The following is a 57671-nucleotide window of genomic DNA, read 5'->3' as shown; positions in this document are numbered from 1 at the left end:
TTCCCAAGGCTCAGGTCAAAGTGTTGAAATTACAGCAGCATCCATTGATGTTCTCGGGGTAGCGGACCCAGAAAAGTATCCGCTTCAACCCAAGAAACACTCGCTAGAGTTTTTGAGAGAGATCGCACACTTAAGGCCTCGAACAAATACTTTCGGTGCCATTTTCAGAATGCGACATGCGATGTCTTTTGCAGTTCATAAATTCTTTAATGAAAAGGGTTTCTACTATTGGCATACACCATTTGTAACAGGCTCTGACGCAGAGGGAGCTGGTGAAATGTTCAGAGTTTCAACGCTTGACCCCATAAACCCTCCTTTAAAAGAGGATGGTTCTGTCGATCATAGTCAGGACTTCTTTGGTAAGGAGACCAATCTTACCGTTTCTGGTCAATTAGAAGGCGAATTGGGTGCTATGGCGCTTGGCGACATATATACATTTGGACCTACTTTTAGGGCTGAGAACTCTAATACTACCAGACACTTGGCTGAGTTCTGGATGATCGAACCAGAAATGGCTTTCTATGATCTGACAGACAATATGGATTTGGCGGAAGAATTTCTCAAATACCTGGTGGCCTATGCACTCGAGCATTGTGCCGAAGACTTGGAGTTCTTAGAGAAACGACTTTTAGACGAAGAAAAAAACAAACCGGCTGCTGAACGAAGCGAAATGACTTTAACAGAGAAGCTCAGGTTTGTTGTTGAAAATGACTTTGAAAGGCTTTCTTATACTGATGCGATTCAGATACTCAGAAACTCTAAGCCGAACAAGAAAAAGAAGTTCCAGTTCTTGATTGATGGTTGGGGAGCTGACCTTCAGTCGGAGCATGAGCGCTATCTGGTTGAGAAGCATTTTAAGAAGCCTGTTATTCTCACAGATTACCCGAAAGATATCAAAGCATTTTATATGCGGATGAACGAGGACGGCAATACTGTCGGAGCCATGGACATACTATTTCCTGGCATAGGAGAAATTGTAGGCGGTTCTCAAAGGGAAGAAAGACTTGATGTACTTACCAGTCGCATGGCTGAGATGAACATTCCTGAAGAAGAGCTTGATTGGTATCTCGACACAAGAAGGTTTGGTACGGCTCCCCACAGTGGCTTTGGACTTGGTTTCGAAAGGCTTATGACTTTCGTCACTGGAATGGGAAATATTAGAGATGTAATTCCGTTCCCAAGAACACCAGGAAACGCTGCATTCTAAAACAATAAACCCCGATGTCTTCGGGGTTTTTATTTCTTGCTGAATCTTACAGTTTGTTGGAATTTGGATTGGTCATCCATGACCAGCACCAGATAGTAGCCTCGCTGAAAGGATTGTACGTCTACCTTATACTTTTTCAAACCGCTCTTTTCAAGATTGACTCTCATCTTAGTACCGATGATACTTCTGATCTCAATTTTAGGCTTACGAAGTTCAAGATTGCTTAGATCAATTGTCAAATAATCTGAAGTTGGATTAGGGAAAACCTCAACTTTGATCTTTTCATCACCATTATCATTGGAAACATTCGCTAGTCTTTCCGACTGAGCTGACGCCATAGACGCTATACAGAGGAGGGCCAGTCCAAGGACTAGCTTTCTGAGCGTAATATGGTGATTGAAGATTTCCATTATGTAATAAGACCCACTTTAAGGTGTCAAGGTTTACTTAAAGTTAGGATTTTTTCAAATAAAAGACGCATGTCTTACGTTAATAATTGATTCTGGGAGTTTATGAAGCAAATCTGATGCCATCAATGACATTTCTCCTACACTTTTTTCAGCCAAATCTCCGGCCATCCCATGTAGATAAACGCCTGCCATAGCAGCTTCCTCACTTTTCAAGCCCTGAGACATCAAGCCAGTAATTATTCCTGACAAAACATCTCCACTCCCTGCGGTCGCCATTCCGGAATTGCCAGTCGTGTTAAAAACCACTTTCCCGTTTGGCAGTGCTACTGCAGTATGAGCACCCTTTAATACAATAACCCAGTTTCGGTCAGAAGCAACGCTTCTCATCTTTTCAATTCTCCCTAAGCCATCAGTACTTGGCCCAAAGAGTCGATTGAATTCTCCCACATGCGGTGTCAGTATTGAACCCTGAGGAACATTGTCCATCAATTTGGGGTGTGCCGCAAGAATGTTTAAGGCATCTGCATCGATCACCATTCGCTTATGGTTTTGTTTTAGCACCAATTCCAACCACTGTACCGTTGCTGGATCAGTTCCCAAACCCGGCCCCACACAAAGTGCATAAGTGTTTTCAAAAATTTCTCCAGAGCTAATCTGATTGTCGCTGTCATCTACAGTGACCATTGCTTCAGGCAAGGTTGATTGAATTATCTCATACCCACATTTAGGAATATGAACGGTCAGTAAACCTGCGCCTGCTTTCAATACAGCTTTTCCACACAAAAAGGCTGCGCCTATTTTGCCAAAACTTCCAGAAAATATCTGTACGCGTCCAAAATCTCCTTTATGTTGAAACTTCTTCCGAATGGGCAAAAAGGCCGCAATATCACTTTGCTCGATTAGAAAATAGTCTGACGGCAGTGATTCAATAAACGCTTCGTCAAGGCCGATATCAGCGATCTGAAATTCCCCGACATACATTCCTGACTCAGGAATTAAAAAGGACAGCTTCGGTCTTTGGAAAGCAATTGTCAAATCAGCCTTAACGATTGCTCCGGACGGATCGACCTGATCAGAAAAAAGGCCGGAGGGCATGTCAATACTAACCGTCTTAGCCTTTGAGGCATTTATCTTCTCAATTATTTCCGCGAAAAGCCCTGTCACGGAGCGGTTGAGGCCCGAACCGAATAAGGCATCTACAACCACATCTTCTTCGATAACCAGATCATCAGCTTCAGAAACGAGATCAGGAGGAGTTATAAGTCGATTTAGGTTTTCCTGACAATCGGGAGAAAGGTTTGAAGACACATTCACCAAAGAGCACCGTACGTGATAGCCCTTTTCTCTCAGGAGTCTGGTGACAGCCAGGCCATCTCCTCCATTATTCCCTGTACCGCATACCACATGTATTGAACAGGTAGAGGGGATTAAAGAAAGGAAACATTTTGAGAATGCCTTAGCGGCTCTCTCCATCAAATCTATCGAGGCAATTGGCTCATTCGCGATGGTGTGCTGGTCTGCCGTCCTAACTTGCTCTGCGGTAATTATTCTCTTCATCTAAAATCCAGGTAAGGCAACAACTTCTTGATCATTACACTGTCCATCAAAGACAATCTGTACATATCCTCAGCCTTTCTGAATTTACCACTTTTACTCTTCACATTCAATATCTCTTTTGTCTGTTCATAGTCAATATACGGATGTGCCAATAGCTCCTTGAAAGTGGCCATATTAATCGGAACCTTCCTTATTGTGGCAGTATCCGTCAATTGCAGATAAGGTTGAATGTTTTGGAAAAGACTATCGGTCATACCATAAACTTCCTTAAGCTGATCTATAGAGTAATAGCCTCCTAATAACTTTCTGTACGACACAATCCTACGAGCATAACTTGAGCCAATCCCCTTAAGCGTTTTGAAAAGGGTACTATCGGCCGTGTTGATATCAACAAGGACTACTTCTTTTTCCTCGGCCTCATTAATCTCAGCTTCACTGACAGGTTCGCCAAAATTATCAGGACTAGGAGATTTAGACACTTTGACTTCTTTCTTCTTCTCAGGTAATAGGATATAAGTAAATAGTCTTTGATATACGCTATCGGGAAAGTCATAGATCTTTAGTAGGTCACCTTTTACATAAAACTTACCTCCTTTTGATCGGTAGTTATTAATTCTGTTGGCGAGAAATTGGGGAACTCCCAATGAGACTAATTCTTCAATAGACACTGAATTAGGGTCGAAATCGAAGTACTCAACTTCAATGGATTCGCTCACCTCGGGTTTCTCAAAATTGGCATTGATTAAAAAAACCAGACTATCAAGCAGCCTTTTATCTTCTGCAGATGTATAGGGATCAGAACTCAGGATTTGACGATATAGATAGGGTGTGAAAAGCAGAAGAATTATCAGAGGTATGAGCACTAATGTCCCATTAACCTCTGTTCTACTGAAACCAAAAAAGTCGCGAATGAGTTTATTTAGTCTCATTTAACCGTGTGTTTGATTGAGAGTAAATGAAGATAAGACTATTTAAACAATTGGCTTAACAAATGAATTGAAAAGCTGAGGGTTGGGTAGCAAAAAGGTAGAAACGTTATAAATATCAAAAACTGATAAAAATCACTTTTTTAGTGCTCATTTAGGGCTTATTTTTGCCCGCAGAAACAAAGGAAAGATGCAAAGTAATTTCAAAGTCATAAGTCTCTCATTCAAGAATGCTCCGGTGGACATTCGTGAGATGATCGCTTTGGATGATGCTATGATCACGACATTACTTAATGAGTTTCGTGAAGTAATCGGCTTACATGAATCCTTAATCATTTCTACCTGTAACAGAACCGAAGTTTATTACAACGCAGAGCAGGATTTCTCTAGAGAAATCATATCGCTATTGGCTAGAAAAAAGGGAATTGATAACATTACTAAGTTCATTCCTTTCTTTACAGTAATCAATGATAGTTACGAGGCCTCTACCTACTTATTCAGAGTAGCCCTTGGACTTGAAGCACAAGTTATAGGCGACCTTCAAATCATCAATCAGGTAAAAAAGGCATATCAAATTGCTGCGGATAATAATACTGCGGGGCCTTTCATGCATAGAATCCTGCACACTGTATTCTTTGCAAACAAGAAAGTATTCCAAGAAACAGCATTTAGAGATGGTGCGGCTAGTGTGTCTTATGCCACTGCAGAACTTACTCGAACACTAGCTGAGTCCTTTGTAGATGCCAAAGTGTTGATTGTCGGACTTGGTGAAATCGGAGAAGATGTAGCTAAGCATTTAGTTAGTGAGCAATTCTCTGTTACACTCACCAATAGAACAACGGCCAAGGCAGAAGCTTTGGCCACTGAACTCGCTCTAAATCAAATCGCATTTGAAGACTTGAATGCGAAGATGAGCGCCTACGATATTATCATTTCAAGCATACCAGTTCAAGACTTTATTGGTCCTCAACATTTGTCTAAAAATGCAGAAGGCCTCAAGTTTTTGATTGACCTTTCTATTCCAAGATCCATTGATCCTAAAGTAGAATCAATTAAGGGCATCTCTTTGTACAACATTGACGAGATTCAAGAAAAGACGTCTCGAGCGGTTGAAAAGAGAAAAGCAGCCATTCCTCATGTTGAAGCCATCATCGAAGATGCTATGGAGGATGTTAGGGCTTGGTCGCGGGAAATGGAAGTTTCTCCTACCATCCAAAAACTAAAAAGCACGCTCGAAGAAATCCGACAAGAGGAATTGAAAAAGCACCTCAAAAACTCATCTGAGGAGATGGAATTCTTCGCGGACAAGCTATCTAAGAGTATCACACAAAAAATCATGAAGCTACCTGTCTTGCAGTTAAAAGCTGCTTGCCAAAGAGGAGAAGCAGATAAGCTGATTGATGTCTTGAACGATCTTTTCAACCTAGAACAAGAGACAAAGGAGAAATAATAGCTCTTTTCGTCAATTTGTTTACTCCTGAGCATTATTTTCGTCAGCTAAATCCTAGCAATTGCGTATTACCTGTTAATGCCATTAATCCGACAGCTCTTTTTCATTCTAATTCTGATACTCTGTCAAGTCAATTTACGGGCTGGGGAATACGAGCCTTTCCGAGTTGATGGCAAATATGGAATTAAGGATGTCACTTCAGGCGAAGTGCTTATTCCTCCTCAATATGAAGCTATTGGGTGGTCGGATGGCTCCTTTAAAGTAATTAGCAATGTGATCGGTGCTCGCCAAAACGAGAAGTGGGCGCTAATTGATCTCGAAGGAGGAAAGGTCACCCTTCATCGCTATGCACAGCTCACCCCCTATCTAGACAACTTATTCATCGCCAGCCAACGAGAATCGAACTCAATCCTTGCCAATTATGGTGTCATCAACGCAAAAGGAAAGTCAGTAATTGACTTGTCTTATGTTAGAATGGAACCAGTAGGCAACCTACTAATCGCTTCGAAAAGGGTTGGCGCTGACGATCGGTATGGGCTACTCAATCGAAATGGCAAATCAATTATTCCTTTCACATTCAAGAACATCTTAGCCATCGATGAAACACTGTTTTCAGTTCAGAATGACAATAACCTTAGCGCTGTTTACTCCTCTAGTGGCAAAGCCATTACGGCCTTCGAATACGAGTCGTTGGAAAAACTGACTGACGAGCTGTTATTGGCAAAATCCTTTAATAAACGAGGCATTTTGAATAGAAGCGGAACGTTGATTATACCGACTATCTATAAAAACATCCAAATTTCCGGTCAAAGAGTCCGTGCATTACCCTTCAAAAAGTGGGACTTGTACTCAGAAAACTCGCTAGACACGACCTATTACTTTGATCAGATGCAAATCATCAATCAGGATCGCTTTGCGATCTCTAGTGGTCAACAGGCCGGCATTATCGATCAAGATGAAAATTACATTGAATACCTATCCAACCTAAATATCATCTCTTCAATCAACGAAATTACGATAGTTGAAGATGTTGATTCAAAATTTCAAGGGGCTATGGATGCTTCAGGCAAATTGGTTCTTCCGGTGAATTACGATAGCATAAGAATCTTTAATAAGGTGATTGTTGGACAGGTAAAGCGTCTAGATAAGCAAGACTGGACTGTATTTAATAAGTCTGGCGCTAGGCAAAGCCCATTCCAATATGAATCATTTAAGCAACTCGACAATGGACTGATTGAGGCCGTAAGGAATGGAAAGAAGGGCCTGCTATATGAAAATGGAAAAGACCTGAGCCCTTTTGTTTATGATGGTATTGGTGAGTTTAAAAATGGCTTGGCGGTTGTGGCTTATCAGGGTAGTTATGGCGTGATTAATATGAAAGGTAATTGGGTGATCACCCCCTATAATGACCATATCGAAATTCAGGAAGACGTTATCAGGCTACAACAAGGTTCAGAATGGAAACTAGTCGACTTCGATGGGAAGGAAACCGTAAGAGCTTATGGACTGCTTACCAATTTACCGCGCGGCTATAGCAAATGGACAAGGAAGGGTTATGAGCTCAGAGACGAAAATGATAGCCTCTGGTTGGATCATCTTTACGACACAATTCAGGTTATAAAGAAGGACCTATACGGACTAAAACGTGACGGCCGTTTCTTTTTGTTCAACCCTAATAACGCTAATGACATAGCCTTAGACTCAGGAATAACTTTGCTGGGAGAATTTTCCGAAGGCCTGATTTCTGTAAAAAAAGATAATCAATGGGGACAGATTGCTGAGGATGGTAGGCTAAGAATAGCCAACCGATATGAAGCCATTCAAGCCTTTTCTGAAGGCTTATCTGCCGTGAAACTGATCGGTAAATGGGGTTTCATAGATAAGAACGAGCAATTAATTGTTCAACCTACTTATGATCAGGTTTCGCCTTTCTACAAAGGCCTCTCGATAGTATCAAGGAATAGTCTTTTTGGTATTATAAATAGCTCAGGCAAATCAGTTTTGCCCGAAGACTTTACAGCCATTGATAGACAAGAGGATTACATTATTCTAAATTCGAATGAGGTTTTTGGACTGGCCGATGCTAAAGGCAAGTTGATTAGATCTCCTCAGTATGATTCCATTAAAGCACTTGCAGGTGGTTACTTCTTGATTGGCCGAGATGGATTAAAAGGAGTGATTAACCTAAGGGGAGAGGATGTCATTCCTCTTTCTTATGAGTCCATCCAACAACTAGGCAATCGCTTTCTAGCTTCAGAAGCCTCTCAATGGAAGCTGATTGATTTGCAATAAAAAAGGCCGCAAAACGCGACCTTCGATATTCCTTACTGCTTCGTTCTAGTCTTTATCTCCTCCAGGCTTCTTCCTTGTAGAAGAGCTCCTTTGTCCTGGTCTGGCAATTGATTCTCTCATCTCGGTATCAGATTGGATGTTTTCCATCTTATAGTAATCCATTACACCGAGGTTACCTGATCTGAAAGCTTCGGCCAATGCCAGTGGAACTTCAGCCTCTGCTTCGATTACTTTTGCTCTTGCCTCTTGAGATTTAGCCTTCATTTCTTGCTCATTAGCTACCGCCATTGCTCTTCTTTCCTCTGCTTTGGCCTCTGCTACTTTAAGGTCAGCCTGTGCCTGATCAGTTTGCAGGGTTGCCCCAATGTTCATCCCTACATCAATATCTGCAATATCAATTGACAGAATCTCAAATGCGGTGCCGGCATCCAAACCACGCTGTAATACCAGTTTTGAGATTTTATCAGGATTTTCTAAAACTGCTTGATGTGACTGGGCAGAGCCTATAGAAGTCACTATACCTTCTCCTACCCTCGCCAAAATTGTATCTTCTCCAGCACCTCCAACAAGTTGCTGAATATTAGCACGAACTGTTACTCTCGCAACTGCAATGAGTTGGATACCATCCTGTGCTACTGCAGCCACTTTGGGTGTAGTAATTACCTTAGGGTTTACAGAAATCTGAACTGCTTCGAATACTTCTCGGCCGGCCAAGTCAATAGCCGTTGCCTGCTTAAACCCCAAATTAATATTGGCCTTATCTGCAGAAATTAATGCTTTGATAACCGATGGAACATTACCCCCTGCCAGATAGTGCGTTTCGAGTTCGGCCGTTTGCACGTCCAATCCAGCTTTTCTAGCGGTAATCATTTCCTTGACGATTATACTTGGAGGCACCTTTCTAATTCTCATAAACACAAGCTCTAGCAAGCCTATTCGAACATTAGAAAACTGTGCAGTAATCCATAGGTTAACTGGTACGAAGTACAAGAAAACGAAGAGTAAAATGACACCAGCTATAACAGCTATGAGGGTAGTATATTCTCCCATTGATTTAAGTATTTATTGATTCTACAATAATTTTATTTCCAGAAATTCTTATGATTTCAACCTCGGCCCCAGAGTCTATCAAATGTCCATGTGAAGTCACTTCATAGGCCTTGTTATTAAACTCAGCTTTGCCGATCGGCTTCAAATCAGAAACAGCGATCCCTTTCATATGCAAATGAAGATCATCCGTATAGTGTTCGTTGACTTTAGAGTTAATCTGCTTTTTCAAAGAGAACTTACTCCATGCATTGGACCTAAAGCTCCAAACCAAAGCGACAACCGTCACTAAAAGTGAAGCTACTAAAACTATGGAGCCTGATGTAACTCCATGTCTTTCATAAGCCATGTAAATTCCGATGCCGGTCAAGACAAGCCCCAAGAGTCCAAGTATTGTGGTCCCGGGAACAAATATCAGTTCAAGATAAATAAGCACGAGGCCTACCAGAGTCAGTAAAATGATGGCTAACCAACCGTCCATAAGTCTAAAAGGTCAATAGCCTAATATACCAATAAACGGATGAAGCTTAGTATGCTTTGGCAAAAAGAACTCTTCTTTTTGATGGCTTGCCGGAGTAGATACATGTACCCTCCTCTTCTTTGGCTCCGATAGGAATACAACGGATCGTTGCCTTGGTCTCATTCTTTATTCGCTCTTCAGTCTCAGCGGTGCCATCCCAATGTGCTGAAACGAAACCACCTTGTGTATCGAGTACTTGCTTGAACTCATTATAGGTATCAACCGGGCGAGTGTTTTCAGTTCTAAAATCAAGGGCCTTGGTATAAATAGACTCCTGAATTTCATCCATCAAACCTGTGATCTTAGATGTCAAATCATTCTCAAGACTGAAGATCTCCTTTATACCGGTATCTCTTCGGGCAATTTCCACAGAATTATTTTCCATGTCCTTGGGCCCGATGGCGATTCTAACCGGCACTCCCTTTAATTCCCACTCGGCAAACTTAAAACCTGGCTTATAGGTATCACGATCGTCAAATTTGACGCTAATACCGGCTGCTTTTAGTGAAGCGATAATACCATCGGCTTTCTCACCAATAGCTCTTAGCTGCTCTTCTCCTTTATATATAGGTACAATCACGACTTGAATAGGCGCCAGTCTAGGAGGTAGCACCAGCCCTTGGTCATCAGAATGCGCCATGATAAGTGCTCCCATCAATCGAGTACTTACACCCCAAGAGGTTCCCCAGACGAAGTCTTGCTTACCTTCTTTATTAGCAAACTTCACATCAAATGCCTTAGCGAAATTTTGTCCTAGAAAGTGTGAAGTTCCTGCCTGCAGTGCTTTACCATCTTGCATCAAGGCTTCTATGCAGTATGTCTCTACAGCACCGGCAAATCGTTCGCTTTCCGATTTCACCCCTCTGATAACCGGTACGGCCATAAACTCTTCCGCAAACTGAGCATAGACATTCATCATTTGAACCGACTCATCAATCGCCTCCTGCTTGGTAGCATGGGCCGTATGACCCTCCTGCCACAAAAACTCAGTGGTTCTTAAAAAGAGTCTCGTTCTCATTTCCCAACGGACTACATTGGCCCACTGGTTAACAAGTATTGGTAAATCACGATAAGACTGCACCCAATTTTTATAGGTACTCCAAATCACAGTTTCAGAGGTTGGACGCACGATAAGTTCTTCTTCCAACTTAGCATCAGGGTCTACTACTACCCCATTACCATTCTCATCATTTTTAAGACGGTAGTGTGTTACAACAGCACATTCCTTAGCAAAACCCTCCACATGGTCAGCTTCCTTACTCAAATAAGATTTCGGGATGAAAAGAGGAAAATAAGCATTGGTATGACCTGTTTCTTTGAACATACGATCAATCTCGGCTTGCATTTTCTCCCAAATAGAAAAGCCATAGGGCTTAATGACCATACAACCTCGTACTGGTGAGTTCTCAGCTAAATCGGCCTTTTTGACCAATTCGTTGTACCATAATGAATAATCTTCACTCCTTTTAGGCAATCCTTTGCTCATGTTCTCAGATTTGGTATGATCCTTGCTGTTTTAGCGTTGATAGAATATCCGACAAATATATAGTTTTCGGATATTTTCTCGACCAAAAACGATAAATAGACGTTAACTTATTAAGCCAGAAAGGAAAGTCATGAAAAGTCGAATTCATCTCAAATTATTAATGGCACCACTCAGCATGCTAGCGGTGTTTGCATGCTCACCAGATCAATACCAACAAGCTTCAGAATATGACGATGTATATTTTACATCGGCCGATCGTAAAACAGCCCCAAAGGTTATTGCAAAACCTGAAGAGGTTCAAGCGGCTAATACCGCCAATGTGATCACATTGGCAAATCAGTCTAAAGCATCAGTAGACCCGACATTGCTTAATCGTTATAACAACAACGAAAGTAAAGAGGTCGAATACTTTGTTGAAGGCGAAGGTGGCCCGAGAGTGACCAAGGCGAGTGAATTGAATTATGATGACTTCGTCTGGGATTATGAAAATCAATTGTTAGCTACTTATGCCCTACCAGTAGATTGGGCTGAAGAGTGGGACGAGCGATATTTCAATAATCTAGTCTACAACGATTTTGAATTCAGGCTGGCTTGGTATGATCAATACTATCTGGGCAATAGCACTAGAATGGATCGATATATCACGGCAAGCAATGGTCGCATAGCAAGAACTTCTATGGCCACATTTGGCAGGAACGGATTTGGAAATAGATTCTGGAGTCCAGGCATCAATGTATCCGTAGGCTTCGGGACTGGCTTTGGCTTCTATGACCCTTTCTTTGCACCTGTAGGCTTCGGTTATGATCCTTTCTTTGATCCATTTTATGATCCTTTCTTCTTCAATGCAGGCTTTGGCTTCAATAGATGGAACAGGTGGAATCGTTGGAACAGATGGAACCGAGGCTGGGGCTTCGGATTCGGTGGCGGATTTGGATTTGGCGGTGGAATTTATTGCCCACCCATCTTTAGCAATCAATATATCTATCGTGGAGAGGTATTTGTTGCCAGAAATAACAGAACGTTTACTCGTGGCGGTCGATTGACATCTACGTCTGTAGCAAATGTGAGATCAGATGCTACTAATGGTGTAGCTCAGACTAGATCTCAAAGATTGGCTTCAACTTCAGGTACTTCAAGAGTATCAAGAAGCGCTATAGAAAACAGATCTTCAAGAACAGGACGTGTGAGTTCAAGCAGTGTTAGGAGTTCAAGATCTTCTAGATCGGCTACTAGTAGTGGTAGAAGCTCGAGAAGCCAAGTCGTTAGTACACGATCAAATCGTGTAAGAACTGATGCCTACAGGTTTAATGACTCAAGAAGTTCAAGCAGAACGTCCTCACGTGTGAGTTCTAGCTCTTCAAGAGGCAGGAGCAGTGCAGTGACTTCGAGAACCTCACGATCATCTCGAAATACTTCAACATTCAGCGGAGGGCGCGCTTCAAATAGAAGTACTTCGGGCAGAACAAGCGGGGTATCTTTTAATAGAAACACTTCGTCTAGGTCTTCGTCTGGCGTAAGTAGGTCATCGTCTAGATCGTCAAGTTCTAGGGGTGTGTCTAGAAGCAGTTCGAGGTCATCTAGCTCAAGAGGTGTTTCAAGAAGTAGCTCTAGGTCATCTAGCTCTAGGTCTGGTGTGAGCAGAAGCTCAAGCTCAAGATCTTCAGGGTCGGTGAGCAGAAGTTCAAGAAGCGGTGGAAGCAGTAGATCTTCATCAAGTAGAAGCTCATCGTCTAGATCAGGTAGAGGTAACTAACAAACAACAAAAACTCAGAAGATGAAAGGAATAAGAAAGCTTATGCTAGTAGGCTTGGCAGCGCTTTGCCTACAGTTTGGAGCTCAGGCTCAAATACAACCCGGTTCATTCGGATATTATGAAGATGCTTTGAGGTTTAGCCAACTCAACAATTTCGGTTCGGCAAGAATCTTAGGTTTAGGCGGCTCAGGTTCGGTTCTCGGTGGAGATGTAAGCTCAGCCATATTGAACCCAGCAGGTTTAGGTTTTTATAACAGATCTCAGTTTGTGCTAACACCTGGTTTTAATTTCAATCAGTTTGAGTCGACTTATTTGCTCAATGATTCAAGAACAGAGGATTCCAACTTGAATATTGCAAACCTTGGTCTGATCATTAACTTCAATAAAAGCGATTACGTCCCAGGGGGATGGCGTGGTGGCTCTTTAGCCATTACTTTCAATCGGGTTAATGATTTTAGACAACAACTGAGCTATTCTGGTCAAGGTATAGGCACTTCGATTATTGATGCAATGCTTGACAGAGCGGACCTCTTCTTTCCTGAAGAACTTGGTGGTATTGAACAGGTAGGCTACGATCATTTTTTGATCAATCCATTACCTGGGGCTGAAGACTTTTATTTGTCACCAGTGGCAGGAAACCCTATTCAGCGAGAAAGAATTAACAGAACCGGTTTTACCGATCAAATTAACATAGCCTTTGGTGGAAACTATGACGACAAAATCTATCTAGGAGCTGGAATTGGCATCCTATCTACAAATTACACTTCGAATCGTATTTATACCGAAGAGTTTTCTAACACGGTATTGTCATCATTCACATTGGATGAACGATTTGATGTATCAGGCACAGGCTTCAATGCTAATATCGGAGTAATTGTAAGACCGGTAGACTTCGTTCGGTTTGGAGTTTCTTTGACCTCACCGACCTGGTATAACTTCAGCGAAGAAAGTGATGCCATTTATAATTCAGAGTGGAATAACTTCGATGCTTCAACTTTCCTAGACAATGGAAACCGTGTTATTCTAGAAGATACAGTCCTGAATAGTTTACAGACTCAGACTAATATTTTCTTCTCTGACTACGAACTGAGAACTCCATTGCGATTCAATGCAGGTGTCGCGTTCTTCTTAGGAAAGAACGGTTTTATTACAGCGGACTACGAAAGGCTTAACTACGGAAGTGCTAATGTTTCTTCAGCAGACTTCATTGCCGATAATGATAATGAAACAATCCGAAATAACTTCGAATCGGTCAACAACCTGAGGCTTGGCGCTGAGTACCGTTACAAGATTTTTAGGTTTAGAGCAGGTTATGCGATGTTAGGTGACCCGACAAATGGAAGGTTCAATACATTTAGTGATGTAGACCGGTCTAGAACCGTGATCTCCGGAGGTGTTGGCCTTAATCTTGGTAAGTACTTCTTAGACTTCTCATATAGTCAAACTAGGTTCGAAGAATCATTTACATCTTTCTCCTTTGCTGATAGTGCTGGACCAACATCGATCACTGAAACAACATTGAATAATGCGAGAATAAGCTTTGGGCTGAACTTCTAGTCTTTAGCCGCATTGATATTAGAGATAATCATTTCCGCGGAAATCCGATTATCTCTAATTTTTATTTTGGCCAGCTCATAGTATTCTTCACGCCTGGCCTTCATTTCTCTAATTTCCTGAATCAAGTCTACATGATCATAGCTTTTGAACATGGGCCTGCCTTCTACACCATCTTCAATAATTCTTAAGGCTAGGTCTCCAGGGGCAACATCAAGGTATATGGTCATACCCGCCTCATTCATGGCATCCATATTAAAATGGTAGCACGGAGTACCACCACCCGTTGCTAACACAAAGTGATCCTCAACTGCGATGAGTTGGTGTAAAGTTTCTCTCTCAAAGATTCTAAATTGCCCTTCCCCATACTTCTTGAAAATCTCTGGAATTGTCACCCCCTCCTTCTTTTCAATTTCTGCATCTAGGTCAATGAACTTATAGCTGAGCCTTGTTGCCAAGGATTTCCCAAGGGTCGACTTACCAGACCCCGCGAGTCCGATCAGGAAAATACCGTTTCTAAAATTCATTAATTCAAATTAGATAGTAACTCCCCGGCATCAGGGATATCATTGTAATGCCATTTCTTCATTACCTCTCCGTTATTCAACAGCACGAGTCCCGGGTTTGATCTAATCATCGTTTTGAGCAAAGTCTTGTCAGAGTAGTAATACGGGATAGCAAGCTGAACCGTATGGCGTAAATCCTCGAATTGTGGACCAGATGATGCCGTAATAGCAACCACATCTACTTGATTTCCTAAGGCACCAATCAGGCTATTCAGCATATTATAAGAATCAATATCAGTCTTTTCTGTCTCATGGACTACCACCAAAAGTTTATTGCCTCTCAGCACTTCTTGCGTGTGGTCAGACTCATCTCCATAAATAGCGAAGTTGGTAATCTTAGGCACAACACTGGGGTCATTTGCAGGAGGAAGCATGTCCGCAGGAATACTGGTACCGGCTTTGTAGGCTCTGAAATCAATTGTCGGCAAATGATTAACGGACCAGAAAGCCACAGCCAGGCAAAAAACCAATGAAGCAGCAACAATACCTGTTTTGAGTTTCGTCTCTTCCAGAAGTTGATTCTTCTTTCTATTGACAAAGAGCACCACAATGAAGACAAGAAGGACTATATCCTTAATAAAAGATTCCCATGGGGTAAGCTTAATGGCATCTCCAAAACACCCACAGTCCGTCACCTTATTGAAATAGGCAGAGTAGAAAGTCAAAAAAGTAAAAAAGACGATCATTGCCAACAACAGTGTCGTCACTAGTTTTTCTCTGTACTTAAGAAGCAAGGCAATACCTAATACTACTTCCAAAGTCGAAAGCAGCATGGACAGAAACAATGAGATCGGTTTTAGCGATTCAAAGAACGGAGCAATATCAACGGCAAAAACCGAAAAGTACTCCTCCAATTTTATTTGGGTTCCTACGGGATCATTGACTTTGATTAGGCCTGAGAATATAAAGAGGCCCCCTACTATGTAGCGTGCTATTGCGTTTAATACTTTCATGATTTGGCAAATCCCATCAGAATCATACAGAAAACGGCATAATTGATCATATCCATATAATTGGCATCAATCCCTTCTGAAATGATCGTCTTCCCTTGATTATCTTCAATTTGTTTAACACGCAAAAGCTTCATCAATACGATGTCCGTTATTGAAGCAACACGCATATCTCTCCATGCCTCACCATAGTCGTGATTCTTATTTAATAGAAGCTCCATGGTCTCCTTCACATGTTTATCGTAAAGCGGTTCCAACACTTGCACATCCATTTCCATGGGATCATCATCCGTGAGGTTCATTTGGATTAAGGCAATCACACAGTAGTTAATTATCCCGATAAACTCTCCTGAGATATCATCATCCACTTTCTGAGCACCTTTCTCCTGAATAGAGCGAATCCGTTGTGCTTTTATAAAGATCTGGTCCGTAATAGAAGGTAATCTCAACACTCTCCAGGCCGTACCATAGTCCTGAGTTTTCTTGAGAAATATGTCTTTACAGGCCTTAATAACTTGCTTATATTCGCCTACCGTTTGCTCCTCCAAAGTAATCGCTTATTTAAAATTTGGGACAATTCTTGAAAGCGAAAGATAAGTTATTTAGTACAAAAAGCACATTGAATCTCAGGGGAAATCTGGTTTCTCTGGATAGCCAAAAAGTCATGGGGATTCTCAATACCACTCCTGACTCATTCTATGAGGGGAGCAGAGCCAATGGTCTTCAGGAAATTGTCGATAGAGCCGGGAAGATGCTTGAAGCCGGGGCCTTTATACTAGATATTGGAGGATACTCTACCAGGCCGGGTGCTGAGGATATTACCGAAGTTACAGAACTAGAAAGGACCGTTCCAGCCATTGAAGCCATTAACAAGGCTTTTCCAAAGGCGTATATTTCAATAGATACATTCCGATCAGAAGTAGCCAAAGCTGCAGTAAATGCCGGAGCTTCACTGGTCAACGATGTTTCTGGGGGTAATCTGGACAGTGAAATGTTCAAAACTGTGGCGAAACTCAATGTCCCTTATATTCTTATGCATATGCGAGGAACTCCTGCGACCATGAAGACCCATACAGACTATGATCACCTTCTGAATGATATAAGTGCCGAGCTTTCTGCTAAATGTTCAGTACTAAAGGGTCTTGGTGTTAAGGACATAATTATTGACCCTGGGTTTGGCTTCGCAAAAACGATTGCGCAGAACTATGATATCCTTCGGAATTTGGGTTATTTTAAAAGATTGAAGTTGCCGATACTGGCTGGCCTGTCAAGAAAATCAATGATCTATAAAACGCTTGACACCTCTGCCGAAGAAGCACTCAATGGAACAACAGCATTAAATATGGCTGCCTTGATCAATGGTGCATCGATATTGAGAGTCCATGATGTAAAGGAGGCGATGGAAACAATAAAGCTTTATAAGGCATACAAGGGTTGATATACGCATTTAAAATAGGGTTTCTAGATGTAAGATGGATTGACATCCTGGATATCCTATTGGTCAGTGTTCTGCTTTACCAGGTCTATAAACTCTTAAAAGGTAGTGTAGCAGTAAGAGTACTAATTGGGTTTTTAGTGCTCTACTTAGTTTACTTAGTCGTGCGCGCAGCACAAATGGAACTACTCGCTGGAATCCTTGGTCAATTTATGGGAGTTGGAGTATTGGCCGCCATTATCATTTTCTCCCAAGAAATCCGAAAATTCCTGCTCATTCTAGGCAAAACAACTTTCCGGCAAAACGACCTGCTGCAGTCTATCATGATCTGGAAAAAGCGAGAAGCCAAAGAATCCTTTAATATCACACCTATTATTGAAGCCACCAAAGCACTTTCAAGTACCAATACAGGTGCCCTTATTGTATTTTCTAAAAGCTCTGAACTCAAATTCTATGTCGATTCAGGAGACTTTATGGACGCCACCATCTCTAAGCGACTTTTAATCTCAATTTTTAATAAGTACAGCCCTTTGCACGATGGTGCCGTCATCATTAACCAAGGAAAAGTAAGAGCTGCCAGGTGCATACTACCAGTTAGCGAAAGAGACTTGCCGGCACAGTTTGGTATGCGCCATAGAGCTGCATTGGGAATGTCGGAAGCTACGGATACTTTGACGTTAATCATTTCCGAAGAGACTGGTCAAATGTCTTTAGCCAGAAATGGTTTGATTGACAGTAACCTCTCTATTCCTGAAATCCGAAAGCGTATCAATGACTACCATCAGGAAAGAGAGCCTATCCCTGAGGTAATCGATCCGGAAGGAAACGAACCACTTGATGTGGCTTCCTAAATCACTCCCAATTCTTTCCCTACTTCCTTAAAGGCAGCGATCGCCTTGTCTAAGTGATGTCTCTCATGACCAGCTGAAATCTGCACTCTAATTCTGGCTTGCCCTTTCGGCACCACGGGAAAATAGAAGCCAATCACGTAAATACCCTTTTCCAGCATGGCACTGGCCATTTTTTGAGATAAGACCGCATCATAAAGCATTATTGGTACAATGGCATGTTCTCCTGGCTTTATATCAAAACCAGCAGCAGTCATTTGCTCACGGAAGTACTTAGTATTCTCTTCAAGTTTATCTCTCAAGGCGGTCGTTTCCGATAGCATATCAAACACTGCAATGGATGCACCTACAATTGATGGAGCTAATGTATTCGAGAACAAATAAGGCCTGGAACGCTGACGCAGGAGGTCAACAATTTCTTTCTTACCAGAAGTAAAACCACCAGAAGCGCCACCCAAGGCTTTACCCAGAGTTCCTGTGATAATGTCTACCCTATCCATGCAGTTATGATGCTCATGAACACCACGTCCGGTTTTACCCATAAAGCCCGTTGAATGACATTCATCCGTCATCACAAGTGCATTATACTGATCCGCTAGGTCACAAATCTTATCCATCGGGGCAATGGTGCCGTCCATAGAAAAAACACCATCGGTCACAATGATTTTTTGCTTTGCTCCCTTGGCATCCGCAGCCTTAAGTTGCTCTTCAAGGTCTGCCATATCAGCATTCTTGTATCTAAAGCGCATCGCCTTACACAGTCGGACTCCATCAATGATTGAGGCATGATTTAGAGCATCAGAAATAATTGAATCCTCAGGTCCAAATAAAGGTTCGAATACGCCTCCATTAGCATCAAATGCAGCCGCATAAAGAATGGTGTCTTCAGTGCCTAAAAACTCAGAAATCTTCTGCTCTAATTCTTTATGAATGTCTTGCGTTCCGCAAATGAATCTCACTGATGACATACCAAAGCCATGGGTATCGATAGCCGCTTTAGCCGCTGCAACCACTTTTGGATGTGACGATAAACCTAAATAATTATTGGCACAGAAGTTAATTACCTCTTTTCCATCATCGGTCTTGATATCAGCTGCTTGTGGGGTAGTAATTACACGTTCCTGTTTATAGAGTCCTGCTTCCTTAATGGATTGAATCTCTGCTTGTAGCTGTGGCTTTAATTTATCGTACATTTCAATTGGTTTTAGGTCTTGCTATCTTGGGTCTCATCATGGGCTTCTTTACTTCCTTCTCTACTTCCTGCTCTTTGAGCGGATATGCCCTTCTTATTTTATTAATTAAAAAGAGTTTTTGTGCAGTGAAGCTGTCCGGATGTACCTGATCGAAAAGGGCCTTAAAGCCATCGTATTGCCTAGGCTCTCCTTCTTGGAAAGTTTTCGGGTCAATTTTCTTTTTTACCAGATAATCGTCAAAACTCATCTCTTCCATGACAGGGCAAATATATAAGATGTATTGCAACCAACCTTTGGTCATGCAAACGTTTTACATATTGAGCTGTTTAATTAATATTGCAAGCCAGAAATAGAAATCAATGGAGAGAATTTTAGTGATTGGAGCCTGTGGCCAACTTGGTTCAGAATTGACCAATGAGCTTGGAAGGCTGTTTGGTAATTCGAATGTCATCGCCTCTGACATTTCCCAACCGGTATCCGCCATTTCGGACTTTACATTTGAACAGTTGGATGTGATGAATGCCGATCGTTTGAATGACATTGTCAAAACACATAGCATTACTCAAATCTATCATCTAGCTGCAATTCTTTCCGCTAAAGGAGAAGAGAATCCGAAATGGGCATGGAACCTCAATATGACTGGCTTACTCAATGTTTTGGAAACGGCTAAAGAAAATCAGTTAAGGATTTATTGGCCAAGTTCCATTGCCGTTTTTGGTCCTTCTACTCCTAGAGCCAACACGCCTCAAGACACGGTAATGGATCCCAACACGGTCTATGGCATAAGCAAGTTAGCGGGCGAAAGATGGTGCGAGTATTATCACGAAAAATATGGTGTTGATGTAAGAAGCCTGCGTTACCCTGGCTTGATCGGATACAAGTCCTTACCAGGAGGTGGCACCACAGATTATGCGGTAGACATTTACCATAAAGCACTGAGAAACGAACCTTTCGAGTGTTTTTTATCCGAAGACACCTATCTGCCAATGATGTATATGAGCGATGCCATTAAGGCCACTCTAGATTTAATGCAAGCACCTGCAGATCATATCAAAGTTCGGTCGAGTTATAACGTATCAGCCATTAGCTTTTCACCAAAAGAGATCGTGGCAGCCATTCAGAAAGAGATTCCAGAATTTTCTGCTAGTTATGAGCCAGATTTTAGACAAGCGATTGCCGATTCGTGGCCTGATAGTATAGATGACTCTGTAGCTAGAAACGATTGGGGTTGGTCACCAAATTATGATTTGGACAAGATGACCTCAGATATTTTAGAAAACCTGCCGGCCTTGTTAAGCGAGTTCGAACAGGCCTAACCTGCAACATTTTTGTAGCTTTAGCACTCTTATGGTTATGGCAAAAGAAAGAAGGGGTTTAGTCAAATTTATAGCAGAATTGCTTATTGTCTTTGTTGGGGTATACGGTGCTTTTGAACTCAACAGATATCAAGAAACAAAAAGAGAAACAAAAATTCGAGAGCGTTATTTTTCAAGTTTCAGCTCTGAACTAAATAAGCTGTCTTTCGACATTCGCAATGCCCAAAAAACGATTAACAAGGCCCTGACCAACTTTCAGACTGCCGCAGAGAATGGTGAAAAACCAATACCAAAACCTGTTAACATCATTTTCGAAGCACCTATGCTGATCACAAGGGCAGGTTTCAATGATGATGTATTTATTCAGCTAGATGCGAGTTTGGCAGCCAGCCTAAGTGGTGGTTATGATAATGTGCAACTGGTCATCAAACAAATAGAACGTTTCAATCAGCTATGCGATAATCAACTTATCTCGAACACACCAATCAATTTTTACGATCGTCAGGGTAATCTAAAACCCGAATTTCACTGGTACCAAAATGAACTTCTTGATCTTCAAAAATATATGTCCAACCTGGATGAAATGATCAATCAAGGAGCAATCCCAGCTGTGAAAAAGCTACTAGACAGTTTGCAGTAACCCCTCTGATTCCAACCTATCTATCACATTGGGAGTCTAAGAAGAAAAGTCAAAAACATGAAAAAGCTATTTGCAATAGTCACTTGTTTGCTGATCGTTTCGTCTTGTGACAATACCAATGACGGCAGTCTTGAACGGGTTTACTATGAAAACTCTGAGTTATCATCTCCAGATGATGACTATGGTACTTGGGTGCTGTGGGAAGAAGGTGATAAAACTGCCATTCGTTTTGCCTATACTCACCCTGACGAAGAGAATATTGCGGACGATGAACTCACAGAGTTCTTTTGGATTGAATTACCGGCAGATGCTACAGAATTCAACATTAATACGAGCAACGATGTGCCACATCCTGAGATAGAATTCTACTATGTCAGGTCCTGTTTTTGCGCTTTTGAAACCTTCAGGTTCTTACGAAATGATATTTCAGGTCAAAAGATATCGGCCAACCAATGGCGTGTGTCGTTCGACATTTTAGTAGCGTCTGGCGACTATGAATATGAACTCAAAGATAGTGGTGTCTACACCTTGAGTACTAGATAAAAAAAGGGGGCAATGCCCCCTTTTTTTATCTATAATATCTCGTTCTTATTCCCCTTGGCTCAAAGAGTAACCTCTTTCTCCATCGAAGTGATATAGGTGCTCCGTTTTAATAAAATCGAAGCCTGCATCTTGAACGCTCTGAAGCAACTCAAGCACATCAGAGTTATTCAAAATCTTTCCTTCAGGATTCACGAATCTACACCTCCAATGATCTGTCTTAAAAGTCTCAGGAATTCCGCCAGGATAAACCAACACTCCTCTGTTCGAAATAAGCTTCAATTTTAGGTTTTCCGTAGAAGCAACATTTAACAAACGATCCCCTATTTCATCTGCATCTCTGCTTTCACCTCTCCAATCAATGAAAACATCTACTCCAACAAGCTCTTTCTTCTTAGCTGGTTTCTCTTCGATAGACACGGAAATGGCAACATCTTCATTATACTTAACTGCAGCGAGTTTCGTAGGCTTTTGGCCCAAACGATCGATAATCGCATCTGCAAACTCTTTCGTACCAACTTTTTCTACACTTCGGTTAGCACGGTAGATATCTCCTGTATGGATTCCATCTTCCAATGTCTTTAACCAGGCATTTTGAATGAGTTCAGCCTTATCTGCCCTCCCCATCTGAACCAACATCATAGTTGCTCCATTTAACAACCCTGAAGGGTTAGCAATATTTTGTCCGGCAATGTCAGGCGCTGACCCATGAATGGCCTCAAACATTCCATGCGTCATACCTACATTAGAAGAACCGGCCATACCTACTGAACCAGCTACTTCTGCAGCAATATCAGAGATTATGTCACCGTAGAGGTTCAGGGTAACCACTACATCCAAAGACTCAGGTCTGGCAGCCACCACAGCCGATCCAATATCAATGATCCAGTGATCAGCAGCGATATCCGGATATTCCAATTTGACTTCATCGAAAATATTATGGAACATACCATCAGTATGCTTCATAATATTATCCTTTGTCATACAAGTCACCTTCTTACGACCATATGCCCTTGCATATTCAAAAGCATATCTAATAATCTTTTCACTTCCTGGCTGAGAGATCAACTTCAAGGTTTGTACTACCTCAGTTGTCTGTTGGTGTTCAATACCTGCATAAAGGTCCTCCTCATTTTCCCTCACAATTACCACATCCATGTGAGGAAAGAAAGATGGCACATAAGGCGGATAAGCCCTAAAAGGGCGAACATTTGAATAAAGACCCAAAGACTTTCTGATGGTCACATTTAAACTCTTATATCCTCCACCCTGAGGAGTGGTGATTGGAGCTTTCAAGAATACTTTATTACCTCTTAATATTTCCCAAGATTCTGGGCTGATACCCGATTTGTGTCCCGATTTGTAGACCTTCTCCCCTATTTCGATGGTGTCATAAGTCAGCCCCACATTTGCAGCATCCATGATGCGTAGTGTGGCATCCATAATTTCTGGCCCTATTCCATCACCGTGAGCAACGGTTATCCTTGATTGTGTCCTCATAATTTTACTTGGTAGTTACCTCCTAAATTTGACGGCAAATGTAATCACCATCTATTCATAATCGAAATTGTAAACCTGCATTTTGAAACATTGTTTACAAGTGGAAAATATTAATGATCAATAGCGTAGTTTTACAATTCTATACTGACTGTTATCTTTGAATTCACGCTCAACCCAAATCATGGCGAATTATCAAAATATACTTTTCGAGAATAAAGAAGGAACCGTTCATTTAACCATCAATCGACCTGACAAACTGAACGCACTCAATATTCAGACCATTGAGGACATTAAAGTAGCCTTCGAAGAAATTTATGATGACAACAGCATAAAAGCCGTCATTATAACCGGAGCTGGGGAAAAAGCCTTTGTAGCAGGTGCAGATATCTCAGAAATAGCTGAATTGAATGAATTGAACGCTAGGAATTTTGCCGAAAGCGGACAGGAAGTATTCAGTGCAATTGAAAACTGCCATAAACCAGTAATTGCTCTAGTCAATGGTTTTGCCCTTGGGGGTGGTTGCGAACTGGCGATGGCCTGTCACATGCGTGTGGCTACTGCCAATGCCAGGTTTGGGCAACCTGAAGTAAATTTGGGAGTTATTCCTGGCTATGGTGGCACTCAGAGATTAACACAATTGATCGGTAAGGCTAAGTCTTTTGAGTTATGTATGACCGGAGATATGATTAATGCCAATCAGGCGTTAACATTAGGGTTGATCAATCATGTAGTGGAAAGTCCTACCGAAGCACTTGCAAAGTGCGAAGAGCTTCTTAATAAAATAACCTCAAAGGCTCCGGTAGCCATTGGCTTAGTAATTGATTGTATCAATGCTGTCAATAACGAACAAGAAAATGGCTATCAGACAGAGGCCAATGGTTTTGCTGCTTGCACCAAAACCACAGACTTTGCCGAGGGCACTACGGCATTTTTAGAAAAAAGAAAACCTGAGTTCAAGGGAGAATAAAACTCCCTTTTTTTATGAGTCAAATTAAAAAACTCGCGGGCCAGACGGCCTATTATGGCATTGGCAGTATACTCGGGCGAGTACTCAATTTTCTATTAATACCCATTTGGACGGATCGGCTGGTCAGGAGCGAGTATGGTGCGGTCACAGAACTATACGCCTACGTGGCGCTATGTCTCATTGTCTATACCTTCGGTATGGAAACGGCTTTCTTTAGGTTTAGCAATAAGTCCAATAAAAAGGAAACCTATCAGAGTACAGCCACGGCTGTTTTAACTACATCCGCATTCTTTTCAAGTCTCATTTACCTTTTTTCTGGCCCTATTGCACATTTGCTCGGTAATGGTGTGGAGCAGCAATACGTTCAGTATATGGCTGCCATTCTATTTATTGATGGGCTTATCGCTATACCATTCGCTAAGCTGAGGCTTGAGCAAAAAGCCTTGAAATTTGCGCTAATAAAAGTTGGCGTGATCTCGGTTACCATTCTCCTCAACTTGCTTTTGATCATTGTATTGCCTGACATCTATGATGGTAAGTATTTAGTCAGCCTCCAATCAGCAGTTCAGAAAATATATGACCCATCTATCGGCATAGGCTATATTTTTATTGCAAACCTTCTAGCCAACCTCCTCTATCTGCCCTTACTCTGGAGAGAGCTCTCTCAGGTCAGACTTTCTATTCATTGGACAACTTTCAAACCTATGCTCGTTTATGCCTTGCCCATCTTTTTGATGGGACTCGGTGGCATGTTTAACGAGCAAGGCTATGCGCTAATATTAAAGCATGTTTTCCCAGAAGAATTAGGTGTCTCAGGCAGCGATGCCTTGGGTGTGTTCAGTGGAGCTTTCAAGCTATCGGTGATCATGATGCTTGGAATTCAGGCGTTTCGCTATGCTGCAGAGCCTTTCTTCTTCAGTCATGCTGAAAACAAAGAGGCGCCTGCGCTCTTTGCGCGCATTATGCATTACTTCGTGGTGTTTAATGTTGTCGTTCTAGTTGGTGTAGCACTTAATACAGAGCTTATTGCAGACGTGTTTTTGAGGAACGATAGTTACAAAGAAGCACTCTTTGTGCTCCCTATTCTCCTAATTGCCAAACTATTTTATGGCGTTTATGTCAACCTGAGTGTTTGGTTTAAGCTCACAGATAAAACCATATATGGCACCTACTATGCGCTCATTGGGGCTGTGATTACCTTAGTAGGCAATCTGTTATTAATCAAGGAACTGGGATATTATGGAAGTGCCGTCACTGCCTTGGTATGCTATGGTGCCATGAGCTTGATATGCTACTCCCAAGGCAAAAAGTTCTTTCCTATACCTTATAATTTCAAACCGCTCTTTTTGTATTTGGCTTTGGGGGTCATCCTAATTTACGGAGTTGACTTTATCCAAATTGAAAACAAATGGTGGTCTTATGGTTTCAAACTAGTGGTCACATTAGGTTTCGCTGGGGTGATGTTTTTAATTGAAGGCAGAAAAATTCAATACAAATCGACATAGATTGAAATCATCAGCTCATAGAATTCTGTAAACTTAAGCTCAATATTATTCGTTTCTTTCGTAATTGCCTTTGTTGAAAGCCTTTAACACCATATCACTAATTGCCTGCCTGATACTTCTCATCCCCTCGGAAGGACTAGCGCAGAAAAAGAAGAATGAAGCTGAGGCTAATCTGAAGACAGAGCTTACACCGTATGAAAGAGCCAATTCTGAGTTCCTGATGATCGAAGCCCAGAAATTCTTTCTCCTTGAGGACTATAAACGGGCACTTGCCTTCCTAGAAAAGGCAATAGAGGTTGATCAAGAAAACCATGCTGCTCACTTCAAGATGGCCGAGGTTCATTTGATAGAGGGAGAATATACTCAAGGACTCACGGCCATTGAAAAAGCCATTGAATTAAGGCAGGACAACAAATATTACTACGTACTGGCAGCCCAAATTCAAAAGGCGAGTCAAAATATGGCGGGTGCCGCTCAATACTATGAGCTCATGCTCGGAAACGCTAAAGACTTCAATGCCTACCTTATTGAAATCACTGAGGTATATGAAAGCCTCAACCAATTAGACAAAGCGCTGGAAGTTCTAAATGGACCCGAGAAAAAGGGAGAAGCTTTGAGTTTCGATCAAAAGTCTAGAAGAATAGACCTGCTCATTAAAGCTGGAAAGAGTGAAGATGCTATTAGTGAATTGGCGATACTTTTTGGGGAAAACCCAAAGGACAATGAGGTTTTTTATAAATACGCATATACCCTCGCCTCCAATGGAAAAATCGATGAGTCGATCGACCTGCTTGAGCAAAATGAGTTGAAGACCAACGAGCTTATTTTATTATTGGTAGAAAACTACCAGAAAACTGGAGCTGTAGACAAGCAAAGAGATTTGATTTTCGAAGTCCATAGCGATCCAGAAGCAAGCCTCAGCATGAAGACTCTTCTCCTTGGGCAATGGGCATTTTCCGATGATCTGAGTGATAAGGCCAACCTAATTGATAGCCTTCAAAACAACATGAACGCTGATTACCCTGAAGAACCTTTGGTCATAGAAAATGGTGGTCTACTCTACTCTAAGTTAGCCAAGACAGCAAGTGGTGAACAACGGATCATTTATGAGAACAAGGCCATTGACTATTTCAAGAGACTCACTCAACTGCGCCCTGGAGATTTCCAGGTTTGGAATAGAATATTAGACTATGAATATCAAAAGGAAGACTGGGAAACGCTTGCCGAGTCATCAGAAGAAGCCTTAGATCTATTCCCTAACCAGGCTGTCTTTTATATCTACCTTGCCAGTGCTAATCAAGGATTAAAGGAGTTTAGTGAAGCCGAAAGCCTTCTGAAGCAGGCAAGTCGTATGGCACTATCCAACGAATCGCTTAAGAGTCAAATTCTGGGAAAACAAGCCTCGTTAGCATTAGCGATGGGCAAAGAAGATGAAGCTTTGAGCCTATTCGAGCAATCGATTAATTTAAGTCAGGCACACCCTGAAAGCATTGCTAATTATGCAGAGTTTCTAACAGCGTCCGACCCTCAAAAGGCCATCAGTTTAATTAATTCCGTAATAGACTCTCCTTTTAAAAACCTTCAATTCATTAGGATTAAGGCAAAGGCACTCTTTACTTTGAAAAACTATTCAGAGGCAAACGCATTGCTAACCCAAGGTTTGAATGAATTTACAAGCCAATGGAATGGTAAAACGCTTGAGCTTAGTGGAGATATCCTTTTTAAATTAAATCTGATTGACGAAGCTTTGGCACAATGGAAGTCTGCAAAAGGGCTAGGGAATACATCAGATAAACTCGATCAGAAAATTGAGAACAAACAATTCAACTAAATACCTCACCCTTCTGCTAATCTTTAGCTTAATACTCACCCTAAGCAGCTGTAGCAAGAAATTCTTAGGCTTTGGTTATGATCCAAAAGCAGAACTGGCACTTGAAGAAATCGATTTTGAATATCTCTCTACCTCCACCAAATTCAAATACAAAGACGGGGAAAGTAAGCAGAAGGCCCGAGCCAACATCAGAATAAAGAAAGATAGCCTCATTTGGTTCACCCTCAGCAATGGAGTTGGTATAGAAGGCTTCAGGGGTAAAATGACACGAGATTCGTTAATAGTCATTGATAGGGTTAATAAGAAGGTGACAAGCTTCAGTTTCGAAACACTAAGTGAACGCTTCAATTTCGAATTCAATTTTGACTTGTTTCAAGCGGTATTGGTAGGCGATCTTCCCGTAGACGTTTCAAAAGCAGATGTTTTAGAAAAGCAGGCCAACAATTACTTAGTCACGCAAAAAGCTGGCGACCTTAGAATTCAAAATAAGATCAGTTCGAAGAACAGAAGGCTAGAAAACCTATTTGCCAGTACTTTAGAGAATCAAAACACGTTGGAATTAAAGTATGGAGATTTCAAGCTTCTTGACGATAAGCCATTTGCCTACAAGGCAGTAATGCTCCTTACCTATTTTAAGGAAGGCAAGAAGGAAGAAGCTACCATTGATATTGAACACAATAGAGCAAGAATTGAGCGGAAACCATTAAAGTTCCCTTTCAATATACCATCACGCTATGAGCGGCAGTAGAATAACAGTTGTATTAGTACTCATCATATTGGCCTTTGATGTCTCACAGGCCCAGACAGAACGCCAGCGATTAGAAAAAGAGAAACAAGAAATACAAGATAGGATTCTTGAGACTCAGAAAATTCTTAGCCAAACAGCTAGTAAAAAGAACAACTCTCTGGGTAGGCTTAGAGCATTAAACAATCAGATAAGATCAAGAGTCTCTCTTGTCAATGCTATAAAGGGAGAAGTAACCCTTTTAGACGAAGAAATAGCCGAAGATCAGAGCATTATTGATGCAATGGAAAATGACCTCAATGCATTGACAGACGAGTACGGACAAATGATCTACGCCACGCAAAAAACAAGCTCTGGGTTTAATCAACTCACTTTTCTATTTGCTTCTGGAACCTTCAATCAGCTTTTCATGCGAATGAAATATATGAAGCAGTATGGAGAAGCACGGAAGAAACAGGTAGAGCAAATTCAAATTGTTCAACAAAGTCTCAATGAGCAAATCGTGGAAATTGAAGAACAGAAGTCTTCTAAGCAAAGCCTACTCAATGAAGAACTTTCTGAAAATAGAAAACTCTCTAACCTCCAAAGTGAGCAAAGGTCATTAGTGACCAAACTCGAGCAACAAGAGAATAAAATCAGACAAGATTTAGCTCGCCAAAGAGCCTCGGAAAAAGAATTGAGTGACAGAATTGATGCCATCATTGAAGCTGAAAGATTGGCCGCACTAGCTTCAGCTGTTGACATGTCAGATATCAATGCAGCTTTCGAAGGAGAGAAAGGACGCCTTCCATGGCCAGTAGACCAAGGCTTTGTTTCGTCCAAATATGGAAAACATAGACATCCAACACTCAGGACAGTTATGCTCACCAACAAAGGGATCGACATTCAAACTACCAAAAATGCAAGTGTTAAATCTGTGTTCCCAGGTAAAGTCAGTGCAATAATGTCTATACCAGGCCAAGGAAATACAGTACTCATTCAGCACGGAGAATACTTCACAGCTTACTCTAAATTAAAGGCTGTAGTGGTCAAAAAAGGTGAGCAAGTGCAAGCCCAGCAAGTACTCGGACAGGTACTTACTGACAACAATGATGTCTCTGAAGTGAAATTCAAAGTATTTGATCAAAAGACTACTGTGAACCCCGAAACTTGGCTTGAACGAAAGATCAACTAAACTTAGCCGCTTGAATTACGTGAACTGGTAAGAGTTTTTACCTATCTTTGTTTTATATACATTAAGTACATCGTCATGGAAACAATATTAGCATTAGGAATGCCAGGTGGACCGGAGATATTCGTGATCTTGTTCATTGTCCTTCTATTATTCGGAGCGAAGAAGATTCCAGATCTTGCAAGAGGTTTCGGAAAAGGGATCAGAGAGTTTAAGGATGCTACCAAAGAAATTAAGAAAGAGGTAGACGATGCAGGTAAAGAAATAGACAAACCTTAAGGGAGAAGTGAAGAATTATCATCGCTTAGATGAGATTCAAAAAGACCTTAAGCTGCAAAAAATTTCTTGTCTCTCCCTCGTTGAACACTATCTTAAAAACATAGAGGACAACGCTAACCTCAACGCATTTGTAGAGGTATACGAACAGGAGGCAAGAGAACGGGCCAAAGCGATTGATCTCAAAATAAAGCATAACCAAGCCGGCAAGTTAGCCGGCTTAATTTTTGGTATAAAAGACCTTATTTGCTACCAAGATCATCAAGTATCCGGCAGCAGCGATATCCTAAAGGGATTTGAATCTCAAATTACGGCTACAGCTGTTCAGAGGCTTCTGGATGAAGATGCCATCGTAATCGGCAGACAAAACTGCGATGAGTTTGGTATGGGTTCCTCCAATGAAAACTCAGCCCATGGGGCTGTAAAGAATGCAGTTGATAGCTCAAGAGTGTCTGGAGGATCTTCTGGAGGATCAGCCGTAGCAGTTCAAGCAGATATGTGTCAAGTTTCCCTAGGCACAGATACCGGTGGATCTGTAAGGCAACCTGCCGCATTCACAGGTGTTATTGGCCTTAAACCAACTTACTCAAGAATTTCAAGATGGGGATTACTCGCCTATGCCTCCTCATTCGACACTATAGGAATATTCTCAAAATCAGTCGAAGACAATGCCTTAGTACTTCAAGTGATTGCAGGGAAAGATGAAATGGACGGTACCTCCTCTTCTGAGTCGGTTGAGGGATTTGATCCAAAGGCCTTTGAAGACAAGAAGTACAAAGTCGCCTACCTTCATGAGGCACTGACGAGCGAAGGCGTCCAAGAAGAGGTCAAGTCTGTTTTAAGAGACACTGTGGACAGACTGAAAAGTGAAGGGCATCTTGTTGAACAACTGGATTTCCCGTTGCTTGACTATGTCTTACCGACCTACTACATACTGACTACGGCAGAAGCTAGCACCAACCTTTCGAGGTATGATGGAGCGCATTACGGACACAGAAGTCCCAATACCTCGAATCTGGAATCTATGTATAAGCTTTCAAGGACCGAAGGTTTTGGAGAGGAAGTGAAACGAAGAATCATGTTGGGCACCTTTGTGCTTAGTGCAGACTATTATGACGCCTATTTTACAAAGGCTCAAAAAGCACGACAGTTGATCAAAGAGGCAACAGAGAAAATTCTTGAGCAATTTGACTTTATCATCATACCAACAACGCCTACAACAGCGTTTAAATTAGGTCAGCACCAAGACAACCCTCTCGAAATGTACATGGCAGATTTATTTACGGTACAGGCTTCTGTAACGGGCATACCTGCTATTTCAATCCCCGCTGGTAGTGATGCCAATAATTTGCCGATCGGTCTTCAAATTATGTCAGGGGCTTTTGATGAAAATAAACTTTTTGCAATTTCGAAGTATCTATTAAAAGAAGATTGACCCGTTGGTGAACAAAAGCGTCATAAAATTCATATCAGTTCTACTCCTATGTGTGAGCACATTGCTGGCGCAAAAGGAAAAACCTCTATATGAAGTCTATGATTATGCGCCTGATATAGCCTATGAAGACATCGAAAGGCGATATAATAATTTAGATCTAACGATAGATATTGCCTTCAACGATCGTGTAGATGCCTTCGTCAACTACTTCACTGTTAGAGACAGGGATTATACCCGTGAAATGCTCAGAAGAAAGGAGATTTACTTTCCCATCTTCGAGAAGTATCTCAAAGCCTACGATCTGCCCCAAGAGCTTAAGTATTTGCCCATTATAGAAGCCGGACTTAACCCAAAAGCCACATCCGGCCCTCAAGCCGTTGGACTGTGGCAATTTATGGCTCCGACAGCCCGAGAAAGAGGCCTAAAAATAGACTGGTACATCGATGAACGGATGGACCCGGAAAAATCTACTGAAGCTGCCTGTCAATACATCAAATGGCTATACGGTGTATTCAAGGATTGGAAACTCACCCTGGCAGCTTATAATAGTGGCATTGGTAATGTGAAGCGAGCCATAAGGAGAGCCGGCTACCGGAACGATTTCTGGAAGGTGTATCGCTACCTGCCACGCGAAACACGCTCATACGTACCACAATTCGCAGCCATTGTATATGCAATGGAATATGCTGACGTTCACAATATCTACACCGAAGACCCGCTGTACCCAATCGATTTTGATATTGTCAAAACCAATCAATTCATCTACTTAAAGGCATTTGCTGAAGAAAGTGGTATCCCCTTGGAAACCTTAAACCAGCTGAATCCTGCAGTGAAGAAAGGAGCCATCCCTGCAAAAGCAAAAGATTTCGAATTGCGCATTCCAAAAGCAAGCAAATCCAATTTCTTAAAGAATGAAACTTTCATTTTGGCCAAAGCTGAAGCGGCTAAAAGCGAATTTGAAAAACTGGCTAAGAATATGCCTGGAAGCACATTTGGTAAGGAAAAAGTTGTCTATAGAGTCAGAAGCGGAGATGTCTTAGGTACTATAGCCAGAAAACACGGTGTTAGGCTTAGAGATTTAAAAGCCTGGAACAATATCCGTGGTTCATTGATACGAGTCGGTCAAAGGCTGAATATTTACATTGGCCCTGATTTCTATGAAAAGAGCACCGTCAGATTGGTCAACCAACCCATCCCCGATTCGAAGCTCCATGTCGTACAACCAGGTGACACCTTATGGGATATCTCCCGTATGTACAAAGGGTTAAGCATTGACAAAATCCGGCAACTTAATAACCTCAAAAGCAGTTCTATCAAACCGGGAATGCCGTTGAGGGTAGGGTAAAATATTCAATCAACTAAACTTTTAGTAGATTTTTCTTGTTATTCCTCTGATTAATCATTTGTTTGAACACAGACTAAAATATTGACTATGAAAAAGCTTTTAGCCCTTTTGTTTATAGCCAGCCTTATTGCTTGTAGTGGAGAAAAAGATCAACAGGAAGTAGGCGAAGAAAAAGAAGGTAATGCAAAGAATACTTCTTTTTTACCTGATGCCACTGGTGAATCCGGAGAAATTGTAATAATCATTAACAAGCGTAAGTATGATGGTGCATTAGGGGAAGCCATCAAAGAGGTTTTCAGGGAAACTGTTCCCGGGTTGACAAGGCCAGAGCCAATGTTCACTATCCGTGTCATAGAACCTTTCGAATTCAATCGAATCTTCAGAGTAGCAAGAAACCTAGTCTATGTCACTTCTTTTGAAGGTAGTTCTGCTGCCGATAAGTGGCTTCAAGGAACTTTCAGTGAGACCTCCAGAGAACGAATCTTTAATAACCCAGACCTCTTTATGCAAACGTCTGAAGATCAATATTCAAAAGGACAAAAGATACTTCAGCTCTTTGGAAAAGATGATGCTTCATTGATCAAAAACTTAAAAGAGAATAAAGGACTGGTTCAAAACTTCTTCAACATAGCAGAAAAGCAGCGACTCGCACGTACGATTCAAATGTCGACTGCCTCAAAGGGAATTCTTCGAAAAGTCAATGACCGACTGGGGATTAACATCAAAATCCCGGCAGGCTATGAGCTTTCCATGCTTGAAGATGACTTTATGTGGGTAAGAGCTTTACCAGCAGTTGGCCCAAGCAAAAACCTTTTTGTTTACAGCAAGCCTTATACGTCTCAAGATGAGTTCAAGTACGAAAACATTATCAAGCTGCGCAATGAGGCTGGGAAGAAGTATATCTATGGAGACCCAGAAAACAAGGAGTCTTATATGATTACTGAAACCGAATATATGGATCCGGTTTTCAGAAATATCAATTTCAATGATCAGTATACGGTAGAAATGAAAGGTGCCTGGAAAACCAATAACTTTTCAGTTGGAGGTACTTTCGTGAGCTACACTTTTGTTGATGAGGGCACAGAAAGATTGTACTACATCGAAGGTTTTGTGATCCACCCAAGTGAAGATCATAGAGAGCTGATTCGTGAAATGGAATCCCTGCTGACAACCTTTAGAGTGAGTTAGCGAAAATCCTTCTCATTTGACTGAGGTTAAGGTATTCTTCTTAATTTTAAACATTATGGCAAGTTGAACTTGCCATTTTTATTTTTAGCTACTTTAACCCAGTCTATGTACGCTTATCTCAAGGGAAAACTAGCCCATAAAGACCCCACTTTTGTCATTCTTGACATTGGCGGTGTCGGATACGAGGTGAAAATATCGCTTAATACATTTTCCAAAATAAAGGATCAGGAAAACATTCAATTGTACACACACTTTCATGTGAAAGAAGATGCTCAAACCCTGTTTGGCTTTTCCGATACGCATGAAAAACAGACTTTTTTACATTTGATCTCCATTTCAGGAGTAGGTCCCTCCACTGGACTTATGGTACTCTCCTCATTGAATCCTGAGGAGGTAGAACATGCCATTTTGAGTGAAGATGTAAGAACAATTCAGGCCGTAAAAGGCATTGGAGCAAAAACCGCCCAACGCATCATTTTAGAACTTAAGGATAAAGTCGGCAAAGACAATGTAGGTGGCGATCTGCTGAACCTACCAATTTCTAATAAAAATACTACACGAAACGAGGCCCTTGCAGCGTTAGTAACCTTAGGCATTAATAAAGCCGCTGCGCAGAAGAGTATTGACAAGATTTTGAAGGAAAGCTCCAGCGATATAAGCCTCGAACAATTGATAAAATTAGCACTCAAAGCAGCTTGAGGTATTTTCTTAAGACTTGATACAACGTAGGAAAATATTAGTCCTCATATTTTTTGGAGTGATGCTTACCAGCATTTGCATGCCAACCTATGCCCGTGATTTACAAACACAGGACACAACCAAGGCAAAATCGGATACCAGCAAATATGTAAAATCACCTTATCCGAAATACAGGTCCATCTACCCTTTGGGTGACCCATTATTCAGACCACAACTGAGATCTCCTCTATGGTTTAATGGCGGAAGTCATCTTAAGAAGAATATTGCCCTGGATACCGGCAAGAATCTCATTTTTAGTGAGCAAATTGGAGGCTCACTCTACCGCCCTCCTACGCTTGTCCCATTTAATCAAGCGGTACAAAAGTCACTTCAACTAGGAAATAGAAACTTCTTTAGAGAAAAATCAAAAGCGCTAGATGGGGAAAGTGCCATCAGTAATAGAGGCCAACTTATCCCTCCTATTGCACTAAACCCATTCTTTGATAGGCTTTTTGGAGGAGATCAAATACTCATCAATACCAATGGCTTTGTGCAACTAGATCTTGGAGGAAGGTTTCAAAGAGTAGATAATCCGGCCATTCCTATCAGACAACAGCGGAATGGAACTTTTGAATTTGATCAGAACATCCAAATGAGTCTCCAAGGTACCATAGGTTCTAAATTAAGGCTCAATGCCAACTTTGATAACAATAACTCCTTTGACTTTGAGAATGAACTGAAAGTAGAATTTAGCGGATTGGAATCAGACATTATTAAATCCCTAGAAATCGGTAATGTGAGTATGCCGATCGCCAACAGTCTAATTCAGGGAGGACAAAATCTATTTGGCTTCAAAACCCAATTGCAGTTCGGCAGACTTTACGCCACGGTACTAGCCGCCTCTCAGCGAGGTAGCTCCGAATCCATTGAAATAGATGGTGGAGTTCAGCGGAGCGAATTTGAAATTAGAGCATCGGACTATGATGAGAACAGGCACTTCTTCCTTGGCCAGTTCTTTCGCAATAACTACGAAAACTGGAACCAAAGCATACCCTCCATTATCTCAGGTATTCAAATTAGCAGAGTAGAAATCTATATTCTCAATCGATCGAATAACACGCAAACCTTAAGAAACTTTGTAGGATTTATGGATTTGGGTGAAGGTGATGTATTCCAAAATGGGAATCCCTTTGTCGGAAGTGGTGCGAATAACGCTCCTACAAGCAATAGTGCTAACAGTCTATTCCAAAATTTGCAAAACAATCCTAATCTCCGACAGGCCGATCAGGTAAGTAGCTTACTTGAAAGTCAAGGTTTGGAAAAAGGTCAGGACTTTGAGCGAGTGACTGGAGCTCGAAAACTCGATCCTGCCGAATATACATTCAATAGAGAATTGGGTTTCATCTCTTTAAACAGACAGCTTCAAAACGATGAAGTGCTTGCCGTTTCTTACGAGTATAATTTCCGAGGTCAAAACTTCAAGGTGGGTGAGCTCACAGAAGACTATCAGAATAGGTCAGAGGACGAGGTAATCTTTCTCAAACTTTTGAGACCGAATAAAATCAATACCCAAGTACCCACCTGGGATTTGATGATGAAAAATATCTACAACCTCAATGCTGCTCAAATCGATAGACAATCATTCCAGCTCAGAGTGATCTATAGAGATGATGATACTGGCATCGACAATCCTAGTTTACACGAGGGTCAAAACACAAAAGATATCCCATTGATAGAAATCATGGGCTTAGATAGGCTTAATCAAAACGGAGACCCCCAGAAAGACGGCAATTTCGATTATGTCGAAGGTATCACCATCAATCCAGACGGGGGTTATATGATATTCCCAAAACTAGAACCTTTTGGTCGTACGCTGGATGAACAATTTCTACCTAGTGAACAATTCCTTAGGGAGAAATATGTATTTGATACGCTCTATCGAACGACCAAGGCCGATGCTCAACTCGTTTCTCGTCTGGATAAGTTTTTCATCAAAGGAAGCTTGCAATCAGGTTCCGCTAGCGAAATTAAGCTAGACGCCTTTCAAGTGGCTGAGGGCAGTGTTGTGGTTACCGCAGGAGGCACCCCTCTTGTTGATGGCCAAGACTATCAGGTGGATTATGCTCAGGGAAAAGTCACCATCATCAACCCATCGATAGCCAATTCTGGAAAGAAAATTAGGGTGACCTATGAAAAGGCTGACCTATTTAATTTTCAAGCCAGGAACCTTCTAGGTGCCAGGTTCGACTATGTTTATAATGAAAGAACCAACGTAGGACTCACTTTAATGCACTTAAATGAAAGGCCTCAAATTACTCGTATCGGAATTGGTAATGAACCGGTCAGTAATACCATGTGGGGGCTTGACGTGAACTACAGTGATGACTCCAGACTGTTAACCAAATTAGTAGATGCATTGCCATTTATTGATACCAAGGCACCTTCCAAATTGTCCTTTAGCGGTGAGTTCGCCCAATTGATCCCCGGCACTTCAAATCAAGTAGATGGTGAAGGCACCTCATACATTGATGATTTCGAAGCCACGGTCACCCCTTTTAGCCTTAGTAGCGTTCAGGCTTGGCGCCTAGGGGCAACACCAAAAACAGATGACAATCGTTTTGATCTTTCCAGTCAAACACCTGATAGACTTGGCGCAAATTATAGGCGAGCAAAGATTGCCTGGTATACTGTAGACAATGTTTTCTACCGTTCAACTGGTCGTGCCAGGCCAGAAAACATTACACCTGAAGATTTAGAGAACCACTATGTCCGATCTGTCGGTCAAAATGAGGTGATCAATCGAGATGCACAACAAATCATCGTCAACGAACCTACCCTAGATATTGCCTACTACCCTTCCGAAAGAGGCATGTACAACTATAATCCAAACCTTAACAATGATGGATCATTACCGAACCCGGAGCAAAACTATGGAGCGATTACCAGAGCAATCACTAATGAGGTAGACTTTGATAAAACGAATATCGAATACATTGAATTCTGGATGATGGATCCGTTCATTAATGTTACTAATGGAGACCTCAACAACCCTAGAGGACTTATTGATGACGGTATCAATACGCCAAGAGCCAACACCACTGGAGGAAAGTTAAGGTTTAACCTAGGAAGTATTTCTGAAGATGTTATGCGCGATGAACGTCATGCATTCGAGCAAGGCTTGCCTACCGATGGCTCAACTGATCCTGATGATGTGATAACCAACGAATGGGGCCGCGTAACCCGACAGCCTTATCTGAACCCAGCTTTTGACAATACGGCTGAGGCCAGGACAAACCAGGATGTTGGTCTAGATGGAATTCAAACCACTGAGGAACAGACATTCTTTCAAGACTATCTTAATGCCCTAAATCTAAGTCCTCAAGCCAGACAAGCGATTCTTGACGATCCTTCAAACGACAATTTTCGCTACTACCTTGGGGATGAATTTGATGCGGCAGACGCAAAAATCCTAGAACGATACAAGCGATTCAATGGAATGGAGGGTAACAGTCCTATTTCTGCTGGAAGCCAGTTATTTACTCCATCAAATTCTAACCTACCAGACAACGAAGACCTCAACCGAGATAACACACTTGCTGACTTGGAAGAGTATTATGAATATGAGATTGATTTAAGACCAGGAGCCTTACAGGTCGGAAGAAATAATGTGGTTGATAAGATCACGAGATCAGTCAATGGTGATGACGTTGATTGGTATCTTTTCAGAATTCCCGTTAGAAAACCGGATCGTGTTCAAGGAAATATTAATGGATTTAAGTCAGTACGATATCTAAGAACTTACCTCACAGACTTTTCTGAACCGATCGTGATGAGGATGGTAAATTTCAGACTTGTGGGAAGTCAATGGAGAATATTTAATGAAAGTCTCTTTGAGAAAGGACTGTTTGAAATCCCAGAACCTTCTGATCCCAACTTCACCGTTTCTGTAGTCGGCTTTGAGGAGAACAGTCTGGGTGGCCAAGGCAGACCGCCATATGTATTACCTCCTGGTATCATCCGCGATAGAGACAATACTTCAGCAGTTCAGAGAAGAAGAAATGAGCAGTCCCTTCAGTTAAGTGTTGAGAATCTTCGTGATCGGGATGCCAGAGCGGTATTCAAGAATGTAAGTCAGGACATGGTCAATTACGGTAGACTCAAGATGTTCCTGCATGCGGATAGCCCTGATGAAATTGCTCCCGGTGAAGTGACAGCCTTCTTGCGACTCGGTACAGACTTCACAGAAAACTATTATGAGATTGAAGTACCATTGACCATGACCTTAGATGGACAAATATCGCCAAGAGAAATCTGGCCAGAAGAAAATGAAATAGATGTGGCTTTCAGCAGTCTCTACGAGGTTAAAGCCAATCGAAATCGATCAAATGCCAACCTGAGCCTTCCATTTACAGAACAAGTAGGTCGATATAACATTACCGTTGTGGGCAGACCTGATCTTAGCACAGTCCAAACATTAATGATCGGTATGAGAAACCCAAGTTCTGTGGACTCAGAACCGAAGACCTTCTTCTTATGGGCAAACGAGCTAAGAGTTACCGATTTCGATAGCAAATCAGGCTTTGCTGCCAACGCGAGATTAGACGCACAGTTGGCTGACTTAGGAAATGTTTCGGCTTCCCTACGTCACTCATCCATTGGCTTTGGAGCGATCTCGGATAAGATTTCTGACAGAAGCAGAGAGCGCACTACCCAGTATGACGTATCCACAAGGCTGAATCTACACAAGTTCTTCCCTGAGGACTGGGGCTTGGAAATACCAGCCTTTTTCAGTTTTGAAAGATCACGATCAGTACCACAATTCGATCCACTAGATCCAGACCTACCCTTGGACGATGTACTTAACTCATTTGACACCGAGGAAGAAAGAGATGACTATTTCGACAAAGTGGTTGACGTTTCTAACCGAAGAAGTTTGAACTTCTCAAATGTTCGGAAGAAACGTACGACAGAGAAACCAGCAATGCCATATGACATTGAAAACTTCAGTTTCACCTACGCTTACAATGAAGTAACCCGAAGCAATATCAATACAGCTTCTTATGACTATCGAAATTATCGAGGTGCGGTTAACTATGCCTACCAACCGAAGGAAGTGAATATTCAACCATTCAAAAATGTTGACTTTTTAAACTCCAAGTGGTTAAAGCTCATCAAGGATTTCAATTTCAATCCCGTACCAAATTCGATTATCGTCAGTGCCAATTTGAACAGGAGTTTCCTTAGAACTCAGCTCCGAAATGCAGAGTTAGGCATCGAAGGAATTGATCCGTACTTCGAAAAGTCATTTACTATGGATCGCGCTTATGCTTTGAATTGGAATCTGGCAGAGCGCATAACACTAGATTATACGGCAAATGCCAGAGCGATTATAGATGAACCAGAGGGTGACCTGGATACCGAAGCCGAACGCGATTCGGTTTGGAATAACCTGAAAAGCTTCGGAAGAATTAAAGACTTTAATCATAATATAACTGCCACCTACACCCTACCCTTTGATAAAATTCCACTCACAGAATGGATCAGTGCGGACCTTGGTTACAATGCGACATTCAATTGGCAGGCTGGAGCCATTGGACAAAGAGACACACTGGGTAATAACGCCAATAACACACGTGAATTTACACTCAGCGGTAAACTGGATTTAGTCAGTCTATATAATAACATCGGTGCTCTGAAGAAAATAAATTCACCCCAACGGAGTAGATCAAGGGCGCGATCCGTCAATACAGCTCCAGACACAGTGAAGACTAGAAAACCTCTGACAGAAATCCCATTTGTAAAAGGCTTCTTGAGGACATTGATGTCAATCAGAAGTATTGACTTCAATTATAATAAATCTGAGGGCACAGTACTCCCCGGATATATGCCAGACGTATTCTTATTTGGCCTCGATCGGGATTTCTCCAACCCAGGGTTTGGCTTTATTTTAGGTGGACAAGACCCAGGTATTAGAGACAGGCTAGTACGAAACGGTCAATATGCACCAAGTGAGTTTCTTACTACTCCCTTTGGCCAAAACAGGGCTACAGTATTTTCCTACAATGCCGCAGTTGAGCCATTTCAGGACTTCAGAATAAATCTAACCGGCCGAAAGACATTCACAGAGAATTATCAGGAGATATTCAGGAATGACGCTGATGCTGACGCATTCATTAGCGTGAACCCTAATAGATCAGGGACTTATAACGTCTCATATATCATGCTGAAAACAGCATTCGAGAAGGACAATGATGACAACGAATCTCCCTTGTTTGCCAATTTTGAAAACTACAGGTCTGTTGTCAAAGACAGACTTGACCTGCTGAATGAAGCTGGCACGTACGACATAAATTCTCAAGAAGTGGTAATCCCTGCTTTTGTGGCTGCATATAGTGGTAAAGATCCAGAAACCGTCAATACCAGTCCATTTCCAAAATTCCCTATTCCAAATTGGAGTTTGAACTACAGAGGGCTTTCAAAAATTAAAGCCTTAAGCGAGATTTTTACCAGCATTAACTTGTCCCACTCCTATGCCAGTAGATATGATGTCAGCAACTATGTCAACTCTCCACTTTATACGCTGGGACTTACCTTGGACAATAGTGTAACAGATGCAGGTCTTGCCAACCAGTTTAATGAAAACGGTGCTCTCGTACCTGTCTACCTGGCACAACAAGTGGTGCTATCAGAAACAATGGCACCATTCCTAGGACTTCAGGTCAAAACTAAAGGCAACTGGGATCTAAGTTTCGACTATTCTAGAGAACGTAACATCGCGCTGAATCTATCCAACATTCAGGTGACAGAACTCACTTCAAATGCGCTTCAACTGAATGTAGGCTTTGCCAAGACAGGTGTAAAAATACCTTTCCGAATTAATGGACGAAAAGAGAGCTTGCCGAACGAACTCCGATTCAATATGCTATTCACGGTTAGCGATAGCAAAACCGTTCAAAGAAGGATTGGAGAATCAACAATTGTGACAGATGGAATTCGGATTTTCAGACTCAGTCCAACACTTGATTATAATATCAGCCAAGCCCTTCAATTGACACTCTATTTTGATAGAAATGTTAACGACCCAAGAGTGTCAACCAGTTTCTTAAATGCCAGAACTTCCTTTGGTGGGAGAATTCAATTCAATTTGTCTCAATAATTCTGCAATTCTCATGAAAGCGTGTATTTTTGAGGCGCTAGAAAATCCAGATTATGAATATACCATCAGAACTCAAATACACCGAAGATCACGAATGGATCAAAGTAGAAGGTGATATCGCCACAGTTGGCATCACCGATTTCGCTCAAGGCGAATTAGGAGACATTGTTTATGTCGAAATTGAAACTGAAGGAGAAACCATTGATGCAGGCGAAGTGTTCGGTACTGTAGAGGCGGTAAAAACAGTATCAGATCTTTTTATGCCTCTCTCTGGAGAAATTGTTGAGTTCAACGAGAACCTGGAAGACAGTCCTGAAACTGTTAACGAGAGTCCTTACGAAGATGGTTGGATGATCAAGATAAAAATCAGTGATGCCAGCGAGGTTGAGAACCTAATGGCAGCTGAATCTTATCAAGCTCATATTGGAGGATAATATCCAGACTGGACAGAAAAATTGGCTGTACTTAATGCCTGCAATAATTTGGGCATTAATATTGGCTTTTCTGATGCTATTGCCTCAAGAGTCCTTTCCAGAATCAAAATTACTTTCTTACGATAAATTGGCCCACATAGGCGTATTTGCTTTACTCAGTGCGCTTTTACTATTTGGAGGACTCAAAACTAAGTTTTTAGGCAAAACTAAAACATCTTTGCTAGCCCGATCGTTAACTATAAGTATAGTTTATAGTACTGGGTTAGAATTTCTTCAGAATTTTTCACCTGGCCGATCAACAGATTTGTACGATTTAATCGCAAATGTCGTAGGGGCTATTTTTGGTGTATTAGTTTTTTATATATTTAACAAAAATAAGTTTGCGATTTATAAACTAATGTTATAGTTTTAAAATCTAACCCGAAAATTATGGAAGCCAAAAAGACTCCGCAAGCGGACGTAAACAAGAAGTCAACCATGTTTATCATGGTCGGTCTGATTGTCAGCCTCGGAATCACATTAATGGCCTTTGAGTATAAGCAATACGATGAAGGTGAGTTGATGGATTTGGGAATGGCAGATGACGATTTTGAAGAACTAACGGAAATCCCTCCTACGGAGCAACCACCTCCACCGCCACCGCCAGTGAAGCAACCTCAAATTATTGAGATCCCTGACGAAGAAGAAATCGAGGAAGAGATTGAAATCGATCTTGACGTTGAAATTACTGAAGAGACTGAGGTAGAAGAAATTGTTTTCGAAGAAGAACCAGAAGAAGAAGAAGCCGATAAGGTATTCTTGGTTGTTGAAGAAGACGCTGCTTTTCCTGGTGGACCGGGAGCATGGAATAAATTTCTTAGAAAAAACCTAAAGTACCCTAAGCAAGCTAAAAGAATGGGTATTGAGGGTAATGTTTACCTTTCTTTTATCGTAGACAGAACCGGAACCATTTCTGATATTGAAGTGATCAGAGAAGTTGGTGGCGGATGCGATGAAGAGGCTGTTAGAGTGCTAAAAGCATCTCCAAAATGGACTCCAGGTAAGCAAAGAGGAAAAGCTGTTATTCAGCGAATGACTTTAAGAATCGTATTTAGACTTAAATAATATTAAGGGCCCACAGAGTTGGGTCTTTATTTTAAATTGTATAACTAAATTATTAGTTATTAAACTAAAAATACAGCTATGGAAAGAAAGAAAACAATACAAGCCGATCTTTCACGTAAGTCAGCCCTATTTATGATGATAGGCCTTGTGATCAGCCTAAGCATAACAGTTGCCGCCTTCGAATGGAAAAATACTAGCATGGGTGATTTAATGGACTTAGGAACATTAGATGATGACTTCCCTGATATACTAGAAATACCACAAACTGAGCAACCTCCCAAGGACCCTCCCAAAGTCAAACACTTTCAGATCATTGATATTCCAGATGATGAGGAGATTGATGAGGAAATTGACATTGACATAGATGTAGATATCACAGAGGACACTGAAATTGATGATGTCGTTTTTGAGCCAGAACCTGACGAGGAAATTGCAGAAACAGTTGTGCTCTTTCCTGAGCAGCAAGCATCATTCCCTGGAGGACAGAAAGCTTGGAGAAAGTTTCTCAGAGACAACCTCAAATATCCTAGGCAAGCACAACGCATGAATCTAAGTGGTGCCGTCATGCTATCATTTGTGGTAAACAAGGAAGGAATGATATCGGATATAGAAGTGATCAGGGAAGTGGGAGGCGGTTGTGACGAAGAAGCTGCAAGAGTACTCGGTTTATCTCCAATGTGGAACCCCGGCTTACAAAGAGGAAGAGCTGTAAAATCTCGGATGACCATACGCGTAGTCTTTAGTCTGAGATAGTCCATTTTTTTTATATGTATGAACTAAATAAATAGTTATGGAAATCAAAAAGAATCGAAACATTGACTATAACCTTCACAGACCATTATTACTTACAATAGGACTTGTTATAAGTACCCTTCTGGTCTCAATGACCTTCAATATCAGGTCTAGCTATCAACCTGAAGTGTTACCAGTACCAGACTTTCCATTTGATACCTACATACCTCCTATTCCCATTACCGAGTTTGATCAGCCGAAAAAGCCACAGCTGTCTAAGCCCAAACTTCCTAAAGCTATGGTCATATCAGAAGTACCCAGGATTGACACGCGTAAGATTCTCGAGCCATCGCCTGAGCCCATTCAAGATATAATACCAATGGTCGCTGAAGAGCCTCCAATGCCACCCGAAAAGGCAGTGAGGGAGTTTTTAATAGTCGAAGAACAAGCTTCCTTTCCTGGAGGAAGCCAAGCATGGATGAAATATTTAAAAAAGAATTTTAAGTACCCAAAACGCGCAAAAAGAGCCGGCATCGAAGGGAGGGTCTTCCTCAGTTTCTATGTTGATACCGAAGGCAATCTATCTGATATAGAAGTGCTTCGAGGCATAGGAAATGGATGTGACCAAGAAGCCATCAGGGTTCTGAAGCAATCTCCTAAATGGAACCCTGGTAAACAGCGTGGTGTGCCTGTCAAGTCACCTATGACATTATTTATCACCTTTAAACTCAAATAAAAAAGGAGCCTTAAGGCTCCTTCTTTAAATAATATTCAACAACTGTTCCTTTATCTTCTCTAGCTCATCTTTCATATTGACTACCAACTTCTGTACAGGTGCGTAGTTGGCCTTAGAGCCAATGGTATTAATCTCTCTACCTATCTCTTGAGAGATAAAGCCCAGCTTCTTCCCTTGGGAATCCTTCTCCCCAATAACCTCATTGAAGTAAGACAGGTGATTAGTAAGACGGACAATTTCTTCACTGATATCGAACTTCTCGATATAATAAATCATTTCCTGCTCAAACCGATTTTCATCGAATATATCTGAGGTAGATAGTTCCTGTTGATGCTTTTGAATCCGTTCTTTGATCACGAGTACTCGTTCAGGATCATGGACAGCTATTTCTTTCAAAAACGTGTCAATATTGGCGATATAGTTTTTCAATTCCTTCTCAAGTGTGGCTCCCTCTTGCATACGGAATTCATCTATTGCCTTTATCGCCTGTTGAAAATGCTCCTGAATAAAACCCCACTGCTCCTTCAGTAACTCCTCATCTTCCATTTGAGGGATTAGAACGTCTGGACTGTGCAATGCAATTCGAAAAAGATCTTCCTTGGCGGCTCCAACCTCGTCCGCCAAACGTTCAAAATCACTATAGTAAGCCTTAAAAAGGGATTCATTTACCTGCTGTGCATCTACGCCTCCCTCTTCATTGACTAAGTCAATGGACAAGCTCACTTTACCTCGATTCAAGCCTTTGGCCAATTGGCTTCTCAGCTCTAATTCCTTATCTAAAAAATTCTTTGGGATTCTTATTTGAGCGTCTAAGAACTTAGAGTTCAATGACTTTAACTCAACCGTCACATTGTAACCACTTCTTTGTCCCCTGGATCGGCCAAAGCCGGTCATAGATTTTAGCATATATTTTTCGTCTAGGGCGTAAAAATAGACGAATTAGCTCGTTAATAAAACAGGATTAAAAATCGTATCCGACAGATAATTGAAAAGTAGGGCTTAGCACAGAGAAATTCTGGATTGGGAAGGAAAAGTCCAGTCTCGAATAGAAGCCCAACAGCATAGTTCGCATACCAACTCCGGCAGTCTGTAGCCAAGGGTTACTGAAGTTATTGATCACGGCAGAAAAAGGTGAACCATCAGTTCTGATCTCTTCAATGTTCTGATTATTGCGTTCTTCAAAAGGTGATAAGTCGTCCCATGAAGAACCTATATCATAGAAACCAATGATCTGAAGATTTTTCAAGAAGTTAGACTTCAAATCGCTATTGATCAAAAGCTGATCAAGAGGAAAACGAAGTTCGCCAGAGAAAGTCATCACATTTCTCCCTTGGAATGTGTTATAATCATAGCCTCTAAGATTGACAAACTGGTTAAAGAGTATATCACTCTTGTTTGGGTTGACACCAGTGTTGTTCACCACTGAAGTAAAAAGGGGTTGAAAGGCCAAATCATCGGTTTCAGGATCTCGAATCTGAGTGCTATTGAAAAGCCAATTATCGATACCTCCCAGATAATACCGTTTAGGAGCCTTACCGAAATATGATCCAAAATAGAATCGTGCAGCCAGGTAAATACCTTTGTTGATTTTTTGATAGTGCCTCACATCCAGTTCAACATTATTGAAGCTTCTGCTGGCAGCATTAAGTCCACCATGTGCTTCAAATGTAAGCTTTGCTCTAGTGCCCTCATGTAAATTAGTACCCACTACAACGCTATTATCGAAAACTAAAGTTGAGGTTAATCCCACGTAAGAGGCGGTCGCATTGGCCTCATCATTAAAACGCGAAGGATTTACCGCTGGATTAGGAATCAACAACCTAAAATCCCTATCAATAAATCGCGTCTGTGTATAAAAAGGATTGGCTTCAACTCTCAAAAGCGGATTGATCGGGTAACTAAAGCCCAACTCGATACGATTTAGATTATAGCGCTGATCTAAGAAAGTTGTTCTGTCCCTTGTTACGATTGATTGTCTGAAGTACTTCACTTTTGCATCAATTCGATGCTTCAAGTATTCATATTCAGCATAGATATCGTAACCTTGGTTTAGACTGATAGGCACAAGAAGTCCACCACGTAATCTATGATTTTCAAGATAATCATTCATCTGAATCTCAAATAGCTGAGAAAACGCCCTTAATTCATCAATGACAAATGTGGTCAGGAGATTATCAGTCTGGAACCTGTTTTCATAGAGCTTAGGCCCCTGAATGCGTTCTTCTGACTCACTATTTTGATAGATATTCAAGAATCCCCTTCCGGCTGTAGTAGGATCGTCTTTGGGCTTCTCAAATTGATAATCTCTCGTATCGACCTTAGTCTTCCTGTTGAACTGATAGTTCTCAGTATCAATTGCCCCCGCCTTCAATGAATCAAGCTTTTGCTCTGGTGGTCTTACTTGGGTAAACTCTATACTGTTTTGAATAGAATCCACCAATGCAGGATCAGAAGCGATTCGTGCTTTCCTTTGTTCTGCTAATATCTTGCTTACTTCCAGGGCCCTTCTTGGCGTGACAGAACTAAAAGTAGAAGTCACTCCATCAAAACTCTGGTAAAAAACACCTTCCTTTCCATCAGAAATGGATATATAAGCAAGTCTACGGTTTCGGTAGTCGTAAGAATAATCCTTAATGCCATATGAGAAATTACTCACCTGGGTACTAATGGAATCAAGACCGTTGTATCTAAATATGTTGTGAATTCCCTGCTGATCACTTAAATAATAAACGTCAGTTGTATTAGGAGCAAATGACTTCACATTAGAGGCAAGTGCATTCGTAAGCTTGTTAAATGAGCTATCAGGGTAGTCTAAATCGTAAGAGAACAAATTAAACTGATTATCATCCACCTCATCCAGACTCAAAGGTCCTGTAACGAAGACGCTATCGGACTTTCTATTAGAACTAAAAATGACCTGATTTGTACCCGGGATATACGAAATGTCTCGCTCATCAAAAGTATCATTAGTGATTCTTCTGACCTGGCCTCTCACGAGGTTATAAAGAAAAGCATCACTAACTCCGTTGATGTCACCAGTCATGACAGCCTGTCGGCCACCTTCTTTAAATTCAAAACTCTGAATATTAGAGAGGAGTGGAATCCGTAATTTTTGTTCCCCCTTCACTCCCATTCTCTTCACAGCCAATACATTAAACCCTTCTTCGACATAAATAATACCTAAAGTGGTGGAATCCGCCCAACTCAAAAGGGGCAATGTACGATCAACTTCCTGGTCGATTAGTCTTAAACCTGCTTTATAAATGTTTGAGGTAGTCTGGCTCCTTGTATTGACTACATCAATTTCGAAACGTCCATCCAACATCTTAGCATATGCCAGATAACTACCACTTGAATTGAAAGCAACATCAGTGAAAATAGCAGAGGATCTATTCTTGCCGCTAATGATATAATCCGAATTAGGTACTTGAGTATCTTGGCTTATAACAGTCTTGGTGGTTTCATAAAAGTCTCTCCAATCATCCAAAAACTGACTGTAAGGAACTCCCAAAGTTCTTTCAATACTGTTCTCTTCATTACGAATGATCCGGGCCAGATTTAAGATATTGGATATGCTTCTTTGACCATATCGCTGGGTCATATAGTTCCAGAGTGATTGACCCAACAACAAGTTCATTTGTGGGCTTAACTTCTGAAACTTATTCTGAGTATTATTAGCAATGAAATCCCTTACTGCATCGTCCGACTCCTTTGTCCAACCATAAGCGATAAAACTAGATATCCCGCCCGTAAACCATACTGGGATTGGAGATGTCAGTGAGCTCTGAAACATTTCAGCAATGTTCCCGCCATATAGCATTTCTTGTATGAGCATATCTGTGATCGAGAACATGACTTTCTTCTTGAACGATGCGAAGTCACCTGTATTCGCTATTTCTACTTGGGATTGGACAAAATTTGTCTGTCCACCAACTGTAAAGTCACTGCTCCGGAGTCCAACATTGCTTTGTTGCTTGTCAACAACAGAGTTGTATAAAAACACCCTTGTTTTCGCAAAAGGGAAATAACCTATGGTCTCTGTTATTTTACTGAATTCGGCCTCGAGGTATTCAATTGTTCTATTGGCCATAGTGCTACCATTGCCATAATAATAAACCTCAAAATTTTCCGAACTGTAGAAGCTCCAGTTGAAAGTCTTATACTGAACCCTATTCTTGCCGAACTCTTCCTTAAAAGCTTGTGCATTCAGCGATTGATTCGCCAAGAAGCATAGAAGTAACAGGCATACTGCCGGCAATCTTAGTAAGGCTTTTTTCATAGAAGTGACGATCCCCAAAGAATTTTTAAAATAACGAAAAAAAGCGTTCAATATTGACCTCTTTATCCAATTCATCTCCCTGCTCTAAGTGAGCTAGTAGTTGTTTAGCGTAAAATGGAGCCAAAGAAACACCCTTTGCTCCTAGCCCATTGAAAATTACTAGGTTACTAAATTTTGGGTGCCTGCCTACAAAAGGCTTTCTGTCTTTTGTGGCAGGTCGAATACCTACTTTTTGATCAATTACCTCAAAGTCGAATTTCACCAGTTCTTTCAGCTTATTAACTAACTCATCTTTGGCTTCAGAAGTTATAGCTTCTTCAAGGTTTTTATTGTCATAAGTGGCACCCACCTTACAAATACCATTAGAAAGTGGGATTACGAATACCCCCTTGTTATATATAACACCGAAAACCGCATTTGTCCTTATATAAAGAAGTTCACCTTTAACAGGTCTTAGTGGTAGCCAGTCAAAGTGGGGGTTGTTTTGAACCGACTTCCCATCGCTGAATACAATGCGTTTTGCACTAACTTCTTTATACCTAATACCCCCATCTTCGATAATAAGCTGCGTATGGTCGAACTTATCATTTAGAAACAACCCTTCGGCTTTAAGGTATTCTCGGTAACAGCTAATGAGCTTATCCGTATGAACATAGCCACTCTTATTCAGCAAAAGTCCACCACAGTCGTTGCTAATATCATCTGTGAAACTCGGAGTACTCTTTATTTCTTTAACGTAAGGAGCATAACTAGCCTCGGCACTTTTGCCCATCCATTCATTAAGTACTTCGGTGGAAGGGAAAGGTCTATAAATGGGCATCTCGACAAGAAATTTCTGCCCCAACTTCTCTTCCAATGATCGGTAAAATGGTATTAGATATTCAAACAGTGGATCGCAGTTCCATGTCTTAACCAATTTTCGACCAGTAATGGGGTTATAAAGGCCAGCTGCAACTTTTGAAGAATTAGAGAGTGTCGGGTCATCTATCACTAAAACCGTTTTCCCTGAACGGAGTACGTGTTCGCAAAAAACCGTTCCAGCCAAGCCTTGCCCTACAACCAAATAATCCACCTGCATGGAGCGAAATTAAATGAAGTATTTTTGATAAATGCGGTTTATTAAATGAAATTTAAGCCGAATACGAATTCAAGCTATGCAGGTAAAAGCCTTCACTTTTAACCCATTTATGGAAAACACTTATGTTGTCCATGACCAAACCAAAGAAGCTGTAATTATTGACCCTGGCTGTTATGACCCAAGGGAACAGCAAGAACTCATTAGTTATATCGAAGACAATGGATTAGAAGTGAAGTTAATACTGAATACCCACGGCCATATTGACCATGTCTTGGGTAATTACTTCGCGAAAAATCACTTCAATGTTCCTTTATGGATTGGTGAAATGGACCTTGATACCCTACGATCGGTTGAAGCTTATGCCCCTAGTTATGGCTTTCAAAATTATCAAGCCATATCTCCTGACAAGCTTTTGAAGGCGGATGAGAGTATCAGCTTCGGAGATTCGCGTTTGGACATTCTATTTGTACCAGGGCATGCACCTGGCCACATTGCTTTCTATTCGGAAGGTTTTATCATTGGCGGAGATGTACTTTTTGACGGTAGTATAGGACGGACTGATCTGCCAGGCGGAGATTTTGATACGCTAATTGCCAGCATTCATAACGAGTTCTTCAAGTTTGATGATGATACCGTTGTTTACTCTGGTCATGGAGGGACAACAACCATTGGAAAAGAAAAAGCCACTAATCCTTTTTGTGCAATCCGATAGATGCTCTGGTTTAGGAAAAACATACCGAACCTATTTACCCTAATGAATCTCTCATTAGGTGTATTGGGTATTCATTTGATCCTGACAAGCGATCCGACAGTTGAACCCACCATTCATTATTTCATCTTTGCGGCAGCCTTCTTTGATCTTTTCGATGGTTTGTTGGCCAGGAAACTAAATGTAGCTTCACAATTTGGAGTGCAGCTTGATTCTTTAGCCGATTTGATCACCTTTGGAGTACTTCCTACATTTATTTATGCTCAATATGTCCAACTTGAGGGCTGGGGTCTCTTGCTTCTTTTAGTTCCTATCTGTTCAGCTATAAGGTTGGCGATATTCAATACTGACAATTCTCAAACAACCAGTTTTAAAGGAATTTCAACTACTGCACATGGCCTGTTTGCAGCAGTTTTACCCATTATTTTATATCACCAATCCACTTGGTTTGGGGAGTACTTAGCGGATAATGAGATGGCTATTGGGGTTTTGGCCTTGTTCTTTTCATTTCTGATGGTTTCCCCTGTTAGAATGATGTCTTTCAAATTTGAAAACCTCCGTTTTATAGACAATTGGGATAGGATTTTACTCATACTGACCTCCCTTATTCTCATAATACTGTGGCAATATGATGCTGCTCCATATATTATGATCATATACATTGGTTTGTCTTTTACAAGTTATTTCAAAGGGGTTTCTTCCAATAGCGAAGGCTAATTATCGTTATCTTTCAGAGTTATTTCCCTAAAGGAATTTGCTGAACCTAAAATCAACCATAACATTTCTATTTTGCCTGCTTCTGGCAACATCCATCCTTGGCCAAACCAACAGCGTTTTGAGTTCAGGCAAGTGGGTAAAGATGGAATTCACTGAACCTGGGGTCTATAAGATAGATCATAATACCCTGAATGAACTTGGATTTACACCAGCTGAACTAGACCCTCGCAACATTGCCATTTATGGAGCCACAGGAGGAATGCTTCCTCAGTCTTTGTCTACAGATAGACCCTCAGACTTAGTTGAAAATGCCATTAGGGTAGAAGGTGAAGAAGACGGCATCTTCAATGAAAACGACTTTATTCTCTTTTACGTGGATCAAGTCGACAACACAAACTACGATGAGCAATCAGGTAGTTTTGAGGTCACCAAAAACCTATATGCTACAAAGAACTATTACTTCATTACTGTAAAGGATATGAATGCCAAGAGGCAAAACACACTCGACAATCTCGGTACTAATCACCCCAAGCTTGATTGGTATAATCGTTTGATATACCACGAAGTTGATGAAGTCAATTTGCTAAGTTCTGGTCGCGAATGGCTAGGCGAGCAGTTCAACACTCAGAATACTCGGACATTTAATCATGATATATCGTCCCTTGCGCCCAATCAAGAAATTGATATTTCACTGAATGTTGTCGCACAATCCTTCAGCTCATCTAGTATGGATATTGAAGTCAATTCCACCAACATAGGAGAGCTTAACTTCAGCGCCATCCCGAATACTCAGTACGGTATTAAGGGTAATTCACGATCGGGCAACTATAAGGTCCCATCAAATTCTATATCAGGGAGCAACCTAACGCTTCAAATGGTATATGATCAATCTGGTGCGAACAACGCTGTAGCTTATTTGGATAACTACTTATTGAATATACCAACCGAATTAAGCTACAATGGAAGCCCCATTCTATTCCGAAACATCCAGTCACTCGATCAGGCGATAACAACTTATGAACTGACCAATGCCTCGAGCAACCTTGAAGTATGGAGGATAACGGAACCTACAGAAACGGCTCTACAAAACACGAGTTTCAGTAACGACATAATGAGTTTTGGCGCTTTTTCGAACGAACTCGAGGAATTCATCATCTTTGACCCAAATAACTTACCATCACCTGAGGTATTTGAAGAAGTTGAAAATCAAAATCTTCATGGAGCTCTATCGGCAGATTTTATCATCATCACCCATTCAAGCCTGCTAGATCAAGCAGAAAGGTTGGCAACTTTTAGAAGGTCCCATGACCAACTGAATGTTTTAGTGACAACAGTCAACAAAATTTACAATGAATTTAGCTCAGGTCGACAGGATGTAACCGCCATTAGAGATTTCATCAAATGGCAATATGACCTGGGGGACTTGAAGTATGTACTCTTCTTAGGCAAAGGCTCATATGATTACCTAGATCGACTCGAAAATAACACCAATTTAGTCCCTACCTACGAATCAAGAAACTCGATTCACCCACTACTTACCTACTCTTCTGACGACTACTTTGGGTTTCTGGATAACACTGAAGGTGAGTGGGTGGAGTCTTCTGCAGGAGATCATGAATTGAATATTGGCATTGGAAGGATACCGGCTACCAGTAATGCCCAAGCCAAAAGAGCCATTGACAAAATCATACTATATCAGACGGATCAACGTGCCTTCGGAGACTGGCGAAGTAAGCTGGTCTTTATTGCCGATGATGGAGACAATAACAGACATCAAAAAGATGCTGATGCTCTGACACAACTCATTGACTCCACATTCATTGACTTTAGTATCGAGAAGATATATCTCGATGCGTTTGAACAGATCAGGTTACCGAACGGAGAAACCTCTCCGAGCGCAGAACAAGCTATTATTGATGCAGTAAATGAGGGTGCACTCATTGTTAACTTCACAGGCCATGGTTCAGAAACTGGCTGGATGCAGGAACAGGTACTGACCTTTGACCTAATGGAAAAATGGAGGAATACTTTTAGTCTACCATTTGTTGTCACCGCGACCTGTGAATTTGGCCGAAATGACGATCCCAATACCTTCTCAGGAGCTGAAAACCTTCTTTTTAAGAATACTGGGGGTGCAGTTTCAATGGTAACTACCGCAAGACCCGTTTTCTCAAGTACCAACTTTGACCTGAACACAGCGTTGTACGGCTCAGTCTTACGACAGGAATCCGGTCAGTATCAACGATTAGGAGACATCATCAAATTCACCAAGAACAACAGTTTGCGTGGTAGTCTCAATAGGAACTTTATTTTATTAGGTGACCCCAGCATGCGCTTGTCCTACCCTAATAAGACCATTGAAATCGAAGAAATTAACGGAAATACTCCAAATGCCAGTGACACTATTCGCGCACTTCAACGTGTGGTTATAAACGGAAGAGTGTTGGAAAATGACGATGTGGACACAAACTTCAATGGTACATTAAGCTTTAGCCTTTTTGACAAGGCGAATGATAAGGAGACGTTGGGAAGTGATGGAGATTCCTTTAGCTATCTAGAAAGAGATAGTGAGCTTTTTCGAGGAACTGGTCGGGTTGAAAATGGCTCGTTTCAAGTGGAATTTATTGTTCCTAAAAACATTGATTATAGTTTCGGAAATGGCAAAATGGTTATCTATGCTATAGATAATAACTCACAAATTGATGCGCTTGGTACATCCGTTGACTTTGTAATTGGAGGTACCGCTGAAGACTTTGTAGTCGATAATATCCCCCCGACTATCGACCTATTTGTTAATGATACTACACAGACCATACAAGAGAAGTACGATCCTAACATAAACCTAATTCTAAGACTTTTTGATGAAAGTGGTATCAACATCTCAGGCAACGGCCTTGGTCAACACATTAACCTTAATGTCAATGACTCTATCAATTACAACTTGAATGATTCTTATAATGCAGACCTTGATGATTTTCGGTTTGGTCACCTAAGTTTTGAAGTAAGTAATCTGCAGCCTGGGCCCAACAGAATTGAAATTAAAGTTTGGGATACGCATGGGAATTCTTCAATACTTACTCAAGACTTAATCATTGATGAAAATACTTCGAACATCACAGTAATAAAAAACAGTCCTAACCCGTTTAGAGAAGAAACACACTTTAGTATTCAACATTTGATGTCGGGCGAAAACCTCGAAGTGGGGATTGAGATAAGAAATACTAATGGAGAACCAGTTACCGCGATTTTTAATGAAATATTAAGTGCGGAAGAAACAATCACTGTCCCTTGGTCTGGCACAAATAATTATGGTCAAAAACTCAACCCAGGAATATATATTTACGCTATCAAAATCTACTCTAAAACCAGTGGAAAGTCAGGAGTCAAGCGCCAAAAACTCATTATTTCAAATTAATTATATAGTACTATCTTTGAACAAAAATTTCATGCGCCTTAGAGCAAGCATTTTCACCTTTCTAATCTTGTCCCTATTTCTTGCACCTGCTTTGCGTGCGCAAAACTCCATTGGAATTAACGGACAGGACACAACTATCAACGTAATAACTACTGCTGTTCCCTTTCTGTTAATTGCACCAGATCCTGTTTCTGGGGCAATGGGTGATGTAGGTGTTGCGACTGACCCTGATGTAAACTCTACATTCTGGAACCCAGCAAAACTAGCCTTCATCAATAAAAACGGAGGTATTGGACTCACTTTTACACCTTGGCTTAAAAAGTTTGTTGATGATATGTCGGTCTCCTATTTGACCGGATTCAAAAAACTTGACGACCAACAGGCGATCGGAGCTTCCCTAACCTATTTCAATCTTGGAGATATTCAATTGACAGATGGAGCGGGGAATTCAATTGGAGATTTTACCCCCAGGGAATTTGCCTTGTCGGCAACCTATTCGAGACAATTAAGCCGCAAACTCAGTGTTGGCGTCACAGGAAGGTATATCTATTCTAACCTTTCAGGTAATATCACAACCAGCCCTGTTACAGACCCAAAACCAGGAACTAGTATTGCAGCAGATATCGGGGTTTACTATAAGTCCGAATTGATGGTCTTTCAGAAACAATCCCAACTCTCCTATGGAGCTTCCATCAGTAACATAGGCTCAAAGATTTCTTATAACAGTGCTGATGAAGAGGATTTCATTCCGACCAACCTAAGGATTGGCTCTGCCCTTTCTTCATTCCTGGACCCATATAACAAAGTGACATTTGCATTAGATTTTAATAAGTTGATGGTTCCTACACCGCAGCCTGATGGTTCAGAACGTGACAAGTCCCTTTTGGCAGGAATGTTCGGTTCATTTGGTGATGCACCAGGGGGCTTCAGCGAAGAGCTTCAAGAAGTTTCCATTTCATTCGGTGCGGAATATGAGTATAAAGAAACCTTCGCCATTCGCGCAGGGTACTTCTATGAGCATAGAAATAAAGGGAATAGAAAGTACTTTACAGCTGGCTTAGGTTTTAAAGTAGACAAGCTTGAGTTCAACTTCTCATACCTTGTACCTCAATTCCAAGAGCACCCTCTCGCTGAGACACTCCGCTTCGGAGCTATCTTGGATTTATCTCGCCTTTCAGACGACAACTAGTCCATGATTCTCGATCGTACGATTCCTCCTTTAGTACATGACGTGACTGATGTTGATTTACCAATTATTCGATCGGTTTCAGTTAATGGAATAGATACGCACTCATATCTTGATCAGGGATCGGGTACATTTAAAATTGAACTTCTGACCAAGGGAAGTCAGTTGTATTCAAAGACTTCGGCCCTATCTCAATTGGCTGTTCGGCTCCTAAATGAAGGGACAAAATCAAAAACTGGTGCAGAACTCGCTGAGGCAGTTGATTCTATCGGGAGTTTTCTGGAAATAAATCCAGGGTTCGATTATGCCACTATTTCCATCTATGGCCTCGCAAAGTATTTCGAAGAAAACCTTCAAATACTATCAGAACTCGTCTATCAGCCAGACTTCTCAAACACCAGCTTAGACAAGCTAAAGAATCGCGAAGTTGATAAACTGAAGACAAACCTTGAGAAGAGCAGTTATATATCGTCCATCAATCTTCGCAAGAGTCTATTCGGTTCACGACATGCATATGGAAGGCACTTGCAGACCACTCAGCTCTTATCTGTTACTGTTGACGACATTACAAACTTCCATAAGAATCACACTGAGAACTTTGATGTGTATATAGCTGGTGATCTACCAAGTAACTTCGAAGAACTAATTGGGAGATATCTTCAGCCGTTTACCGGTTCTAAACAGACTCCTGACATTTCAAGCCCTGTTGATAAAGCTGTCGATAGTTCTTATAAAAACCCAAAATTCGTCCAGAGCTCAATCAAGTTGGGTAAACGTCTTTTCAATCGTGCTAATCCCGACTACTTCAAATTCATTGTTCTGAATGAGCTATTAGGTGGCTTCTTTGGCTCACGTTTAATGAAGAATATTCGTGAAGAAAAGGGTTTTACTTATGGTATTCATTCAAATCTGTACTCTCTTCTTCATGACGGTTACTTTCTTATCGGCACAGATGTGAATAAGGAGAATGAGCAGGAGACTATTGATGAGGTCCTTAAAGAAATTCAACTTCTGCAATCTGATCTTGTAGGTAATGAAGAGCTAGATACCGTGAAGAATTACATGATCGGAGTTTTTCTAAACTCTTTTTCTTCCCCTTTCGCCCAAATAGACAAGTTCAAGACCCTGCACTCTCAAGGTATTGATCACAGTTTCTATAGTCGCTATGTGTCATCTATCAAGGGTATCTCAGCTGAAGTTTTGATGGAAACGGCCATTCAGTATTTGAAAACCAACTCCTTAACGCTCAGTGTGGCTGGAGCCTAATCTACCTTCTCTCTTCTTTACCGTTTCATTCGCCACTGGTTTTATCTGAATATTGGGTATAAAAAAACCCTTATCTGTTATGGATAAGGGTTTTTAATAAAAATCTGGCGACTACTTACTCTCCCACCGGTAAAGGCAGTACCATCAGCGCAAGTGGGCTTAACTTCTCTGTTCGGAAAGGGAAGAGGTGGACCCCACCGCTATAATCACCATAAAATCTTAACTGTAGTTTTAAGGGGTAAGGATTAAGTCTTAAGGCTCACCTTAAATCTTTATCCTTATACCTTATCACTAACAGTGACATATTAATTGTAAGAGTATCACACAAAAAAGTGTTTGGCGCCACCTACTGAACAAGTCAGTAGGTGGCCTACGGAAAGTTTACGGGTAATTAGTACTGCTCGGCTTTGACATTCCTGCCTTTACACCTGCAGCCTATCAACGTCATCATCTATAACGTCCCTTATAAAGAAGTCTCATCTTGAGGGGAGTTTCGCACTTAGATGCTTTCAGCGCTTATCTCTTCCC

The 57671-nt window shown here is 41.3% G+C and carries 46 protein-coding genes and 2 rRNA genes (2 of these 48 only partly in view); 31 read left to right on the top strand and 17 right to left on the bottom strand.

What is annotated here, in order from left to right; translation table 11 throughout:
- Positions 1-1207 carry the 3' portion of an asparagine--tRNA ligase gene (gene asnS, locus BFP97_RS00375; protein WP_069840515.1) on the top strand. 242 nt of this gene lie to the left of the window's left edge, so 1207 of the gene's 1449 nt are visible here — the last part of the coding sequence; its start codon lies off the left edge, out of view; the stop codon is at positions 1205-1207.
- A gap of 29 nt (positions 1208-1236) precedes the next feature.
- Here asnS and BFP97_RS00370 read toward each other — a convergent pair whose 3' ends face one another.
- Genes BFP97_RS00370 through BFP97_RS00360 form a run of 3 tightly spaced genes read right to left on the bottom strand, consistent with a single transcriptional unit; the run spans position 1237 to position 4103 of the window.
- Positions 1237-1617, bottom strand: coding sequence for a T9SS type A sorting domain-containing protein (locus BFP97_RS00370; protein WP_069840514.1), 381 nt, complete (start codon positions 1615-1617; stop codon positions 1237-1239).
- 54 nt (positions 1618-1671) lie between these two features.
- The gene (locus tag BFP97_RS00365; RefSeq protein WP_069840513.1) at positions 1672-3174 is read right to left on the bottom strand and encodes a bifunctional ADP-dependent NAD(P)H-hydrate dehydratase/NAD(P)H-hydrate epimerase; all 1503 of its coding nucleotides are present in this window, start codon (positions 3172-3174) and stop codon (positions 1672-1674) included.
- A complete protein-coding gene (locus BFP97_RS00360) occupies positions 3171-4103 on the bottom strand; it encodes a helix-hairpin-helix domain-containing protein (protein WP_069840512.1) in 933 nt (310 codons plus the stop codon). Before BFP97_RS00360 ends, BFP97_RS00365 begins: the two co-directional genes overlap by 4 nt.
- Positions 4104-4290: 187 nt before the next feature.
- Here BFP97_RS00360 and hemA point away from each other — a divergent pair, with 187 nt between their 5' ends.
- Positions 4291-5550: a glutamyl-tRNA reductase gene (gene hemA / locus BFP97_RS00355; RefSeq protein ID WP_069840511.1), complete on the top strand. Its 1260-nt coding sequence runs from the start codon at positions 4291-4293 to the stop codon at positions 5548-5550.
- A gap of 78 nt (positions 5551-5628) precedes the next feature.
- Entirely contained in the window at positions 5629-7842 is a 2214-nt protein-coding gene (locus BFP97_RS00350; RefSeq protein WP_069840510.1) for a WG repeat-containing protein, read from the top strand.
- A gap of 45 nt (positions 7843-7887) precedes the next feature.
- Here the strand turns inward: BFP97_RS00350 and floA are convergent, their stop codons facing one another.
- The 3 genes from floA to proS are packed head-to-tail and all read right to left on the bottom strand — an operon-like array spanning position 7888 to position 10895.
- Positions 7888-8892 (bottom strand): flotillin-like protein FloA, encoded by a 1005-nt coding sequence (floA, locus tag BFP97_RS00345; protein WP_069840509.1) that lies wholly within the window; start codon positions 8890-8892, stop codon positions 7888-7890.
- A 4-nt stretch (positions 8893-8896) separates the two neighbouring features.
- Entirely contained in the window at positions 8897-9370 is a 474-nt protein-coding gene (locus BFP97_RS00340; RefSeq protein WP_069840508.1) for an NfeD family protein, read from the bottom strand.
- 46 nt (positions 9371-9416) lie between these two features.
- Entirely contained in the window at positions 9417-10895 is a 1479-nt protein-coding gene (gene proS / locus BFP97_RS00335; RefSeq protein ID WP_069840507.1) for a proline--tRNA ligase, read from the bottom strand.
- 130 nt (positions 10896-11025) lie between these two features.
- Between proS and BFP97_RS00330 the strand changes: the two genes are divergently transcribed.
- Both BFP97_RS00330 and BFP97_RS00325 read left to right on the top strand, forming a co-directional pair.
- The gene (locus BFP97_RS00330) at positions 11026-12648 is read left to right on the top strand and encodes a hypothetical protein (protein ID WP_069840506.1); all 1623 of its coding nucleotides are present in this window, start codon (positions 11026-11028) and stop codon (positions 12646-12648) included.
- Between the two features lie 21 nt (positions 12649-12669).
- Complete coding sequence (locus tag BFP97_RS00325) at positions 12670-14205, top strand: OmpP1/FadL family transporter (protein WP_069840505.1); 1536 nt, start codon at positions 12670-12672, stop codon at positions 14203-14205.
- Here BFP97_RS00325 and BFP97_RS00320 read toward each other — a convergent pair.
- From BFP97_RS00320 to BFP97_RS00310, 3 genes are read right to left on the bottom strand one after another with little or no spacing between them, the layout of a single operon-like run.
- Complete coding sequence (locus BFP97_RS00320) at positions 14202-14729, bottom strand: shikimate kinase (RefSeq protein ID WP_069840504.1); 528 nt, start codon at positions 14727-14729, stop codon at positions 14202-14204. The genes BFP97_RS00325 and BFP97_RS00320 overlap by 4 nt on opposite strands.
- Positions 14729-15721, bottom strand: coding sequence for a MauE/DoxX family redox-associated membrane protein (locus BFP97_RS00315; protein WP_069840503.1), 993 nt, complete (start codon positions 15719-15721; stop codon positions 14729-14731). Before BFP97_RS00315 ends, BFP97_RS00320 begins: the two co-directional genes overlap by 1 nt.
- Complete coding sequence (locus BFP97_RS00310; protein ID WP_069840502.1) at positions 15718-16266, bottom strand: DUF1599 domain-containing protein; 549 nt, start codon at positions 16264-16266, stop codon at positions 15718-15720. The genes BFP97_RS00315 and BFP97_RS00310 overlap by 4 nt, the downstream gene beginning before the upstream one ends.
- A 32-nt stretch (positions 16267-16298) precedes the next feature.
- Here BFP97_RS00310 and folP point away from each other — a divergent pair, with 32 nt between their 5' ends.
- Positions 16299-17156: a dihydropteroate synthase gene (gene folP, locus BFP97_RS00305; protein ID WP_069844133.1), complete on the top strand. Its 858-nt coding sequence runs from the start codon at positions 16299-16301 to the stop codon at positions 17154-17156.
- On the top strand, positions 17153-18004 hold the full coding sequence (gene cdaA, locus BFP97_RS00300; RefSeq protein ID WP_083262346.1) for a diadenylate cyclase CdaA: 852 nt from the start codon (positions 17153-17155) through the stop codon (positions 18002-18004). Before folP ends, cdaA begins: the two co-directional genes overlap by 4 nt.
- On the opposite strand, the gene kbl is transcribed toward cdaA, so the two are convergent.
- Both kbl and BFP97_RS00290 read right to left on the bottom strand, forming a co-directional pair.
- Positions 18001-19194 carry a glycine C-acetyltransferase gene (gene kbl, locus BFP97_RS00295; protein ID WP_069840501.1) on the bottom strand — a complete coding sequence of 398 codons (1194 nt, stop codon included), beginning with the start codon at positions 19192-19194 and terminating at the stop codon, positions 18001-18003. The genes cdaA and kbl overlap by 4 nt on opposite strands.
- Before the next feature lies 1 nt (position 19195).
- A complete protein-coding gene (locus tag BFP97_RS00290; protein WP_069840500.1) occupies positions 19196-19495 on the bottom strand; it encodes a hypothetical protein in 300 nt (99 codons plus the stop codon).
- A 58-nt stretch (positions 19496-19553) separates the two neighbouring features.
- Between BFP97_RS00290 and BFP97_RS00285 the strand changes: the two genes are divergently transcribed.
- Genes BFP97_RS00285 through BFP97_RS00275 form a run of 3 tightly spaced genes read left to right on the top strand, consistent with a single transcriptional unit; the run spans position 19554 to position 21693 of the window.
- Positions 19554-20510, top strand: coding sequence for an NAD-dependent epimerase/dehydratase family protein (locus BFP97_RS00285; RefSeq protein ID WP_069840499.1), 957 nt, complete (start codon positions 19554-19556; stop codon positions 20508-20510).
- A 37-nt stretch (positions 20511-20547) separates the two neighbouring features.
- On the top strand, positions 20548-21150 hold the full coding sequence (locus tag BFP97_RS00280; protein ID WP_139135131.1) for a hypothetical protein: 603 nt from the start codon (positions 20548-20550) through the stop codon (positions 21148-21150).
- Between the two features lie 57 nt (positions 21151-21207).
- Entirely contained in the window at positions 21208-21693 is a 486-nt protein-coding gene (locus BFP97_RS00275; RefSeq protein WP_069840497.1) for a hypothetical protein, read from the top strand.
- Positions 21694-21738: 45 nt separating this feature from the next.
- Here the strand turns inward: BFP97_RS00275 and BFP97_RS00270 are convergent, their stop codons facing one another.
- Positions 21739-23190 carry an NADP-dependent isocitrate dehydrogenase gene (locus tag BFP97_RS00270; protein ID WP_069840496.1) on the bottom strand — a complete coding sequence of 484 codons (1452 nt, stop codon included), beginning with the start codon at positions 23188-23190 and terminating at the stop codon, positions 21739-21741.
- Positions 23191-23371: 181 nt separating this feature from the next.
- Here BFP97_RS00270 and BFP97_RS00265 point away from each other — a divergent pair, with 181 nt between their 5' ends.
- The 16 genes from BFP97_RS00265 to BFP97_RS00190 all read left to right on the top strand — a co-directional run bounded on the left by BFP97_RS00265 (position 23372) and on the right by BFP97_RS00190 (position 44493).
- Positions 23372-24157, top strand: a complete 786-nt coding sequence (locus tag BFP97_RS00265; protein ID WP_069840495.1) for an enoyl-CoA hydratase/isomerase family protein — start codon at positions 23372-23374, stop codon at positions 24155-24157.
- Between the two features lie 14 nt (positions 24158-24171).
- Positions 24172-25662 (top strand): lipopolysaccharide biosynthesis protein, encoded by a 1491-nt coding sequence (locus tag BFP97_RS00260; RefSeq protein ID WP_069840494.1) that lies wholly within the window; start codon positions 24172-24174, stop codon positions 25660-25662.
- A gap of 73 nt (positions 25663-25735) precedes the next feature.
- Positions 25736-27493, top strand: a complete 1758-nt coding sequence (locus BFP97_RS00255; protein ID WP_139135130.1) for a tetratricopeptide repeat protein — start codon at positions 25736-25738, stop codon at positions 27491-27493.
- Entirely contained in the window at positions 27471-28241 is a 771-nt protein-coding gene (locus tag BFP97_RS00250) for a DUF4292 domain-containing protein (RefSeq protein WP_069840492.1), read from the top strand. Before BFP97_RS00255 ends, BFP97_RS00250 begins: the two co-directional genes overlap by 23 nt.
- The gene (locus tag BFP97_RS00245) at positions 28228-29412 is read left to right on the top strand and encodes a murein hydrolase activator EnvC family protein (protein ID WP_083262344.1); all 1185 of its coding nucleotides are present in this window, start codon (positions 28228-28230) and stop codon (positions 29410-29412) included. Before BFP97_RS00250 ends, BFP97_RS00245 begins: the two co-directional genes overlap by 14 nt.
- A gap of 75 nt (positions 29413-29487) precedes the next feature.
- Positions 29488-29688, top strand: coding sequence for a twin-arginine translocase TatA/TatE family subunit (locus BFP97_RS00240; RefSeq protein WP_069840491.1), 201 nt, complete (start codon positions 29488-29490; stop codon positions 29686-29688).
- 7 nt (positions 29689-29695) lie between these two features.
- Complete coding sequence (gene gatA / locus BFP97_RS00235; RefSeq protein ID WP_069840490.1) at positions 29696-31120, top strand: Asp-tRNA(Asn)/Glu-tRNA(Gln) amidotransferase subunit GatA; 1425 nt, start codon at positions 29696-29698, stop codon at positions 31118-31120.
- A gap of 52 nt (positions 31121-31172) precedes the next feature.
- Complete coding sequence (locus BFP97_RS00230; RefSeq protein ID WP_139135129.1) at positions 31173-32465, top strand: lytic transglycosylase domain-containing protein; 1293 nt, start codon at positions 31173-31175, stop codon at positions 32463-32465.
- Between the two features lie 87 nt (positions 32466-32552).
- On the top strand, positions 32553-33653 hold the full coding sequence (locus BFP97_RS00225) for a DUF4837 family protein (RefSeq protein ID WP_069840488.1): 1101 nt from the start codon (positions 32553-32555) through the stop codon (positions 33651-33653).
- Between the two features lie 105 nt (positions 33654-33758).
- Positions 33759-34352, top strand: a complete 594-nt coding sequence (gene ruvA / locus BFP97_RS00220; protein ID WP_069840487.1) for a Holliday junction branch migration protein RuvA — start codon at positions 33759-33761, stop codon at positions 34350-34352.
- A 79-nt stretch (positions 34353-34431) separates the two neighbouring features.
- Complete coding sequence (gene sprA, locus BFP97_RS00215) at positions 34432-41487, top strand: cell surface protein SprA (RefSeq protein WP_139135128.1); 7056 nt, start codon at positions 34432-34434, stop codon at positions 41485-41487.
- A 53-nt stretch (positions 41488-41540) separates the two neighbouring features.
- Positions 41541-41921, top strand: coding sequence for a glycine cleavage system protein GcvH (gene gcvH / locus BFP97_RS00210; protein ID WP_069840485.1), 381 nt, complete (start codon positions 41541-41543; stop codon positions 41919-41921).
- Positions 41911-42327, top strand: coding sequence for a VanZ family protein (locus tag BFP97_RS00205; RefSeq protein ID WP_069840484.1), 417 nt, complete (start codon positions 41911-41913; stop codon positions 42325-42327). Before gcvH ends, BFP97_RS00205 begins: the two co-directional genes overlap by 11 nt.
- A 23-nt stretch (positions 42328-42350) precedes the next feature.
- On the top strand, positions 42351-43025 hold the full coding sequence (locus BFP97_RS00200; RefSeq protein ID WP_069840483.1) for an energy transducer TonB: 675 nt from the start codon (positions 42351-42353) through the stop codon (positions 43023-43025).
- 78 nt (positions 43026-43103) lie between these two features.
- A complete protein-coding gene (locus tag BFP97_RS00195) occupies positions 43104-43778 on the top strand; it encodes an energy transducer TonB (protein ID WP_069840482.1) in 675 nt (224 codons plus the stop codon).
- A gap of 37 nt (positions 43779-43815) precedes the next feature.
- A complete protein-coding gene (locus BFP97_RS00190; protein ID WP_069840481.1) occupies positions 43816-44493 on the top strand; it encodes an energy transducer TonB in 678 nt (225 codons plus the stop codon).
- A 24-nt stretch (positions 44494-44517) separates the two neighbouring features.
- Here the strand turns inward: BFP97_RS00190 and BFP97_RS00185 are convergent, their stop codons facing one another.
- From BFP97_RS00185 to BFP97_RS00175, 3 genes are read right to left on the bottom strand one after another with little or no spacing between them, the layout of a single operon-like run.
- Entirely contained in the window at positions 44518-45399 is an 882-nt protein-coding gene (locus BFP97_RS00185; protein ID WP_069840480.1) for a YicC/YloC family endoribonuclease, read from the bottom strand.
- 55 nt (positions 45400-45454) lie between these two features.
- Positions 45455-48772 (bottom strand): hypothetical protein, encoded by a 3318-nt coding sequence (locus BFP97_RS00180; protein WP_069840479.1) that lies wholly within the window; start codon positions 48770-48772, stop codon positions 45455-45457.
- A gap of 25 nt (positions 48773-48797) precedes the next feature.
- The gene (locus BFP97_RS00175) at positions 48798-49850 is read right to left on the bottom strand and encodes an NAD(P)/FAD-dependent oxidoreductase (protein WP_069840478.1); all 1053 of its coding nucleotides are present in this window, start codon (positions 49848-49850) and stop codon (positions 48798-48800) included.
- A gap of 76 nt (positions 49851-49926) precedes the next feature.
- Between BFP97_RS00175 and BFP97_RS00170 the strand changes: the two genes are divergently transcribed.
- The 5 genes from BFP97_RS00170 to BFP97_RS00150 are packed head-to-tail and all read left to right on the top strand — an operon-like array spanning position 49927 to position 57143.
- Entirely contained in the window at positions 49927-50562 is a 636-nt protein-coding gene (locus tag BFP97_RS00170) for an MBL fold metallo-hydrolase (RefSeq protein ID WP_069840477.1), read from the top strand.
- On the top strand, positions 50563-51276 hold the full coding sequence (locus tag BFP97_RS00165) for a CDP-alcohol phosphatidyltransferase family protein (RefSeq protein ID WP_069840476.1): 714 nt from the start codon (positions 50563-50565) through the stop codon (positions 51274-51276). It abuts the gene before it with no gap.
- Positions 51277-51313: 37 nt separating this feature from the next.
- Positions 51314-54691: a type IX secretion system sortase PorU gene (gene porU, locus BFP97_RS00160; protein WP_317039303.1), complete on the top strand. Its 3378-nt coding sequence runs from the start codon at positions 51314-51316 to the stop codon at positions 54689-54691.
- A 31-nt stretch (positions 54692-54722) separates the two neighbouring features.
- The gene (gene porV, locus BFP97_RS00155) at positions 54723-55880 is read left to right on the top strand and encodes a type IX secretion system outer membrane channel protein PorV (protein ID WP_069844131.1); all 1158 of its coding nucleotides are present in this window, start codon (positions 54723-54725) and stop codon (positions 55878-55880) included.
- A 3-nt stretch (positions 55881-55883) separates the two neighbouring features.
- On the top strand, positions 55884-57143 hold the full coding sequence (locus BFP97_RS00150) for a M16 family metallopeptidase (RefSeq protein WP_069840474.1): 1260 nt from the start codon (positions 55884-55886) through the stop codon (positions 57141-57143).
- Positions 57144-57245: 102 nt separating this feature from the next.
- Here the strand turns inward: BFP97_RS00150 and rrf are convergent.
- Together rrf and BFP97_RS00140 are read right to left on the bottom strand one after the other, a co-directional pair.
- Positions 57246-57357: ribosomal RNA gene (gene rrf, locus BFP97_RS00145) — 5S ribosomal RNA — on the bottom strand.
- A gap of 157 nt (positions 57358-57514) precedes the next feature.
- Positions 57515-57671 (bottom strand): 23S ribosomal RNA (locus tag BFP97_RS00140); it runs 2734 nt beyond the window's last position.

It is taken from the genome of Roseivirga sp. 4D4, from assembly GCF_001747095.1.
In the GTDB taxonomy this organism is placed as follows: Bacteria; Bacteroidota; Bacteroidia; order Cytophagales; family Cyclobacteriaceae; genus Roseivirga.
This window is presented reverse-complemented; position numbering and strand designations above follow the sequence as displayed.

What these genes read in the sequence shown, in the direction of transcription:
- BFP97_RS00370 (WP_069840514.1), bottom strand. Translation starts at nt 1,617, where the DNA reads ATGGAAATCTTCAATCACCATATTACGCTCAGAAAGCTAGTCCTTGGA.
- BFP97_RS00365 (WP_069840513.1), bottom strand. Translation starts at nt 3,174, where the DNA reads ATGAAGAGAATAATTACCGCAGAGCAAGTTAGGACGGCAGACCAGCAC.
- BFP97_RS00360 (WP_069840512.1), bottom strand. Translation starts at nt 4,103, where the DNA reads ATGAGACTAAATAAACTCATTCGCGACTTTTTTGGTTTCAGTAGAACA.
- hemA (WP_069840511.1), top strand. Translation starts at nt 4,291, where the DNA reads ATGCAAAGTAATTTCAAAGTCATAAGTCTCTCATTCAAGAATGCTCCG.
- BFP97_RS00350 (WP_069840510.1), top strand. Translation starts at nt 5,629, where the DNA reads ATGCCATTAATCCGACAGCTCTTTTTCATTCTAATTCTGATACTCTGT.
- floA (WP_069840509.1), bottom strand. Translation starts at nt 8,892, where the DNA reads ATGGGAGAATATACTACCCTCATAGCTGTTATAGCTGGTGTCATTTTA.
- BFP97_RS00340 (WP_069840508.1), bottom strand. Translation starts at nt 9,370, where the DNA reads ATGGACGGTTGGTTAGCCATCATTTTACTGACTCTGGTAGGCCTCGTG.
- proS (WP_069840507.1), bottom strand. Translation starts at nt 10,895, where the DNA reads ATGAGCAAAGGATTGCCTAAAAGGAGTGAAGATTATTCATTATGGTAC.
- BFP97_RS00330 (WP_069840506.1), top strand. Translation starts at nt 11,026, where the DNA reads ATGAAAAGTCGAATTCATCTCAAATTATTAATGGCACCACTCAGCATG.
- BFP97_RS00325 (WP_069840505.1), top strand. Translation starts at nt 12,670, where the DNA reads ATGAAAGGAATAAGAAAGCTTATGCTAGTAGGCTTGGCAGCGCTTTGC.
- BFP97_RS00320 (WP_069840504.1), bottom strand. Translation starts at nt 14,729, where the DNA reads ATGAATTTTAGAAACGGTATTTTCCTGATCGGACTCGCGGGGTCTGGT.
- BFP97_RS00315 (WP_069840503.1), bottom strand. Translation starts at nt 15,721, where the DNA reads ATGAAAGTATTAAACGCAATAGCACGCTACATAGTAGGGGGCCTCTTT.
- kbl (WP_069840501.1), bottom strand. Translation starts at nt 19,194, where the DNA reads ATGTACGATAAATTAAAGCCACAGCTACAAGCAGAGATTCAATCCATT.
- BFP97_RS00290 (WP_069840500.1), bottom strand. Translation starts at nt 19,495, where the DNA reads ATGACCAAAGGTTGGTTGCAATACATCTTATATATTTGCCCTGTCATG.
- BFP97_RS00285 (WP_069840499.1), top strand. Translation starts at nt 19,554, where the DNA reads ATGGAGAGAATTTTAGTGATTGGAGCCTGTGGCCAACTTGGTTCAGAA.
- BFP97_RS00280 (WP_139135131.1), top strand. Translation starts at nt 20,548, where the DNA reads ATGGCAAAAGAAAGAAGGGGTTTAGTCAAATTTATAGCAGAATTGCTT.
- BFP97_RS00275 (WP_069840497.1), top strand. Translation starts at nt 21,208, where the DNA reads ATGAAAAAGCTATTTGCAATAGTCACTTGTTTGCTGATCGTTTCGTCT.
- BFP97_RS00270 (WP_069840496.1), bottom strand. Translation starts at nt 23,190, where the DNA reads ATGAGGACACAATCAAGGATAACCGTTGCTCACGGTGATGGAATAGGG.
- BFP97_RS00265 (WP_069840495.1), top strand. Translation starts at nt 23,372, where the DNA reads ATGGCGAATTATCAAAATATACTTTTCGAGAATAAAGAAGGAACCGTT.
- BFP97_RS00260 (WP_069840494.1), top strand. Translation starts at nt 24,172, where the DNA reads ATGAGTCAAATTAAAAAACTCGCGGGCCAGACGGCCTATTATGGCATT.
- BFP97_RS00245 (WP_083262344.1), top strand. Translation starts at nt 28,228, where the DNA reads ATGAGCGGCAGTAGAATAACAGTTGTATTAGTACTCATCATATTGGCC.
- BFP97_RS00240 (WP_069840491.1), top strand. Translation starts at nt 29,488, where the DNA reads ATGGAAACAATATTAGCATTAGGAATGCCAGGTGGACCGGAGATATTC.
- BFP97_RS00225 (WP_069840488.1), top strand. Translation starts at nt 32,553, where the DNA reads ATGAAAAAGCTTTTAGCCCTTTTGTTTATAGCCAGCCTTATTGCTTGT.
- ruvA (WP_069840487.1), top strand. Translation starts at nt 33,759, where the DNA reads ATGTACGCTTATCTCAAGGGAAAACTAGCCCATAAAGACCCCACTTTT.
- sprA (WP_139135128.1), top strand. Translation starts at nt 34,432, where the DNA reads ATGCCAACCTATGCCCGTGATTTACAAACACAGGACACAACCAAGGCA.
- gcvH (WP_069840485.1), top strand. Translation starts at nt 41,541, where the DNA reads ATGAATATACCATCAGAACTCAAATACACCGAAGATCACGAATGGATC.
- BFP97_RS00200 (WP_069840483.1), top strand. Translation starts at nt 42,351, where the DNA reads ATGGAAGCCAAAAAGACTCCGCAAGCGGACGTAAACAAGAAGTCAACC.
- BFP97_RS00195 (WP_069840482.1), top strand. Translation starts at nt 43,104, where the DNA reads ATGGAAAGAAAGAAAACAATACAAGCCGATCTTTCACGTAAGTCAGCC.
- BFP97_RS00190 (WP_069840481.1), top strand. Translation starts at nt 43,816, where the DNA reads ATGGAAATCAAAAAGAATCGAAACATTGACTATAACCTTCACAGACCA.
- BFP97_RS00185 (WP_069840480.1), bottom strand. Translation starts at nt 45,399, where the DNA reads ATGCTAAAATCTATGACCGGCTTTGGCCGATCCAGGGGACAAAGAAGT.
- BFP97_RS00180 (WP_069840479.1), bottom strand. Translation starts at nt 48,772, where the DNA reads ATGAAAAAAGCCTTACTAAGATTGCCGGCAGTATGCCTGTTACTTCTA.
- BFP97_RS00175 (WP_069840478.1), bottom strand. Translation starts at nt 49,850, where the DNA reads ATGCAGGTGGATTATTTGGTTGTAGGGCAAGGCTTGGCTGGAACGGTT.
- BFP97_RS00170 (WP_069840477.1), top strand. Translation starts at nt 49,927, where the DNA reads ATGCAGGTAAAAGCCTTCACTTTTAACCCATTTATGGAAAACACTTAT.
- BFP97_RS00165 (WP_069840476.1), top strand. Translation starts at nt 50,563, where the DNA reads ATGCTCTGGTTTAGGAAAAACATACCGAACCTATTTACCCTAATGAAT.
- porV (WP_069844131.1), top strand. Translation starts at nt 54,723, where the DNA reads ATGCGCCTTAGAGCAAGCATTTTCACCTTTCTAATCTTGTCCCTATTT.
- BFP97_RS00150 (WP_069840474.1), top strand. Translation starts at nt 55,884, where the DNA reads ATGATTCTCGATCGTACGATTCCTCCTTTAGTACATGACGTGACTGAT.